Here is a 56275-nt window from a genome sequence, read left to right on the forward strand (position 1 = left end):
TAACACTTCGTAAGGGGTTGTCTCGGTCATGGTGTAAAAAAGTCCTTGACATCTATTAAAGGATGAAACAAAACCCCTCAGGGGAGACGAATCTTTTACTGTTAGCTCATTAACAAACTTCAAAGGGTTCTAAGTGGTCAATTACTCAACTCCTATTTCCATATGAATGATAAAAGGGATAAATACGCCATTCTTGAACAACGCTGCTTATGGCATCTAATCGGTTTCCATATCGACTAGAAAGTTGGATTATACGGCATGCAAAAGGTCCTGAACGGCGAACAGCCTAAGGCTTATCATTTCATAATAATTCTCACGCTCTATATTCCTTTACTTTCTCTGCCATCTCCTCCAGGCGCTTCTGGACAAGGTAGTTAATCGTGTTCGGCTCAAAGGTGCCATCTTCTCTTCTCGAACCCGCTCGGACCCCAGTTAGAAGCTCAATACCCTCGTCCACCGTTCTCACCGCCCAGACATGGAACATACCCTCTCTTATAGCCTCCAAAACCTCTTCTTTTAGCATCAGGTTCTGGACGTTGCTCTCAGGTATCATCACCCCCTGTCTGCCATTGAGCCCCAATCTCTTGCATACCTCGAAGAAGCCCTCTATCTTGAAGTTCACCCCACCTATAGCCTGTATCTCACCCTTCTGATTAACGGATCCAGTGACTGCGATGCTCTGATTAATCGGCTTGCCAGAAAGTGCGGAGAGAAGAGCATATAGCTCTGTGGAAGAGGCAGAATCCCCATCCACGCCTGAATAGGATTGTTCGAAGGTCAGCTTGGCAGTCAGGCTCAAAGGCTTCTCTCGGGCATAGGTGTCATTCAGATAACCTCCTAGAATAAGTACGCCTTTGGAATGAGAGGGACCGCTCATCTGAACTTCTCGCTCGATGTTGATTATGCCATCTTTACCCACTCCCACTGAAGCGGTAATGCGGGAGGGCATGCCAAAGGCGAAATCGCCTACTCCAACCACGGAAAGGCCGTTTACCTGACCAACCTTGTATCCTTCCGTCTGTATGAGTATCAATCCTTTAGCTATGGCCTCCTGTATTTTAGACTGTATCAAGTTAGACCGATAAACCTTCTCCTCTAGAGCTTTATTGATGTGCTTTCTTGTTATCTTCTCCTCCCCAGCCTCCTTGGCGTAGAAATTTGCCTCTCTGATGACATTAGCCACTTCAGCGAATAGCGTAGCCAATTTATTCTGATCCTCCACCATTCTTGATGAATACTCGATTATCGCGGCCAAGCCAGAAGGGTCCACATGCAATAGATTCTCCTTCTTAGTTAGCATGCACACGAAAGAGGCATACTTCTGCACATTTTCCTGCGTACGATCCATAGTTGTGTCAAACTCTGCTTTCACTTTGAAAAGCTCGCGGAAATCTTTGTCCAGAGAATAAAGAAGGTCATAGGTGAAAGGATCCCCCAGGAGGATGACTTTAGCTTTGAATGGTATTGGCTCTGGCCGAAGCGATTTAGTTACCATGAATCCCATCCGAGCCGCAGGCTCCTCGATCTCTAATTTACCGTTGGCTAATGTCTGCTTGAGAGCAGGCCAGGCTAAAGGATCGGCGAAAAGCCCTTCCACCGGAAGCACTAAAAAGCCGCCGTTAGCCTTATGCGCCGCCCCGGCTCTTATCATCGTATAGTCAGTGAAAAGGGCCCCGAATCTCACTTCTTTCTCCAGAGCTCCGAACAGCCGGTAATAAGAGGCATTGCTTTCTATCTCCACTGGCGCTCCTTCCAGTTTTGAATTATCCACGATGAGATTAATGGCGTAATTGCGCCTGGGCCCATCCCCTTGAGACGGCGCTCCCATGAGGCTCGGTTGCTGAGGACTTTCTCCCTGGAGAATGGCGGGCACATTGTTGAGAATGTCCTCTTCCACATGTTTTAAAAATTCTAGCACCTCCTCGCAGTCCTTGAACCTTTCCCTAAGCCCGAATAGATGTGGCTGAAGTACGAATGCCGCTATCTCCCGGTTGAGCTTCACCACCATCTCCTCTGCTTTACGGTCGATATCCCTAAGCTGGATCAGCCTTTTCTGCACCTCAATTTGCAGCTCCTCCCTCTTTCGCTCGATGTCTTTCTGCACTTTCAGTGGCAGTTGAGAGATTTGCTCCTCGCTCAAAGGCTGTCCCCCGACCATGGGGGCGAGGACCAAGCCTATGGGTGACTGGACTATTTGAAAGCCAGCCTCGGAAGCCATTCTGTTCATAGAATCGACGAATTGAGATCTCTCCTGTTGAATGGCTTTTAAAACACCATTTCTTCGTTGTGCGTATTCATTGCTCTCAAAAGCCTCTCTAAGCATCTGCGCCAAGTTGGATACGAACTTCTCCATCTCTCTCTTGAGCTCTATCCCCATACCTGGGGGAAGAGGTATAGCGTTGGGCCTTGTAGGGTCATGGAAGTTATTCACATAGCACCAATCATTTGGCGCTGGCATAGTCTTGGCTAGTTCCTTGATGAAGTTCACCACTGCTGTCTTTCTCCCAGTACCTGGCATGCCCGAGACATATATGTTGAATCCAGGGTCTTGTATACGAAGGCCGAATCGTAATGCCCTCGCCGCCCTGTCCTGGCCGATGATCTCGGTCAGGGGGGAGAGCTCCTCCGTGCTTTTACAGTTAAATACCATCTCATCACAGAAATTTCGGCAATCTTGGAAATTTAGCTCTCTCGCCATCATCCTCTCCTGTAGTAAAATTGGAGAGTTAGTTACTTAGGCTTAACCCTTTTTAGAATGATCGGGTCGAATGCGAAATCAATAAACTCAGGGCAAGGGCGTCTGTTCTGAAAAAGGACTTTAAAAGAAATGACGGTGACTCTTGGTGTGTTGATTATGGCGAATCTTTTAAACATCTTGACCGAATGAAGCTATTTTGGAAATCGTCATAAGTAAAACGTTAGCAAGACCGAGCAATCTAGGCCTCTGAGATGGTTAGCTTGCCTGGTATAATATACCCTCGACCATTCAATTATTTTAATCAGTAGCGTTACGCAATAGCAGGAATACCATTGATTTTCTTGCAAGCCTAACCATTAGATATTTTATCCTATAACGATAATTGATTTCGAGAGAAGTCGTGGATATATTCAGGGCAAAATGCATTAATTATTGGAGGTTTTGCAAACCCATCGATTCCTCCTCCATATGCAGATCCACAATTGCTTCGGCGATCGTAGGGCTCAGCATATAACGTGAACGCGCTTCGGTCCATACAAGGAGAACATGTATCTGACCAGCATTAGAGGGTTCGATACTGCGTCCCCCTATTATTCTAGCCCTTGGAGGGGGGCAGCTTTTCTAACGCGATCTGCAACGCGCTGCACTTCATCAACGGTCATGTCTGGACCTCCTACCACCCTAACCACTGCCCCTTTAGACTACTTTACGTTTATCTCTCCCAATAGGGGGAAGGATAGAGCTTCCTCAACCGCTTTTCTTACCACCTCATCAGAATTTTTTATCAGCTTCACCAATACCTACAAAGTCTACTCCGCCCTCGTTCATTATTGTAAGTGCATCTGCCTAATCCAGATTCACCAAGGCCGTTTTTGTAATGGTCTCAGTAAGCCCTTTGATGGTCTGCATCAAAACCTCATCTGCCACTTTGAAAGCGGCATCCACTGGCAATTTTGATACGAGTTGGATAAATCTATCGTTGGGCACCATGTTGGGAGGGTGAGCGATTTTCCTCAGTTTTTCATATCCATCCAGGGTATTTTTCATACACGCCATACCCTCAGCCTTGAAAGGCAATGTTACCACTCCGATGGTGAGCGCACGGATCTGTTCCTTGCAGATGTGTGCAATGTAATGGGCTGCTCTCGTTCCCCTGCCACCGCCCATGCCCACCGTAACGAAGACTATGTTAGCGCCAGAAAGAAAATTCCTTTTCTCCATCTCATTCTCCCTCGTGGCCTTTTCGCCCACTGCAGGGATTGCACCAGCGTCTAATCCTCTGGTCATAACCCTACCAATTAATATTTTGGCTGGCGCTCTAACTGTAAGGAGATGTTTCGCATCAGTGTTAATAGCGCATAGCTGTGCTCCATTTATCCCGGCATCCACACATCAATTAATGTTATTAGAACCTCCGCCGCCACATCCGATGATTTTAATGCTAAACCTCCAGCTGTTCGGCGTTCCTGTTAATCTCAGCCTCGGCAATGGATTCCTCTATTGTTGAATTAAATTGGCTTTTTTATACCTTTGATGTCGCAAAAGCGCTTTTTAATAAAGGAGATAGGAGGTATATTCCATCCTCAAAATATGACATTTATCAGACGTTCTGTTTAAATTATGTCATCATTCAGTCTGACAAATTAAACGTAAATTGAATGCCTAATTGAATGCCTATGAAAAGTATCTATTAGTTTCCTCATCATTAATACGTACTGCTGTCATTGGTCAAGGAGAAAGGATGTGAGCATAGCAAAAGTTAGAGACATGATAATGAGCTTCGAGATCCAGGGAAGAGGGGAAGCGTTACTGCTGATCTCGGATTTGGGCACTAACAGATCATTTTGGGCGAACCAATTACCTGCCTTCTCCTCCACCATGATGACCATAACCTTCGATGGCCGAGGAACAGGCAATACTGATAGCCCTGAAGGGAAGACTAGCATCGAGGCCCTGGCCCAAGACGCTATAGGATTGATGGGCGTCATCGGTTTAGAGAAAGCTCATTTAATAGGGATGGGCATGGGCGGAAGGGTCGCCGCTAAGGTCGCCTTAAATAAGCCTAATAGCGTTCAAACTCTTGTACTCTGTTCCACCTCTCCCTGTGCCACGCCTTCGCAGATGACTTTTCTCCGCTCAATCCAGCTGCTATCACGTTCAGGAGCCAGTCCTAAGGAGATTGCCTGTTTCGAACTCCCTTGGCTCCAAAGCAGGAGATTTGTGAGCGACAAGAGAATGATAGAAGCCCTAGCGACTTTGAGGGCCAATCGCTTCAGCGGTACATCCCCTGAGTCTAGATGTCAGCTTATAGATGCTTATCTTGAAAACGATTTGAGCGATCAAATGCAAGAAATTTGCATGCCTACCTTGATAGTGTCGGGGCAGGATGACATATTAACACCTATTTGTTATCAAGAGGAAATGGCAAAAAAGATTAGGGGGGCCGAAATACTCAGACTCGAGGCAGCACATATGGTCAATTGTGAGAGACCACGAGAATTCAACTATGGAGTCCTAGATTTCATACAGCGTCATTCATAAGCTCATTTCCAGCTTCGCCCTCGAGCAGCCTTGGCGATCTTTGCCATTTCCAGAACCGTTTCTTCCAATCTATCTAGAAATAACCTGTCCAACTTGTCATCCTTTTCGGGCTCGGGAATCTCCAATTTGAAGCTGCCATGCTGGCCTGATATAGATTTAAATTTTGCCTGCTGCAAGAGGAAAGATACGCGATTTCTTTCTCCATTATCCAAGTAAATTTTTTTAGTGATATATTGAAGACGACTTTCCAAGGTGAGTGATGGGCGCCCCCCCTCGCTCTCATAGGCCTGAACTAGCTCCACTTCCATGTCTTTGTCCTTGAATAATACGTTGAAGCCACGTTCTGTTTCAACTACCTTAATTAAATGTGGGTGGCTCTGCTCTACGTTCTTCAACTCCTTGAGTATCTCCAGTCCCCTTTGCCCAAGAATCGGCCCTGGAATTTTAGTGCTCATTTCAACATCCCTAAAACTTGTAGGTTTAATCATTTAATAAAATGATGTTTTTGCTAGCGTCTTAGTTCCTGACCACTCTCCCAAGCCGGTTAGTAAATAATGTTTTAACAGCTGGGCTTAAAGATGTTAGAATGCAAGATAGTAGATGGAAGAGTTAGTGTCGTTCCTGTTTAGGGTCAGGGATAATGGTATCTCAAGCTTCAAGACAATAATAATCGGCCATCTCAAGATTTCTTTCGCCACCCTTCTTCTTACAATCGGGAATCTCCTCAGAGGTAAAGATTTACCTATGGCCATGATTTCCATGTGGATAATCTCACGTTTAAAGCCCATTTCTTTGCATCACTTCACGCATGAAATTTTGTTCTCTCCTTAAGAATGAACATAGGTCATGCGGTGCTTTTCCTAATTCCCTTTGTCAGAACAGATTTCAGGTCGGAGAAGTTAGAAATTTGATCCAACTCTTTCTTCTTGACCACATTTTCAGCCATAATTCCAATGTTGGCATAAGGTGTTTTTCCACCCATATCCTTTCTTGTTAAAAAGTAAAAAGATGACAATATTTTTAAAATATATATTATTTTATTATTTTTACAAGGATAAACCCCTGTATTCACATTTTAATGAAAGAGCTGGCATGGAACAATTGCTTGAAGAATTTCGCAGAAAGTGGAGATTTTTCAAACCACTGAATAAAAAAATTGGATTTTTTACTCTCTATATAAAGAGGGTATCAATTACCATCTGCAAAATGGTAATGGAAGAATCAATCGACAAGGTTCTTCGACAACTCTCTAGTCAATTAAAAAATTGACCAGAATTTAAATATGGGAATAAAGGTCGAGAAGAGAGACGGACGGGAAGAATCCAAACGAATTGGCTGAGTAGCTTAGAATTAAAATAAATTTGAAGCGAAGACTGTTTCATGGAGGGTTGACGTATATTTGAATAAACGCGAGAAGCAAGATGGAGTTGGGTCTTTTCTTAGCGTGTTTCCATGGGAATTTTTCACAAAATATACCCGCCAGCAACTCCTTTCCATTGGATCTTTCATCCTGATTGTCATTTGTACATCTGCGATTATCCTCTGGGCTTTGATAACCGAGGCTACCACTCGCCCTCCTCTTTTGATTGCGGCCAAGACTTCCGCTTTCCTTGCCATCATTCTCCTCTCAATGAATTTTTTGTTGGCTACAAGACTTAAGGTCCTAGAACGCGCGTTCGGAGGACTTGATAAGCTATACAAGGTGCACAAATTAGTGGGCAAGCTTGCCTTGTTATTCGCACTCCTCCACCCCATTTTCTTGGCTGTGCACAGGGCCAATCAACCTCATCTTCTTATGATGTATTTCCTACCGGGAGTCAATGTCCCTTATACTCTCGGCCTCCTAGCCACATCTGGGTTGCTGGTCGTTGTGTTCTTGAGCGTAAGGCCCACACTACCATATCATCTTTGGAAGAAGACGCATCGATTCATTGTTCTCCCGCTTTTTTTAGCCGCGGTACACGCGCTTCTTTCAGGCTCCGATATATCACGGCATCCTGCTCTGGGCTATTTGGTGCTGACTTTTTCATTTATTGGTCTTCTCTCTTTCCTTTACATTGTCCTGTTGTATCGGTATTTTGGTCCTAGAACTCAGGGGACAGTTACTAAGGTGCGCAAAATGGGCAACATAACCGAGCTTACCATAGCTCCCGACAAGGCCTTAAGATTCCATCCTGGGCAGTTCATCTTCATTCGCTTTCTAGCATTTCCCAACAGTAAAGAATCATTTCCATTTTCATTATCTAGCGATCCGTCTGAGAGCGAGCTACGCATATCTGTAAAAGCCGCAGGAGATTTCACCTCTGGTCCATTGACCGAATCAGCTCCAGGTCATAGGGTGGAGATTATGGGGCCTTATGGTAAATTCGGAGAGCGGTATCTGGCTCAGAGGCGAGACATGATCTGGTTGGCGGGAGGGATCGGAATCACTCCTTTCCTCAGCATGGCTAAGCATGAACGCCGTCAGCCTCCGAAAAGGAGAGTCGACCTCGTATGGGTCTACAGCGATCCTTCTGATATGGCTTATGAGGAAGAGATATTAAAGGAAATGAAAGGAAGGCAAAGCTTCCACTATCATCATTGGAACTCCAGAACCATGGGCAGGATAGATGCTGTGAAGCTGGCCTCCTTGGTAGGAGGTGTAGAGGAATTGAGGCGCAGGGCGATTTTCGTTTGTGGACCACCCGCTCTCATGCGCTCGATGTTCGACCAATTGGTGCGATTGGGCGTGACACCGCGCAACATAATTTACGAGGACTTCAATCTTCTTGGCTGATCTTTAACCACTCATTTTTTAGCTATCCAAGCGCAAGTCCTTCCTAATGACCATATCTTCTCAACTCTATTGAATCCAGCTTTTATCAGCATCTTTTGCCAGAGGGCTTGATCTTCCTCGTCCTCGAGGTTCTCCACCAATATGAACCCCCCGCCATTTTCTAGATGCCTATGCGCCATCTGCAGCAACTCTTCTTTTCGCTCAATTCCTAATTCTGATAATCCATTGATGCAAATTATTAGCCTAGCAGAAACCTCTGGAAACCCCCGTGCCAGATCTAATCTTGAAGGGATAACGAAGCCCAGATGGGTCTGGAAATGAAATCGAGAAGCGCAAATGCAGACATTCTCCCATGAAGAGTCCAAGAGCAAAAATCGGCAAAGATCCTGATGATTTTCTATGAAAGGTTCTATGAAGTCGCCTTCCCCACAACGAAGGTCAACAATCCTTGATTGTGGTTTAATGCATTCATTCCCAGCTCTGAAGATGGCCTGGCGAAGCGAATAATACTGCGGCGTCCCCTTTTCTACAGGCAGATCTTTTGGTATTAGCAACATGCTTGTTGCTCTAGGGTTCGATATCGTTTCAACCACTGATTCGGCCATCTTCTTTCACCTCCTGTTTATCAATGCATTTATCCGTGCTATGACATGACATAGCATGCAATTATTTATTTCTTTTGTCCCACTTTCTTATTTTTTATACTTTTTCAATTAAGCAATTGTTTCAATCATTTCTTTCTCACTCAACACACTCATTAGTCTGTCCATTTGTACTTAAAAAGGTGTAAAATTTTAACAAAAGAACGAAAGAACCCCTTCAGAGAATAAAAGCATAGTTTACCTTTTTTAATTATTAATTATCTCAATGATCAGATCAACGACTCAGCTGCCTTATTCCGAGTCTGAGACGGTATTTTATGAAGACAACGGACGCGAAATTGGCAAGACGTTTGAAGATTATTTTTATTATTTATCAGTTTGAAATGATTAAACCGTGAAATAATGTTGAAAGGGAAGCCAATAATTGATGAAGTTGCATAACAAGCGGTGAGAAAAGCCCTAACTGCCCTCAAGGAGCAAGTGAAAATATTCTGTTTACGGATGGGAGTGACAATCGCCTCACATGTGCGGCACAAAGTCAACTTTTGCATGAGCTTGTGTCGCTAAGTGAGAAAATAACACTTGTGGAGATGAATGCTTTAAAAGAATCTGAGAAAATAGTAGATTTTGGCATCAGGCGCTTCCCAGCAACGGTGATTTTAGGGAAGGAGGATTTCGGCATCCGCTTCTACGGCCTTATCGCTGGCACAGAATTCTCCGCTCTATTGGAAGACATATTGATGATATCTCTTGGCCAAAGTGGCTTGGACCATGAATTGGAGTTATTGGTCAATGCTAGCGACAAAGACGTTCATATCCGGGCAATGGCAAGCTTGAATTGTCCTTATTGCCCAAAGATGGTTAGAGAAGCGCATCAATTCGCTTTCGTAACCCCTTGCTTCCGTGCGGATATGGTCGAGGTGGCAGAATTTCCCGATGTAGTGAAGGAATATGAAGTCAAGGGCGTGCCCCGAACGATTATAAATGAATTACATCGCTTTGATGGCTTAGTTCCTGCAGAACGCTTGTACTTGCAAGTTTTGAAAGCGGTGCACCTGAATACTTACTTTCGGATTCAGCAAGAGATTCGCTCTCTTGAGGGTAAAAGAAGGGCCCGGACACCTAACCCCTCCCATGAATATGATGTTATCATCATAGGAGCGGGACCCGCGGGGATGTCAGCCACACTCTATGCAGCCCGAAAAGGTTTAGACGTCTTATTGTTGTCCAATGATCTCGGTGGTCAAGTAAATTACACCGCCAAGGCGGAGAACTACTTAGGAGTCCCTGAGGTTAGCGGTGCAGAAATGGTGGGAGCATTTCGGGAACATATTGAATTATATGGAATCGCAGAAGGCTTGGGCGAAATTGTGCACGAGGTCTTTCATTCAGAAAATGGGATTTACCGTAAGGACGGAAACTGACCGGGATTTTAGGTCAAAGGCAGTGATTTTCTGCGGAGGAAAGGAATATAGGCGCACAGGTGCACGAGGTGAGGAGAAACTACTCGGCAAAGGAATCGCTTTCTGCGCAACCTGCGATGCCCCATTATACAAAGAGAAAATAATAGCAGTTGTTGGAGGCGGGAACTCCGCGTTTACGGCTCTCAGAGATCTTCTTCCACTCGTTAGGAAGGCCTATCTGGTGCATCGTCGAGGGATTTTCGAGCCGACGCTCCGCTGGTAGACGAGGTCTGAAGCTCAAATAAGGTTATTTTTTTGCTCCCGTATATGGTTGAGAAATTCTTAGGCGACGATCATTTGGAGGCAGCGCTGTTAAGAAACATAGAAAATGAAGAAGTATTTCTTCTCGAAATTGACGGAGTATTTTTAGAGATTGGAATGGAGCCTAAGGTCGGCCCTCTTCGGAATCACGTGAGGTTGAATGAAATTGGGGAGGTACCGGTAGGCAAGGATATGTCCACCGAAGTCGAGGGACTTTTTCGTTGCAGGGGATGTGACTGATTCCAAGGAGAAACAAATATCTATCGCTGTTGGTAAGGGGGCCATGGCTGCTCTCTCAGCCCATCGCTATTTAGTGGAAAGGGGATTGACTGCGAGCCGTGTACCCACGGTGGACCTTGGCAATGAGTAGGTTATAGATATTCTCGATGCATTCGCTCTCGATGTTCTAGGTATAGCGCCCATGCTAATTCGATATGGTGGTGTAGTAAATACTTTCATATCCAATCCCCGCAATTTTTATATTTTAATCTTATCAAAATTTAAATGGCTCAGTACGCAATCCTTTTATTAGAGAATTTGATTTTAAAAGAATGAAAATATAATTATCTTTGAAACCTCTTAGAATCATAAAAATTTTCGCCTTTCTACCATACACATAAGTTTTATCAATTGCAGCAATCGGAAGAGGAAACTTCAACCTACTAATGATTTAAACAAAACCACTCTTAATTTTTACAAAGTTGCCTTGCCGCAATTCCTCGAAGGCTAAATCCAGCTCTTTCTGAGTGTTCATCACGATAGGGCCTCTCCATGCCATAGGCTCTTTCAACGGCGTTCCATGAGCAAAAAGAAACTGGCACCCTTTCTCACCCGCCTGAGCCATAATACAATCCCCTTGCGTAAAGAGGATTGTGCTGTTATTCTGAATGGCCTTACTATGGTCATCTTCTAAGACATTTATCCCGCCTTCAAAGATATGGGCAAAAGCAAGATCGTCATGCGGAATGGAGGCGCTCCACTCGGCTCTTGGCGGTAGCTCCGTGTGAAAGAGACCAATTTTCACCACCATCTCTTTCATCGCTCCCTGCACTCCATTCCTAGAGCCAGCAATAATCTTTATCCTAGCTCCTTCCTCGGTCCAAATTGTTGGGATATCAGCGGATCTAAAATCCTGATAACTTGGATTAACTAATTTTTGGTCACGCGGCAGATTGACCCATAGTTGAAATCCATTTATTCCCTCCCTTCCAGCTCGCGGCATCTCCTGATGAAGAATCCCACTACCAGCAATCATCCATTGGACTTCACCTGGACCGATTTTTCCCCAGTTCCCAAGGCTATCCTGATGCTCAATGCTTCCTGAAATTAGATAGGTTACTGTTTGTATGCCGCGATGTGGGTGAAAGGGAAAACCAGCCTCAAAATCATTCGGGTCGAAAGAACGGAAATGGTCCAACAATAGAAAAGGGTCGAAATCAGCGGCTTCTTTTTGTCCGAACGCTCTATTCAAGCGGACTCCAGCACCTTCCGTGATCGACTTGGCTACTAATACCATACGAACGCTTCGGCGCCTCATAATCGATTCTACGATGCAAGGGGTATTTCTCATTTAGGTAGGTAATTAAGTGCTTTGACAATTTATTAAATAAGAAAGGCCAACCCGAAGAGAACTACAATCGACAACAATATAATAGCAGCGATTAAGGTTATAACAACAGCAAGTACAGCGATTAGTAACGCCTTCCCCCATGTGGTGCGGAATAGGAATTTGTATAATGCCAGGAAAGCCAATAAAGCGATAATGGTACTTAGGAGCAAAGACCACGGTCGGTCCAGGAAAGCGCTTGAAATCCTTGAGCTAAAATAATAAACTCCATAGAAAACGAATGAGCCCAGCAGGGTACCCAGCATGGCTGCTCCTAAAGAGACTCGACCGTCTGTGACTACCCTAGCTGCGAGGTATAAAGGGAAAGATATGATTACCCAGACCATTAGAAGTAGAAGAACAGTCACTAATAACGTGAACAAGATCATTTCTTAGCTCCGCAATAATTATCCTAAACATTCTCCAGTCATATGGACCTTTCCAATCACCTCATTCAGAGGCAAGACCATCGCCATACCATTTCCTGGCTCGTTCAATTTAGTGGCCTGTACTATGGCATCCAGCACTTTTTGCTTTATATCGGAGCTGACAGTGGTCAAGAGGATCTCTTTTTCTGGTTCCACCATGAGTCCAAGGAAAGTTTTCCTCTCATGCACGCCACACCCTCTTCCAAATAGAATAGTACCTCCCTCTGCCCCTGCCTTTCTAGATGCTTCTAATGCCGTATCGGCCCATCCCTTTCGAACTATGGTTATGATAAGTTCCATGCGCCTACCTTCGCTCATTATATTCCCTTCTTCTTATGTTTAATGATTATCCCCAAAGACAAGATGAATATTATTGGTGCGAGCGCAATAAGTGCGATCAGGCCGAAACCTGTCACCAACGGATCTCCTCCTTGTTGGACAGAGGCCACACCTACCGCCATGGACATCAGGAAGGATACGGCCATCGGTCCCGTGGCAACACCTCCTGCATCAAAAGCTACGGCTACGAAATCCAAATCCGAAAGGAACAAAAGAACTATTACCAATAAATAGCCGGGCAAGATGATGTATATGAAATCGATTTCATAGATTATCTTGGCGAATCCCAAAGATACTAAAGTGCCCACGCCGAAGGCCAAGGTGTAAATTAGAAGACGATATTTTATGAAACCACTAGAGGATTTCTCCACTTGATAGCATAAGACTTTGACCGCCGGCTCCGCCAGGGTAGCTATGAATCCCATCATGAATCCTAGCGGCACAAGTACCCAATTGTCAAGCAAAGAACCAAAGTATCGACCTATTTCGCTTCCCAGGGGTAAGAAGCCGAGGTAAACTCCTTCTAAAAACAGTACCATTCCTAATCCAGTCAGAGCAATACCCCAACCTAATTTTATTAATTGGTTGCGAGGGAATTTAATGAAAAGTAATTGGAAAATAAGGAAGAAGGCAATCAATGGAGCTAAGGCTGAAATTACATCAACTATCACATCACCAATTTCAACCGCCTCAACGCTCATCCCCAGAAAACCCCCAAAAGCATCAAGCCCAATATAGGGCCGATAGAAGCGATTCCGATGAGGCCGAAGCCCTCGGATAAGCGACTTTTACCGCTTAGTACCGAAGTTAAACCTATTCCAAGCGCCAATATGACTGGGACCGTCATTGGTCCGGTGGTTACTCCTCCAGCGTCAAAGGCTATGGCCATATACTCCTTTGGAACAAAGAAGGAAAGGGCGATTACCGAAACATAACCAGCAGCTAGAACATACCTAATATCCACACTGAATAATATCCTCAAAGCTGCGACAGCCATGAATAGAGCAAGGCTGAACGAGATGACAAAAAGTAGGGCGGTGCGCGAAATCTCGTCCTCTGAAACTGAAGCTATTACGCTGCTAAGGACACGTACATCGGGTTCAGCCAATGTGACGAGGAATGAGAGGGCGAAAATCGTACCTACAATGAATAGCACTGATTGCCTCTGCGGCAAAGCCCCACCAACCGCTTCACCCATTGGCAACATCCCTTCTTTTACACCGATGAGGAAGAGGGTAAATCCTAGTAGGACCATTAAAACCGCAACCATAAATCCTGCGATTTCAATTAGGGACTTCTTCAACAGTAATATCTGGATAATTAGCGCAATGATCACTATTGGCGAGACGGAGTATGCAACTTCTTTTAATGTGCTCCGAAAGCCATCTACCATATTTTCCCCATCTTACTGCAGCTCTTTGGATTAGTAACTTTCGCATAAGCAAATAGATACACTCTTGCGAATTTTGTTAAAAAAATAAATCTGGCTCTTTAAGAGCCAAATGTGGTACTTTCAGAAGCGTCTTGCCGGCTTATGCTTGCTGAAGCAGTCGCGGCAATACACGGGCCTGCCCTCAGTGGGCTTGAATGGGACCTCGCACTCCTTCTTGCAGTCACTGCAGACGGCTTTGTGCTTTTCCCTTGGCCTGTCGTTGTACATCCTTGAATTCACCTCCGGTCTACTGATTAACTAAAATGGCCTTTCTCTTGGGGCCTACTCACCCGGAGGGTTCGTGAGGTCTCCAACGAACGGTTACATTTAGCTGACCCCAGCGACTAAGATACAAGTATATTAATGTATCGAATATCTTAGAATAGAATATCAAGCGGGACAAGTTTAACACTAATATGTGATGAATAGGCCACTTAATAACGCCATAAATGCAAAATGGCAATAACGCCAGGGATTCATTCAATTTATTAATGCAAGAATCTAAAAATATTAATCATGTTCTTTTTTCATATACGATATAAATCGTTCTGGGTTTAAGCGCCAATGATATGCCAAATGGCAAAGCTATACTCTCAACCCCTCGAAATTTATTGTTTTGAACTTCCTAATTATATCAAACAGAAGGTGGTAAGCCTTGACTCATTGGAATAGAGCTAAGAAAGGCTCTGGATCCCGGAGATGAAGAACTTCTCGCTTTGCCATCCGCACATGTTTTTGAATTAGTTCCTGGCCTCTCTCAAATCCCCTGTTTTCGTCAATCACGCTTATTAAATCCGCTAACTCCTTTTTCGATATATCCTCGGGAGATTTTGAGAACATATCAAGTAGGATTCTGCGACATCTTTCATCCTTTAATGAGAAGATGATGGGCAGAGGAAGGCTCTCCTTGCATATCCTTGAGCGTAACTCCCAATCATCATTGAAAGTATCCTCTAGGTCATCCCTTAAAATACAAACCTCTCCTAGATGCCGGCCATATCTACCTAGAGCTTCACACTCTTCTTGGTTGCCTCCTCCGAGCATCGCTCCTACTTTAGTATATGCTTCCACGTCAGCGGCCTTCATATGCACTATGTGCAGGTATCTTCTAGGATTCGAATTCAAATTTCTGACCAAGCTCAACTCTTCCATCTCCGCAGATCCTAGCTCAAAGAGCCCACTTCTTATTTCATTCACAGCCTGTTGTGCTCGGCTTTTAGGCACATCTGACATTTCTGAAAGCATTGAAAGGCCAGCGATCAATAGAGCGTCTCCTGCAAGAAGGGTAGCTTCCATGCCATAAATGCCCTGAATGGATGCTATTCTTCGCTTCTTCCGCGCAAAAGATTTGTCAATAATATCATCATGCAGATCGAATGCCCCTCCGCAAAGCACCAATGCTTTTGCTGCCTGGCGCACAACTCTAGAATCTCCTCCTACCGCTTGGCAGGACATCACCATCAAAGCAGCGCGTGTATAATCTCTCCATCTGCGGGAAAAGTGGCCTAACACCTTTTTTGCCGTGATGGATGGTATTCTCATAGAGAAAAGGTCCGAAAATGCTTCATCAACGATATCCTCCCCTAATTTTTTAAGCATTTCACGAGTGCCCATAAGCCCTACCTCATTTTTCTCCCATATTTACGCATCCATAACCAAACTTTGAACTCGATTTAAAGCGTTGAAACGCGAAAGTGTTTCTGCATAATGATGATATTTATTTGTCGGATAATTATTTACTGTTCAGAAAACATAGGTTGACTGACACCTTTATTATCCCTATAGATAATACTATGCGAATAGTTTTATATGATATTATTATCATTTGAGATAATACTTCTCGATTAGGTCGGGAGGGTAAAGGGGGATTAGAAGTGAGGAAGGTAAAATCGACCGAAGCTCAGATTTGGCGCTGAGGCCGAATATCCATTTGGAGAAACTATCAAGCATCAATCCTTTCAGCATTCTTTTTTTTTTCTAAGATCGAGCTTTATTTTTGTTAACTTTTATAAACGTAATCTAATCTGCAACGATTTGAAACTCTCTCTCTAAAAGCGCTGTTTGTTGTTCTTCAATCGTGTCTGGATCCAATGATATTATCAGAGTGGCGTTGACCATTGAGATCTCATCCCTCAGGTCAAAGAGCATCTTCATAACCTCTTCTGGTGGATTGTTTTCCATTAGATATTCCACGCAGTCGATTATTACCGCCCCGGATCCTCCCTTTCGCAAGAATTCTATGATTATGTGCTGCAGGATCGATAGGTTCGCTGGCTCCACACGATAAGGCCCTGGGTGCTTGGCTAGCCAAATTATGGGCGTCTTTTCTATGTGGTATTCATCGCGCAGCATGTCTGGATGAGATCTTGTCACTATCAAGCCGATCTTTCCAGAGGCAAGAAGACCTAGGAACAATCTATAGGACCTTTCGGGGCGCTTCTCTTTAACCATGATGAACTTGGAGCTCTCTGCCAGCTCCCGGTCTTTTCTCTTCACACCCCGTATCTCATTTTCCTTAGCTGCGCTGGGTAGGAAAAGGCGGTACCGCATTATTCCGTAGGCAAACACTCCTGCGAGAGCTAGGAAGCCTGGTGAAAGAATGAAAGGTATGTCTGGATTGATATTCTCAAGACCTCGAAAGGCGAAGGCGTAGGCCACTGGAGAGATTACGCCGAGAGAAATCAGTCTGCTTTGTTTCCGCGTATGCTCCCATTTAACGTCCCGACAGGTGTGGTGGACCATGAATATCGTTAAGGAAATGTAGCCAAGGACCACACTGGTCCAAACTATGAAAGCAGTAGTTCCTGTTACTCCCCATCCGGCAGGCGTGTGTACAACATCTGTTACAGGCACAACGGCTATTGTGGCTGAAAGGAGGGCTATAATCACAAGCATCGTCTCTCTACCTCGGAACCAGCCACTAAATCTTTCGTGTGGGAGAAATGAGGCGAGATAAAGAATGCTCGCGAATAGGAGAACTACAATGAACAATTCAGACCGTGCAATCCATAAGGCTAGCTCGCGGCTCGGAGCGTGAAGAAGAGCGAAATCGAGAAAGGAACCAATAAAGAACAGCCACATGGAGTAAAGAAAAGCTTTCGAGATGGGAAAGCTCGGACTCTGGAGATATACATATAAGCCTAAAGCCACCCCGATTATGCCTACTACCAAAGACAGCAGGCCAACTGATATGTTCTCCACGACCTCGCCTTCATTTTTCCATTACCGGTCTTTTTAAAAAGGGTTATCAGTTGATTTTCATAATTGATAATCAAATTGCGTATGATTTCGAGGTTCGCCAGAGCATTAACATAAAAATATTGGTAAATGTCTCGTCGCGATTTTGGATAACGATGAAAAAATCCATGACGATTTATCAACTTTGATTTATTAAGCGTTTTAAGTGCATTAGCAGAGGATTAGGTGTTAAAAGATCTTTAATATACTTTTTTTTAAAAAAAAAGCACGGGAAGCATTGAGCTTTTAATCGTTGCAGCATAAGCTAGGTTAAAATTTTATTTTTAAAAAATATCAAAATCTTTTTCTGCCTTTTTTCATTAAATCTATTCGATTCTGAATGTAGTATCCACCTCTCTCTGAGGATTTTGACTCATGCTCTTAATGATCAAAAGTAGTTGATTATACTAGATATGCTCCCGGTTTTCAATATTTTGAGTTAAGGAATGAAGGAATTTAATATAAGTATGATTATAATAATTTATATTGAGTTCATAGACCATCGCAGACATGGCTCTTATAAAAAAAACACGATATATCTATTATACGAAAGAGCTATGGGCAATCACAAAGGCTTAGAAATGCCCGTCAAAAAGAAATTAGTTTGCACGATTATCACTTTCCTATACATATCCACCATCTTTGGAGCTTCTTTAATCTCCCAGTCTTCTTGGGGAGAAAATGCGATTGCTAATTGGACGTTCTTGGTCTATCTGGATGCGGATAACAATTTAGAGAGATATGGAATCGAAGACTTCTTGGAGATGGCCTCAGTGGGTTCCACATCCCAGGTCAATATAGTGGTGCAGTTCGACCGTAGTCCGCTTACCAGTTGGAATGGTGGCACATCCTCTTATGAGGATTGGAAGGGAACCAAGCGCTTTCTGGTGAAAAATGGGGATCGTCCGGTCCCATTTTATCAGCTCGCGGATCTAGGCGAACTCAACATGGGTAGCCCTAGCACTTTGAGGGCGTTTTTAGAATGGGGAATTTCGAGCTATCCTGCCGAGCATTATGCCCTGGTATTATGGGATCATGGAGGCGGATGGGTATATGGCGTATGCTCTGACGAGACCAGTGGTGGGGACTCACTGCTACTTCCCGAGATAAGGCAAGCTCTTATAAGTGCTCAACAATCGACAGGAAAGACTCTGGATCTTCTTGGCTTTGATGCGTGTTTCATGGGCATGTTTGAGGTGGCTTATGAATTCATGGACTTAGCTACAACAGTTGTATTCTCTGAAGAGACCGAGCCAGGTCAAGGTTGGCCTTATGACAGGATACTTTCCTCATTGGTCTCCAGATCCTCCATGACATCGATACAGCTAAGTGAGGTCATCGTCAGGGAGTATTCTGAGTACTACGGTTCATCCGGAAAAGAGACCTTGTCCTCGGTGGCCACAACGGCTCTGAATTCGCTTTCAAGAGCGCTCTCGGGTTTCGCCTATGAACTTATCTCAGCCTGGCCTTCGTATGAGATATCAATACGTCAAGCCAGATCTAAAGCCGAGAGTTTTGAATATCGGATGTTTGTGGATCTCTATGATTTCTCTTTAAATATAAAGGATAGTGGAATTACACTTTCACTTACCGCCTCAGCTGAACAGGTTATGTCGGCGGTGGAGAAGACTGTGCTGTATGAGAGAAGTGGTTCATTGAGAGCTGATGCCCATGGCATAGCAATATACTTTCCCGACATTGTATCAGATTTAAACTTGATTGGCTACCGCTCTGATTCGACGTTCACTGATGATAACCTATGGGACGAGTTCCTTGCCTCTTACTTCGACGTCGGTGAGGGCTTAATCAGACCTGACAATTACGAAGAGGACGATTCTTATCAACAGTCGAGTATCCTTTATCCCTCTCAGCCGCAGTACCACTCTATTACTGATTATGGGATGGACATAGATTGGGCCATGTTCAATTTGGAACAAGATACCGAGGTGGTGCTTCAGACATCAGGCATAAGTGGTGACACCGAGCTATTTTTATACAATTCTTCCAGCGCCCCGAACATAGAAATGGCTTGTGATGATGATGGTGGGGTAAGGCGTTTCTCCCGCCTTGCGATTCACCTTACTGCCGGAAACTATTTTGTGAAAGTGATCGAGAAAGGAAAAGACTCCGAGATCGTGAATTACGAGCTTCTAATGAGCATCCCTTGCGGCAGAGATGCGTATGAGCCAGATGATTCTCCCCAGAACGCTAGCATGCTCCTCATCGACTCCCCTCAAGAACACTCAATAGGTGAGAAAGGTGCGGATGTGGATTGGGCTCGCTTTGAACTGTTTACTACGCAAAACATATTGATTGAGACATGGGGTCCGCTGGGAGACACTCGCCTTTGGCTCTATTGTCATGAAGGAGGGGGGTTGTTCGAGGTGGCATATGACGATGATACTGGCTCAGGGCTTTTTTCCATGATAATGGAATTTGACCTTCCCCAAGGCATATATTATGTTAGAGTGGAAGAAAATTATAATGATGAAGAGATTCTAAAATATTGGTTGAACTTAACAACTTTTTCCTCTCAAGACGATTTCGAAGAAGATGACTCATTTCAGACGGCTACGCTATTGATGCCAGGGGAGGAGCAATGGCATTCGATTGGGCCTGAAAACAAAGACAAGGATTGGTATGTATTTTACTTGCCCTTCCCATCTCGCGTGAGGTTAGAGACCTATGGCCCAAAGGGCGATACTTTCCTGAGGTTATATTCTAGTTCCTCTGTACCATGGAGGGAAATAGATAGCGACGACGACTCTGGGGTGGGCTATTTCTCCATGCTGGAATTTGATTTATTGCAGGCAGGCACTTATTATGCGGTAGTGGAGGCATTTCGTGGAATTCTTTTCTTCGCCGCGGAGCCTATCCCACGTTATGGAATCTATCTGACCACGGCTCCTTCTCCACCAGACTTGCATATGGTCAGCGTCGATGATGATGGAATACAATTGATGTGGGAACCATCGGCGTCTGATGGCGGGAGCCCTATTATTAGCTACGATATAATGAGAGCCTCCATTTCGGGCTCAACCACCTTTTATCGCTCGATCACAGCCACGAGCTTCCTAGACGTAAACATCAGTGAGGGAGCGAAATACTATTACACAGTTAGAGCGAGGTCATCTTTCGCTAAGAGCGAAAGATCAAACGAGGTAACAGCAGTCATACCTGGATTGTTGAACATACCGGATCCTATTAGCAGCGTGGGAATTGAATGCTATTGGAATAGCATTGTATTGAGCTGGCGACCTCCTTCAGATAATGGAAGCCCAATATTATTATACCACATTTTTTGCGGCTTAGAAGAGGACGGGTCAGATCGGCAGGAGGTGGGAATGACCAGCAACATTACCTTCATCCATGCCGGGCTCGATCGAGAGACGACATATTATTACTGGGTGATCGCCGAGAACGGGAATGGAATGGGTTTGTTAGGCTCTTCAACCAAAGCCGTTACCAGGTACGATTTTGATGAATCAGGAGCGACAACACTGTTTTATATTCTCTTGGTGCTTGCTATGGTGCTTGCTATTTCAATTCTATTTTTCATGTTATTCATAGCGTTTAAACCAAAGAAGCCGGAATCTAAAATCATGAAAGAGAAACCGTTTCAGGGCCATCAAATCTTTTGCCCCAACTGTGGTTGGAATGTAGAAGGTCATACATATTGTAGTCGGTGTGGAAGAAAGGTGTCTTAGAGTAAGGATGATTATCCTGACCGACAATATGCATCTCATGGCTCAGCTTACTCAAGAAATGATGGACTTTATCAAGTCCTCTAAGGCATTTGCTCTGGCCACAGCGACAAGAACAGGCGAACCTAATGTTGTGCCGGTTGGTGCGGTGTTCCTAATGGATGCAGAAACGATATGGATAGGCAATCAGTTCATGAAAACGACTATTGCGAATTTGAAGGAGAATCCTAGAGCGGCCCTCACTGTTTGGACACCAGGTGTTAAAGGATGCTATAAACTAAAGGGGAATATCAGTATATTGGATTCAGGCGAGGATTACGAGAAGATGAAGGGCATGGTGAGCGCCAAGCGTGCGGATCTTTTCTGTAAATCACTGCTAGTTTTCCGCATAACTGAGGTCTATCAATGCGCTTCAGGCCCAGATGCTGGGAAGCGTTTACTCTGAAGTTGCTCATAATGCAAGGTCAGGCAAATAATAATCGGGCTGCGGAGGCATCGGTTCTTCGCGAGCAATATATACTGGGGAGTGGGCTCCCTCGAAGCGAGGATTAAAGGCGTTTCCCATATTGCTAAATGTAAATTTTTCCACTTTTCATTGGTATTAAGATCTACAGCTCTCTTATAATCTGAATCTATGGATAAGAGGCTCGGCTCAAAGAGATTCTAGACCATGGCAAGTGCAAATTCTACGCGATTGTTTGTCGCGCCTGGAGCCTCTTATCTCATGCTTCCTTCTAAGCTGCCATTTTTCCACTTTAACACAGAAGGAGAGGAAATTGGCTCTGGATCGACTGAGCTTCCGGGTTCAGACAAATACCTATCACAAAATTAGATCAGATATAAATATCTGACAAGACTCGACAAATAGGAATAGGGACTAAGCCTATATCATAATAATTGGGCGAGGTCAATGGAGTTTTTAGCAGTGGCAGGAATTGTACTCGCGCTAGCTTTTACCTTTACCAATGGTTTTCAAGATGCTAGCTCAGTCGCCGCTACCTTTATCGCATCCCGTTCCGCCAAGCCTCGTCAGGGGATAATCTTGGTGGCTTCGATGGATTTTCTGGGGGCGATGCTGGGCGGCAGCGCTGTAGCTTTCACCTTAGCAGGCCTCCTGCTCATAGAGCCAGGAGAGCAAGCGCTTCTTCTTCTTTTAACAGCTCTTATCGCTTCAACGGCTTGGAATCTGATGACTTATTTTTTCTCACTGCCCTCCTCCTCCACTCATGCCATCATTGGTGGATTGATCGGAGCTGCAGTAGCCGCGAAGGGCATGGGATCTGTCCTTTGGGGTTGGGAGGAGTTATTTACCCCCAATCACCAGCTAATTGGTCTTGTAAGAATCCTTTCTTTCCTCTTCATATCGATCATAATAGGCTTAATGGGAGGATATCTAGCACATAAAATAGCTGCATTATCGCTAAGGAACGCTAAAACTGAAGTCAACCGCAAAATCATCAAGGCCAATTGGGTAGTGGCGGCAGGGATGGCGTTCTTTAACGGCGCCAATGATGCGCAAAAGCAATTGGGCGTAATCGCTCTGATAATGTTCAGCGCGGGAATGACTTCCGCACTTGAAGTCGAGCTCTGGGCCAGGATCGCATGCGCATCTTTGCTTGGCTTAGGCACTTTGATGGGAGGTTGGCGTGTCATGCGTACTTTGGGGAGCAGGATATTCCTCGTTAGGCCTATTCATTCATTAGAATCCCAGGCGGCTTCCGCCGCTTCTATCGCTTTCTCCACTCTTTATGGAGCCCCTATCTCCTCTACTCATGTAATCTCCTCTTCCATAATGGGCGTGGGGGCGGCAGAAAACCCGACGAAGGTACGGTGGTCCGTTGGCAAAGAAATCGTCATTTCATGGGTCCTGACCATTCCAGTGACCATGACCATATCCGCCTGCCTCTATCTTTTATTGATTTCATTGGTATTCGTAGGAGGGAGATAGACTTGGTAGTTTCTAATGGTAAGAGAAAAAGAAAGAGCATAATAGAATCGATTTTTCCTAGGGAGTACGATTTTGAGGATATGCTCGTCACCCAGGCACAACTCACCGCCAAAGGAGTCCGTTCCTTGATGGAGTGGCTGGGGAACGAACAGATCATAGCACCGACGGAACTAGACCGACAAGAACAGGAATTAGATAAATTCCGCCACGATATGGAAGACAAGCTCAGCCAAGCCTTCTCCACTCCGTTCGACCGCCAGGAAATATATGGCCTCTCCAGGCAGATGGATTATATAATGAATTACTCAGTAGAGACGGCAAAGGAGATTTTTGCCTTCGGAGTAGAACCAGACTATCACATGAAAATGATGGTTCAAAGTCTTCTCAAGGGAACGGAGGAAGTGGTAGAAGGAGTGCGCATGTTATCATCAAAAGAGGGTGATTTCGAGGGTAAGGTGCGAAGGATCCGTGGCTTCCTTCACGAGATTGAAGCGACATACATTACAGCAATGGTTGAATTATTCAAATTGAATGACCCATCACTCATGCTGAAGCGGCTCGAGATATATCACCATCTTCGCGATGCAGGTAGAGCCCTACGAGCGACTGTCGACGTCCTTCACCGCATGAAGGTTGATATAATCTGATTCATAATATGGCATCAAAGTAAATGGAGCAAAAAAACGTTCCCTATCTCCAATCTCCTTCCCCCTTCTTTGGTTGCAAATAAAATAATGGCACTCAATGATGCGGTGCAGTCCGTTCACCTCCAATCATTCGGTTTATTCATTGAAGTAATTCAGGCGAGTTCAAGGAGCACTTGAGCCAATTATTTATCTAATTTCTGGAATAATGATTTTAGCTCTAAGGAGCGAGGTTGATTCTCACCTTTTCGAAATCAATTTATCAGCGAATTCCTCAAGCTTTGATTCCCAACCTTCTTCCATAGGCCCCTTCATTCCCCGTACGAAGAGAGACAGTTCAGCCAATTTCTCGCCTTTCCTTCCGAGCATTTCATCCATAATTTGGATATTCCTCCGGTATTTAGCCAACTCCTCCTCGGTTGGGATTTTTCCTGTCTTTTTATCTGGCTGAGGAGCTAAATAAGTAGCCACCACTGCATATTTTGTATTGGGGGGCAGCACAACCTTTTTGGCGAAACGCCTCATAGTAGCAATCGGTCTACCTATGCGGGTAGGAGAACTAAAGACATAAACATCCGCTTGGGGAACGCTTTTAGGCTTTACCTCTTTCAAGTGATGGATTCCCACCATCGCGCCTCGGGCCATTAGGATTTCAGCCAGTTTAGTCATGGCCTTCTTGCCATTGCCCGATTTGGACTCATAATATATTTCGATTCTCATTTTGATCCACTAATGTATGCTCAAGTCTCATTCAAAATGATTATCCCTTATCTCTACAGGTTCTATCGATGTAGTAAACCGATGATGTTATTTGCTGCAACCCCTAATGCATAAATGGTGAGGGTTCTATGGTAAGATGCAGCAAATGTGGCGCGGAGAACCAAATGGAAGGTGCTTACTGCAGCAACTGCAGTATACCCGTGAAGAAGGGGCAACGTGAGTCATTTAGAGAAGTTCTAATTGCTAGACAATGGCTCATCGTGGCATTTACAATCAGTGTATTGCTAATAGGCTTAGGTATGGCGCTGGCCCTGTTCGGGGCAGAAATGGGAATGCCGAGAAGCCAAGGCCTCGGTTTTGGTCTAACGCTAATAGGAATAATCGTATTGGTCGGAAGCGTGATTCTATTTGGGTGGATTAAGTATCATTGATGTTGAATGAAATCTTACATCACGACTCATTTCCCTGATAACCTATATTAAGGAAGAAGACAGAACCCACAACGTGGACGAGATAGATGTAGCTATATGCCGGGCCTTCATGCAAAATTCGCGCCTATCCTTCTCCAAATTGGGAGAGGAGCTGGATATGTCTGCCCAAGCCATTCATCGAAGGGTCCAAGCTCTGATGGCTTCTGGAATAATCCAAGGGACCGTGACCCGTTTAACCCCAAAAGCCATGGGCTCCTCATGGTTGCTGATCAAAGGTTGGTCCAAGCTGCCCATTATGGATGAGATGGCCGCAAAGCTGGCACGGAGCGAACATTTGGCGTTGATACAAGTAGCTAGCGGCAATATGATGTACGTTCATGGTATGGTAGGTAACAGTATAGAGATGTCCAATTTCGTATCTTTTGTCATTCAAGAGGCGCAAATGCATGATGTCGAGGTAGGAATCGTACCAACTCCTCCGAATATTGAAAAGAAACCCTTATCACCCTTGGACCTGAGGATCGTCAACTGCTTGAGAAAGGATGCACGTAGGTCGATATCAGAGATTGCTAGTGAAGTCGACGTCACCCCTAAGACGGTAAAGAGAAGATTGGATTATCTTGTCCTAGAAGGACTGGTGAATTTTTCCATCCTTTGGAGACCTGATTTATTGGGGGATACTATGACGTATATCCACCTTCTCCTCAGATCGGATGTTGATAGGGAAAGGGCGATGGTTCTACTAGTGAGGAAGTACTCTCGCGGGATAATCAGAAGCTACGCATTCAGCAATGCACCGGATCGCATCCTTTTACTTTATTGGACGAACAATGTGCGAGAGATGGCAGAAACATGCAGGGAATTGGAAAGAGAGGGGCTATTCGTCTCCGTGGTCCCTCACATCCTTCGAGGGATTTATTACTTCGAGGAAAAACAGGCGGCAAGATTGCAGACAATGCTAGCTAGAAGTATTAAGACAAAGCGATCTATGGCTTAAGTTTTCTATTCCGATTCATCAAACCCTAGCTTGATGTTCCCGTCATATCCGCCTCTTATAAAAGCCATTTTTTATCGAGTATTCTTGACGAGAGATTATGAAAGGCTTCTCCTTAAGATTAGAACATGAGCTCAAACAATAATGGCTGCAATAGTAGGCCACAACAGAATTCATCGGGTTCCCATCTCGGGAAAAGGAGAAGATTAGGTGTTACTATAGTATGTTTATTAGCGGTATTTCAAAGTGCTATGCGTTTTGCCATACCAGCCATGATAATCGCCGGCGGAGGGCCAACTTTTGAAAGACCTCAGAGCCAAGAGATTAGCGATTTTATTCTGGTCATGTTTTTACTCATAGGCGCAATCGGGCTGTTGACTTCTTATGGTCTCTGGAAAGGAGAGACATGGGGATATTTTGGTACTATAATTCTCAGCCTTGCCATCATGGTATTTGACCTGTGGGCCGTGTTTTCAATTCAGTCCAGCGCTGCTATGGGTCTGGTGCTGCCAATGATTTTCATCATCTACTTGTGGACGATCAGGAAGGATTTTTCCAAAGGTGATAGGCAATGAAAGCTCTCATTGCCTACGGGACAAAATACGGTTCAACCGCGAGAGTGGCTGAGGAGATGGGTAGGGTTCTGGCAGAGAAAGGAGCAGAGATCACGCTCATGGATCTGCGTAGGTCAGACCATCATGCAATGGAGGATTTCGACCTAATTGTGGTGGGAAGCTGCATCAACATGCATAATTGGACGAAGAGGGCGCGCCGTTTCTTGATGGAAAATAGTACAGCCCTCTCTAAGCGCAATTTAGCCATGTTCGCATGTTGCATCGATATCGTCCTATTCCCATCTAAAAAAGAACAACTAGAGAAGGAGTATGTCAAGGATGTGGCAGCGGAGTTTGGTATAGATAAAGTCATGAGCATGAGGCTTTTTGGTGGAGAGGTTGACCTATCTAGGTACGGTTTTTTTGATGCAACATTGGCGAAAAGTTATATAAGGAACGAGAAAAACGAGGTCAGGCTTCAAGAATCAAAGGATCGACTGAACTTTCAGGATTGGAAAGAAATAAGAGATTGGGCTGCATCTCTTGCTATGATGATCCTAAGATAGTGGGGTTTCGATATCATTTTTCTGGAGGTAATTTAGGGCTATTCCAGTATTCCTCTGTGCTTAGAAATTCAAAGTCATGTCTTATGCATATTAAAATTATATTTTTAATCTATTTATTCAAATCATTATCAGGATTCCGCTAAATCATGGCTTTTCTATGGCCTTTTAAAAGTCAGTTTAGGTCGACGGACGATGAGAAATCATCAAAGCAGTCTTATTGAGCCTCCGTAGGCGTACCCTTTGGGAGGAGGAGTCCTGGGGCCCTTACGATTCAGCTCAATTTTATAGCCGAAGTGAAGACCAGCAAGCCATAAGTGGCAAAGAGCTATACCTAAATCGATCTCATTAAGCTCTTTCATCACCAATGAAGTGCTCACATACGCATCGATTATATCTTCAGATCCCGTGAAAAACCAAGGCTGCTTGTTCATACCTGATGGAGCCAGCCTCGCCGCCTCCAATAATGTCTCCTTTCCTTGTATATCGGTTATCTTGGTCAATGGATAGCGCTTGAATTCACTAAGGCTCATGCGATGCAAAGGCTCTTCAGGCTTTCCCAATGCCAACATGATTATGAATGACTTTCCCGAGATCTCTCGCAACTCTCGAGGAGGCTTCGGGCTCCCTTGCCAGCAGGAACCAATTCCGTGGGACGATAAGTAAAGATCCATTTGTTGCAGCATGAATCCTGCATTAGGAAGGTAACCATCCTTTTGTTCTGAATATATTGCGAGATAATGAGGCGCTGGTACTTTGAACATGCCTCTGATCTCATCTGGGGGCACCAGCTTGAATTCAGTTTTGATCTCGGGTAAAAATGGGAAGATCTCTTTACTCTTATCCATGACGTCTATTAAGTTTTCTTCTTTCAAAGGTTCTTTTAAAAATTTTCTAATGGATTTTCTTTTAAAAATGGTATTATAAAGAAGCTCATGATCAATCATTTTTTCCACCACTCAAGGTTAATATTACTTAAGCTGTCTAATCATAATAGGACTTATCACGATATATATTGATTCACAAATCTCAATTGCTTGGGCACGGCAAAAAAGAATATCTACTTGGCAGAAGATGAAATCTTGATTTTAAAAATGAAGTGTAAGGAGAGGAAATAATAGCGATGGGTTTAAGGAGAAGAACGCACGAAATTCTGGAATATACTAAAGAAGGGGACAGAACAGCATTTCTTTTCACCCTCCTGATTGCTTTATTGATAATCTTCAGTGTAGCTAGTGTTATTTTAGAATCGGTCTCTTCAATTCAGGAAAGATACTCGGCGCTTTTCTCTGTGGGTGAGGTCGTCACCGTATTGGTTTTCACGGTGGAATATGCTCTGAGAATCTGGTCATGCACTGAGGACCCTCGTTATTCTAGACCTGTGAGGGGGAGACTCAGATGGGCATTGACATTCTTCGCTTTGGTAGACTTAGCCGCGTTCTTACCTTTCTACATTCCATTCCTAATGACTTTCGATGCCCGTTTTATACGCGTGTTGAGGCTGTTGCGCATATTGCGGATTTTGAAGGTGGGAAGATATTCCAGCTCCATTCATCTATTAGCCAGAGTACTCCGCAGACAGGCTGAGGCGCTGGCGGTAACCTTATTTGGGGTCATAATTCTCATAATAATCGCCTCCTCCTTGATGTGGAACGTGGAATACGAAGCTCAGCCACAGACCTTCTCAAGCATTCCAGAGGCGATGTGGTGGGCCGTGGCAACCATTACCACGGTAGGTTATGGGGATGTCGTGCCCATCACCCCCTTAGGCAAGATATTGGCAGGCTTCATAGCCATACTGGGAGTGCTTAGCATAGCCTTGCCAGCAGGCATTATCGTCAGTGGGTTTATGGATGAAAGGAAAGAGGAGATGGCCCGTTGCGATGAATCGCTTAAACAAGTGGCCTTTAGACTGGAGCTTTTAGAGCGTCTCGATAGATTGAAAGATAAGGGCACTTTAACTTTAGAAGAATTCGAAAGGGAGAAACAAAGAATCTTGTGCTCAGGAAATGACAGCTCCGAAATAAGGAGGGAATGAAGTTCATAATCTTTGGGGAGTGGGCCCGGCCGGATTTGAACCGACGACCACCCGGTTATGAGCCGGGCGCTCTGGCCAGACTAAGCTACGGACCCATTTTCAGTCCACCCTTAATTCCAGTTAGGATATAAACATTATCAGGGCGTAAACGTTTTCCAATATTGCCCTTATTAGAAAAGCGAGGACTTAATTACGCGTTTATCAATTTCACGGCGTGCAATCCTCAAGTGGAGTCCTGGGCGTCATTGGATGTCCTATTTTAGAAGATGAACTGATATATGCGATATCACAAGATCCTGACATTTCGAGGTTGTACGTCGTCATTTGCGATGACTCCCGTAACTTCTTACGTAAGCTAGGATTAATTCAGAATTGCCCGCCCGTGGAAATAATCGACATGCAGGGGATTGCAGAGGTAGTGAAAGGTCAAGGTCTTCGGCTGCTAATCATCATGAAGTCCATGGCCTTGCATGAAGATCCCCAAAGGCTACGGCAAGAGGTGTTATCGACATTATCTCAGATATCCCCTTATTGCAACTCGGTTCTCCTATTCTATGGACTCTGTGGCAATGCCTTCCGTATCCATCCTTCGGAGGATTGTAGGGAGATTAAAAGTGTGCACATCTTGTGCGATAGACAAGGAAGGACGGTGGACGATTGTATTGCCGCCGTCCTGGGCGGTACGGATGGATATTACAATCTGCTACGAAAATTTCCTGGTGTTTTTTATTTGACTCCTGCCTGGGCGGAAAACTGGAAAGAGATGATTACGAAGATGGAAATCACCAGAGGGGTGGAAGGTCAAAGCCTCGAAACCCTTAAATGGCTCTTCGATTTGGCGGGATATCGGAAAGCCTTGAAATTGGACACTGGGCTAGGAGACAGAGCAATTTTTGAGGAGAAAGTGGATGAATTCGTGAACACCTTCGGATTCGAGAAGCTTTGTTCAGAGAGAGAGCTGATTACGTTGGAAGTGATTGACAGCTCATTCAGCAAAGCGAAGGCCGATGCTTTAGGTACCAAACCTAAATGATCATCATCTCTGCCTCGGGACTAGAGCCCGTTCGATTGATCTCTGTTCCGTAGCCGACATCATAATCACGCAGCATTCGAAGTATCTACTCCAGTCATTTTTCAGGTGCCTTAATCCTATTCGACCAACCAGTGGAGAGAGGTTTATCATGGAGTATTTTTTTATCTGAAATTAGGATTATGAACAAAGTTTTTCCCTTGTTTTGAAAAATGAAATAGTAAATGAGCGGAGAAAAGATATTGCCAGACTTTTGCAATTTATCCAACGTCTGGCAAGAAAATTAGGCTTAGAAGAGAATCTACGCCATTCTCTTGCCCGCTTCATAACTAGCGCTTTGATTCCAGACCTCAACTGGTTCGAGAGTCCATACGCCATGAGCTTTCAGGCCGATGGACTTCAACACCTCATTCATTTTGTCGAAAAGCGGGCCGGAGGTGATGTAATCCTTCACTTTGGCATGCACCTGATAAGATTTCATTTCCTGAGTCACTAGCACGCTCACGAGCTTGCCGCCCATCTTAGCGGCTTCTAGGTTCTTGCCGGTCTCCTTCATCAGGATTGCGCCAAAAGCTATCATTTCTGGGTTAGGTGCCATAGCACTCCCAACTTGTATGATGTGTGGCGTGCCGTCCTCTCGCACTGTGGCCAGGGTCTTTCCTGCTTTGGGGTTGTTGAATGCTTGAAACACCTCATCGGGCAGTTTTACCATAATGAGTCACCGAATCACTTAAGAGGACTACACAATACATAAATATTCTCAATGTATAATTTTCTATACAAATGGTTGATTGCAAATGGAAGAAGAAGCTCTGCTCCTCGAGCTGAAAGCTCTGCGCAATGAACTTAATCATCTTAACGAAAAAATGGTGCATATGCGCTATCACGACTTCCAAAGCGTTTTCTTTGGACAGATGCACATGGCAGTTGGTCTAGAAGGTAAGCGAACTTTCGACTCATTTCTTGAAAGTTGTAGGAATAAATCATCGTGCAATTGGAAAGAAGAGTGCTTACCGAAGCTAGAACAGACGGTCAATGAGTCTATTAGATTGGTCTCTGATGGAGATATCGAAGGAGCGATAGAACTCATTAATTCCCTTGACTCTTTAATTAGGGGTGGGGTCTCCCTTTGCTCAGATCGGGTCTGCTCATCGTCCACATTGGATAGTTTGGAGAAAATAAGAGCCATCCTAGGGGTCTATCGAGCTTTGAGCGAACTATCGGATGCAGGGTGGAGAGACAAAAACAATCCTCCAGAAACAAAGCCCAAACCGACCCCAGAGGAGATGGAGAAAACCATCGCTCCACTAGCCAATGTTTGGAGATTAAGAATCCTGAGGATGCTCTCGATCTCAGAGCGTACATTATCGGAGATTTCGAAAGAATTGGGTTTGCCTACCGGCCACCTTCAGTTCCATATGAGGAAATTGAGGGATGTGAATTACATCTCTCTCGATCGTCGGCGAGGATCTTATCGTCTCACCGCAAAAGGAAAAATGGTACTAGAGGGCGTTGAGCATCTGACAACTCGCATTTGATTACATGAGTCGCCCCATGCCTTTAGTAGGTGAGTGAGTAAGATTCAAGCAGGGTTGGAGCGTTGACGCATAGTATGAGCTGTTGCCCAACGCAGAGAATTGTCAGGGATAAGATTCCCGAAATCAATCCTACTGTATGGCTGAATACACCAGCGCTCAGCATGAAGGACTTCAAGAATAAGGTCGTCCTCTTCTATTTCTTCTCCTTTAATGAGGGATTCTCTGAGACCACATTAAGCCATCTATCATATCTTTGGTGGAGGATGAGGCGCCGCGGATTGATGGTAGTGGGAATACATACTCCATCATTAGAGAAGGAGAGGAATATTGAATTCATACGTGATGAGGTTCAGCATTTCGAAGTCGATTTTCCAGTGGCGGTGGACAATGACCATCGGATATGGAAAAGCTTCAGGAATCAATTCTACTCGCAATTCCATTTCGCTGATGTTCATGGCATCCTAAGGCATACTAGAGCTGGAAGCAATATAGAGGAGGAAGTGGAGCTTGCTGTTGTGCATTTATTGAACGAAGGTGGGAAGAAAGTCGATTTGGGGCCAGAAATAAACGGAGCCTGCTTCGAAGGGAAATGGTATGTGGGAGATGGATTCGTGGAGCTTGATGGCTCATATGGTAAAATTGAAATAAGATATATCGGGAAATCTTTAGACATTATCGCCTCGAGTCCTAAACCGCGCAAGTACACGGTACTGTTAGATGGAAAGGCTGTGCCTCTAGAACTCTCTGGCAAGGATTTATGCCTGGAAAATGGTAGAAGCTATTTGGAACTCTCACGTGAGAGAAGATTCGAGGTCATCCGCGACTCCCGTCGCAAGATGCGATTGCTTAGCATGACGGTGAGGGGCAAAGGTTTCAGGTTGCAAGGTTTCTGCGTGGATGAGGGTACGACCTAGTAAAATTCTCAATGGCAGGATTCCGTTATTCACTCGCAACCTTAATCTAAATCGAAGTCCAGTAATAGTTCGCATGAACCCTCTATTCAAAGTGAAGGCACCCGAGCTTCACGCCTCTTTTTGGTTGAATTCCGAGCCATTGACATGGAAGCAGTTGCGCGGCAAGGTCGTCATGATTGACTTCATGACCTATTCCTGTGTGAACTGCGTGCGTACCTTCCCGCACATGCGATATCTATGGAAGGAGCTGAAAGACAAACATTTTATGATTATAGGGGTGCACACGCCTGAATTCTCCTTCGAAAAGGAACCTAGGAATATCAGGGATGCTATCCGGAGACACGGGTTAGAATATCCTATCGCTGTGGACAATGACTATGAGATATGGAATGCTTTCGGCAATCGGTATTGGCCGGCACAATACTTTGTAGACCATGAGGGATATATTAGGCATTATAGGGCTGGTGAGGGAGGAGAGCAAGAGATTGAGGAATGGATCTCCTTGCTTCTCCGCCGAGTGGGAATGAAGGTAGAGTTTGGGCCTAGGCAGCATGAGGAGGAGATAGTTCTGCATGATCCAGTCACACCAGAGACCTACTGCGGTTTCCTGAGGAACACAGGCATGGGGAATCCCGCTGAGTGTGACGCACAGGGTAGATGTTTCTATCATGACACGGACAAAGTGCATCAGCTGGGTGTGATCTACTTAGACGGACAATGGAGGCAAACGGAAGAGTATTTGGAGCATGAGGGGAAGCAGAGGGGCCATATACTTTTAAGATATGTAGCGGGGGAGGTCAATTTGGTGATGACATCCCAACACGAATCGAGAATCGAAGTTCTCCTGGATGGCGGCCCAGTCCCTCCTAACAAGAGAGGTGAAGACATCATGGAAGAGTCAGGGAAGACTTACGTCATGCTCAATCGAGACGACATGTTCCGTATAATAAAAGATAAAAGCGGCGCCTCCGTCCACACTCTTACCCTAGTCACAAGCGAACCTGGAGTAAGGTTTTTTGCCTACACCTTCGGTCCTTAAGCTCTGAAAAGAGATTATGCTAATAAAGTTCGTATGGAAAGGTAGGAAAATCCCTGCAACTGAAATTAGTGATGTGGAAAAATGAAAAAGAATAAGCTTTAGGATTATTGGTTTAGCGGCTTAGGAGGATTTTACAACCTATGTAGAAGACGTTCTACGCCTCCAATCAAATTGTTCAAGGAAAAAGAAATTTTTTCGTAACTCTAGTAAGGATGGCAAGTCAATAGACTTTGCCTCTGATTGATGTAGCATCACTCAATCACACAAACGACAGAGCCACGACGTGAAAGTCGGGCCAACCTCACATGCTTATGCGCATGGAGATGATCATTTCAGAACAGTACTGTCCACGCTTCAATATGAATGAATGATTTTAATTAATAAAACATTATGCGCGGCGGTCATAGCCAAGAAGCGGGACCTGATTAGTATTTACTTCATTTTCGGTAATTATGGTAATTAGGCATTATACTTACTAGGCAAACACCATCACATATCGGGTTCGATTGGCCCAGGGAGGAAATTAATGTCTCAAGACCCGAAAGCGAGGAAATTGCCCGAGGAAGACACAATATTTTATGATGAAATCGATTTTTATCTCGACACAAGAAGGAGGATAGCCCTCATGAGTTTACGCGCTTCTGAATGCCGGCGATCAAAGCCCCTGCTCTATGTAGACTTAGACCATTATTTTGAGGATTCGGATTCCATGATGGCCTAGGCAAAGAGTGCACGAACCTGGACACATTTATTCAAAATACTTCATTGGATAATCTTAGCGGGACTCATTATGCTCAATACGTTTATGGCTTAGAACTCTTATTTGCAAATTCTGACCTTCTCGTCTGAGTCATTCTGAGCATTTGGAAATTAACAAGCGGTTTTCTATAAAATCGCATCGAGGCATTTCCATTTAAGTGTCATCTTGGTCTTTCGAAATAGCATGGGAAGGGAGATTATGCACAACATCGCTTTTCATGCCCATTTTATATTTCTTAGTGAATCAAAAATCATCCCACATTAGAAGGAAAATAAAAGGTGGCGCCGTCGAACGGGATCGAACCGTTGACCTTGTGATTAACAGTCACACGCTCTACCAACTGAGCTACGACGGCCTGCAATGTTGCGGAAAACTATCGCCTGGTATTAAACTTTTGGGAATCTAGCCTCAATTAGGGCAATGAGCCTCGCAATCTATTGACGGTCTCATCCATTGAGGTCAATATCGATTTCAGGTCCGTGAAGAAATCCTGTAGCTTTTCAGTCGTCACCGCCCCCTCTGGAGACGGAGCGATCAGTCCTTCCTGCTCAAGTATCCTCAGCGAATAGCGAACCTTATGCTGGGGAACATTCAGAAGTTCTGAGAGCCGGATGATGCCTATTGGCTCGTGCTCCATTATGGCTTTGAGCATCGTGACATGTCTCTCAAGGAGTTCTATCTCGCCCTCGAGCTTGCTTGTGAGAACGCTCCTTCCCTTCGTGACATCACCCTACCATCAACTTCTTCGGCATAATGTCATGACATGTCTCCTTATTAATTCGTTGCCCTCACGTGCTTTAGTTGCCAGGATAATTCAAGGGCCCGTTCAAGTTTTTGATGCTAGAGATTTAACCTTTCCTAAATTTTCATCTTTACTTATACTTTTGCCTAGTGCTTAATGGACTCAAAAAGTCTCCAAAGCAGGGAAAATCTTACTGGATATCCTAGCGATTAATCAGACCTTATTAATTTCGCATGCCCACCTATCATAGAAAGGGTCGCCCTCATTTTCGAACGTCTGAACCCTGCATTCTTTTTCTTGAGCCCAGGATTGGATCTGCCTAGCCTCTCTCTCCGTCCCTACCGTCACAAGCAGGAGTTCGGTCACCTCTATCATCTCATGAGTGATCTTTCTCCAAAAGGGTGCATTATGCGGTCCAATTTCACCCGCCATGAGCATTATTCCATATTCGCAACGTGTTAAGTACTTCGATGCATGGGTGCCGTCAAGGCACATCGTCTCCTCAGGCATTAGCCGGCCTTTGCGCAACCCTAAGGACAGGAGAGAGGGATCGTTATCAAAAGAAATGGGAAGCATCCCCAAGCTTCGTAGGGCAACCGACCCCGCACCAGATCCGCAACAAGCGTCGATGCATATTTCTCCTTCCATCGAACCCCACCTATTATTTATCAACCGTGAGATATTGAGGACACGGCCAGGATTGAAGTCATCGAGCGCGGGGGGCACTTCTTCAGCGATCCTCAAAGAGTAATATTCTCGCACCGCCGCCTGCCACTCATTCTTCTCTTCTTGAAAGATTTCCGCATCCAATTCCTCAAGCTTATCAAAAATCTCGGGATCAGGTCTGCGTAGTAGGAAAGAGGTGCATTTCCATCCCTTACCACTGTCTAAAGCGACAGCTAAGGGGTAATCGTCCGTAGAAATGAGCAATTTGGCTGCCTTGGCGGGCATAGATAGAATCATTCCTGTATATTTGTCATCAGCAAGATCCTCAAAGGTAGGCTCTATAAATTCCACTTCATCTAAGTCGAGCAATATCGCAGCGCGCATTATTTCTCATCTTAAATCTCAGAGATGTTCATAAAGCCTTCCCATTAGATCAACAAAAGGATGCAATCTTTTTTATCGAACTCCTGGTAAGCTTATTATATTGATACGAATTAATGTCGCATTATTTATATATAATATAATTATAAATAAATCTGATTTATTTAAGAAGAAGGTACAACGGCAGGGAACTAAAATTACAAAAATAACGTCCTAAATCAAAAAAATGCTAAATCCCTATTTTTAAAAATGGAGTTAATCAGATTTAGAGTTCCCCCTTTTATAAAAAAATTAGCGGTGATCATAGCGTTTACACAAAGGTCCATGTTCCATCATCCTTTATGACTACTGAGTTTTAAAAGGAACTCTAAATTACAACAAAGGATAGTCTTAAGGCAATTGTTGAATAGTACCTTTTCCGTCTTCAGAGGCGTGGACGTAATTGTGGTAAATCAACTTAGCAAGAAATATGGCTCGAAGTTAGCTCTTGACGGCATATCCTTTACAGTGGAGAAGGGTAAGTTATTCGGTTGTTTTGGACCAAATGGTGCGGGAAAAAGCTCCTTGCTACGCATCCTGACAGGCCAGACACAGCCGAGTCAGGGGAATGCTGCGGTACTGGGCTTGGACTGTGCCTCACAAGGGCTGGAGATCAAGAGGCGTGTGGGCATCGTTCCGGAGGTGGAGAGCCCCCCTTCTTATCTTACCGCCTGGGAGTTTTTGTATTTCACGTGCAAAGTACGCCAAGTCAAGGATGAAGAGCGAAGGATTGAGCACTGGCTCGATTTCTTTGATCTCCATGAGGCCAAGGGCACTCTGTGCCGTGACCTTTCCAAGGGAATGAGGCAGAAAGTGATGTTGGCGTCGGCTTTCATACATGAACCCGAGCTCCTTTTCCTGGATGAGGCATTCATCAATCTGGATCCCATATATCAGAAGAAATTGCGTGATTATCTACTGTCTTTGAGATCCCAAGGACGCACCATATTCTTATGCTCGCACATGCTGGATATAGCGCAGCGGCTTTGCCAGGAAGTGGTCATATTGAACAAGGGACGACTGGTCGCGCATGAGCAAATAGCACAGCTAGAGGAACGTGGCGAGAGCCTCGAGCAATTGTTCCTGAGAATGGTAGGAGAACTGGATGCTCGATCTGATTAAGCTAATGCTAAAGGAGGAATACCGCCTGCACGTCTCCTATTCCTCAGCTAGGGTATTCTTCTCCATGCCTGTATACGTTTTCGCCATCAGTTTCTTCTTCACCTCTACATTGCCTATAATTGAGGCTAACATCCCGATACGCGATATACTTCTCTTCACCAATGCAGGCGTCTTCATCTACGGCTTGAGCGTAGGAGCTTTCGGATTCCTGGGTAAGACATATCTGGAGAGGCGGTATGGTCGGACTAATTTTCTGGTAGCGATGCCCTTCCTGCTGCCCTTCACTTTTAGGAAAGCCTATGCCTCGATGTACCTTAGGGATGTCATTTTCTATGTAGTTTTGATCCTCATTCCTGGGTTGGTTGGAGCCCTGGCTTCTACCTTGGTGGTAAATTATAGGCTTGTCTCGTTATTGGCAGTGTTCGTAACGGTGCTTTTATCCTTTCTTTTAGGGGTGTCTTTTTCTTTCCTCGTCTCAGTACTTTACATCCGCTCTAAAGCGGCCTTCTTGGTGGTGATGACGGCCTTTATGATTCTCATAATGGCTTACGGCATTGACCTTATCCCATTGGAGTACCTTCTTCCATCTTGGGGTTTCCAGTTAGGCCTTAGACCCCTGGGGGAGGACCTATCCTTATCGATTGTGTATTTTATCATTAGTCTGGTCTCGTGCCTAGCCATGGCAGCATCAGCAGTGATTTTGGTCCGGCAAATTCCTTTGGTGGAAACACAGCGCGTTGGGGACAACTATCCCCGTTACTTCGATGCCTTTCGAATGGCCCGATCCCTACAGCCTTTACTTTCCAAGGAGTTCTCAGATATGGCCCGTTCCGGCGGGATCAGTAAGATGCTGATTGCTTATATCGTCCCATTACTCCTCATATCCTTCACTACTTGGTACGTGAATAACGGCTTAGCCATTCCAGTAGGTTTCAATACTGTATTCTATGCCGCAATGGTGGGTTCTTTCGGCATACTGTTATATTCTTGGATCGCGAACCTCGACGCATTGGATTATCTTGAGACCTTACCTATCACGGTTCCCCAGGTCATCAAGGCCAAGCTTGCTGCCTTCTTCCTACTCACCATCCTAACTTCGACCTTTTTCGTGTTGGCCATAGCCTCGGTCAACCAAGAGACAAGACTGCTATGGTTGGCACTGCCTGTACTCTACACCACCACAGCCTTTATGGTGGTGGCCACCGCATACCTGACAGGCCTAAGCCCTAACTCAGTCCTTTTCAATCCTGGGGTGATGACACGGTTCATGATGGTTTCGCTACTGCCTGATCTGGGCATAGCCATCTTGTCTTTCAGCCTCGATCGTGATCCTGTGATTTCCATCACCGGTATACTCACTGTGCTCAGTGTCCTCTCCATCTCTACCTTAATTCTATATAGAGGTATTGAGGGCAAGTATGCGCATCAAAATTTCGTATAGAGATGAAGAATAAAATAGAAATTCCATATGGCTCTCGATGGAAGAAGGCTATTGGTTGAGACGCATAGTGCACATGAGCGCACCCCTTCTATTGATATATTATGCAATTCCCGATTTCATATTCGGGGTGGGGAAATGGTTAGGCTTAGTTCTCATATTGATAATCGTCCTTTTTTTCGACCTAATGCGCTTAGCTTTCCAATGGAGGATTATTGGCTTTCGTGATTACGAGTATCGCCGTCTATCCGCTGCTGCCTGGGCGGCCTTGGGGTTCACTCTAATATTCCTTCTCTTTCCTTTGGAGATTGCCGCGCCGGCAGTTCTGGGGATGGCTTTAGTAGATCCAATGATAGGTGAGTTGCGTCGACGAGAGAGTAGGTTATATCCTTTATTGCCTGCTATATTCTATTACGTTTTGGCCTCACTCTGTTTCTATTATATTATAGGGTTTGATTGGATCATAATGCTGGCCTGCTTAATAGCTACCATTTTGGCCATAGGGGTGGAAAGAGCGCGTACAAAATTTGTAGACGATGACTTTCTCATGCTAGTTGTACCCGCATGCGCTCTCGCTATTACCCTGAGTCTCACTTCTTCTCTTTCCTGATCATATTTCCCCAGGGAGCGCGGTAAACGTCACGCTTGACCTTGGTCTCTATGGCTTGAATCGGGCCATCACAACAGTCTAATGCCGCCTGTTCGGTATTGTGCCGCTTTCCGCATGTGAAGCATTGGTATTTGATAGGCATCCACACCTCGAATGCAGCTGACCGATAATAATCTTTTCATCCATCACTAATTAATTTTACTTACGACTAGGAATTTTATAATAATAAATTTCACAACCATCTGGCAAGTTTTAATAAGAAAGTCAAAGCAAGAGTATTAAGAATTAGGCCTTTATATATTAAACGGATCATTGTGTCGATGTCTGATAATTTAGGCATCGCATTGGGTGTTAACGACTATTTTCTTACTTGATGCGAGCAAGGACTCACATTTATTTATAATCCTGTAAACCAATTAGAGGTGATATGAATAGAATAAAGGTCATCAACGAGCCCTCAGAACTCGTCCCGATGCTACGGGCCGTTGATACCAAGGTGAAGAGGGAGGTCCTTAAAGAGGTCACCTTGGAGTGGCGTACTGCAAAGGAGATCGAGGCCAAGTACGGGGAGGAGGGCAAGGAGGCCATACGCTTCTTCGAGAAGATGAAGCTGGTAGAAACCAAGTGGCAATCCACGGGGGGAAACTATCCGGAGAAGTCCTATCACACTTATTATAACTCGTTCCACATCAATGCCTCTTGGCCGGTCTATGAGATATCGGACGTGTTGTCAGTAGCTATGATGCCAGAGGAGGAGTTCAAGGAACTCGAGGAAAAGATACTCAAGATGGTAGGCAGTGAGGGAAAGTTCTCTGGTGACGTGGCTGAGAAGCTGGGAATAACTTCCACTATGCTGAAGTCTCTGGTGAAGAGATCCGTTCGGCTTGACTTCCGTGGGCACCGCATAGAGCGCGTCAAGGATTGAGCAGGTGGAGAATGGAAATACACGTGCTTAGGCTAGGCCATCGTCCCGCGAGGGACAAGCGCATCTCCACTCATGTGGCCCTGACCTCTCGCGCTTTAGGGGCCAAAACCATCGCCTTCTCTACGAAGGACCCTGACTTAGAGGAGAGTGTGATGGATGTGGTTCGACGTTTTGGTGGGGATTTTGAAATCAGGACGGGTGTGAAATGGAAGCCCTTCATGCGCGATTTCGAGGGCACGAGAGTGCACCTCACAATGTATGGACTGCATATCGATAACGTGATGCCTAAGATATGGACGCATGCAGAAGAGCGTTTGCTGGTAGTGGTGGGAGCGGAAAAGGTACCAGGAGACGTGTATCAAATGGCTGATTTCAATGTGGCGGTAGGGAATCAGCCACACTCCGAAGTCGCTGCATTGGCGGTCTTCCTAGACCGTCTCACTAGGGGAGAAGGGCTGAGGAAAGAATTCCATGGCAGATTGAGGGTGATTCCTTGTGAGAAAGGGAAGAAAATCATTGAAAGAGAAGATGCCCAGTGAGCGAGAATGCTTGCAGATTCTTGAGGAAGAGGGTGCCAAGCGCAGCCTGTTACAGCATGTTTGCACTGTCAAGTTGATAGCCGCAGAGATGGCGCGTCGCTCTGGCGCTGACCTGCCTTTGGTATTGGCTGCGGCACTTCTACACGATCTAGGGCGCACTAGAACGCAATCGGTTTTGCATGTGGCGGAGAGCGTACGACTAGCGAGAGAGAGAGGGCTGCCAGAACGCCTCATTCAAGTGATTGGCAGACATGTGGCGGCAGGATTCACTGATGAGGAGGCTTTGGCTTTAGGACTGCCCCCGGGTGACTATATGCCTCGTACCCTAGAGGACAAGATAGTGTGCCACGCAGACAATTTAGTCAAGGGAGAGAACGGAATGCTAACCCTTGAGGAGGCGATAAGAGAGATAGAAAGAAAAGGCCATCACAGCACTGCGGAACGCATGAGAATCATGCACGAAGAGCTCTCCCGAGCCTGTGGAATAGATATTGATAGGATTGTCCTAGAGCTGAGGTCTAGGGGTATCAAGGACCCCTGCGGCGAGGATAGCGACCAGCCAAGTACTCGTCCCTAAGTCTTTGGTAGGATAGCGAGCTTTCTAAAGCCCTCTCTCGAGTGTGAGGATCATCGCTCCTGATGATCTTGCCTGGTACACCCACCACCACTGACCTGGGAGGTATGACGCTCAGACCAGTTATGACGGCGTTAGCGCCTATTATACAATCCTCGCCGATCACTGCACCATCCAGTATAGAAGAGTTCATGCCTATGATGCATCGATCGCCGACAACGGCTCCATTGATTATGGCCCCATGTCCAACGGTGCAATCCTTGCCTATGGTAGTGGAGCGTCCTTCGGCTGTGTGCAGAACTGCATGATCTTGGACATTGGAGTTCTCGCCTACTATGATCTTGCCACCATGGTCCCCTCTTATGACTGCGAATGGCCAAACGCTTACACCATCATGCAGTTCCACATCGCCGATAATGACTGCGGTTTCATCCACGTAAATATTGCGTGACATACCAGGCCAAATAGGTGGATTTGAAACAACTCATTTTTTCGGCACTGGACCTTTGCGCGTCACGACCCTTTTAGGGAAATACTTGAGTATTATTACATCTCCGATGGCCTGAATCCAGCGGTATGGTACATTGACAGCCTTAGAATCCTCCACTAGAAGAGGATTGGTCTCATGTATGAAAAGCCCATCAACCTTCTTATGTTCCAAATCCAGGACCAGATTATTCACATTTCCCAGAAAGATTCCGTTAGGGGTGTATACCTGCAGACCTATGAGCTCAGAAGCTTCCACCATCATCGGCCCTCACTAAAAGCGGAATGTTTATCTTCTTTCTTAAACCCTTCGGGTGGCTGGATAAAAAGTGCTATGGGCTTAACTCTCCTCAAGACGGGACAGGAGCAGCGCATAATTCCGAGGTTAAAAAAGAAAAATTTATATTTTAAAAGATGCTTCGGTTTTGCAAATACTTTGCACAACCGGAATCGGGGAGTAGCATGGATGAAGAATTGGAAGCAATAAGGAGGAAGAAGATGGAAGAATTGAAAAAAGGGGAAAAAATCCTCGATTGGCCTCATGAACCCGTCAATTTGACCGATGTGAGTTTCGATGCCTTCGTGAATAAGTACCCAATGGTCGTTGTCGATTGTTGGGCGCCGTGGTGCGGACCCTGTCGCATGGTCTCACCGATAGTTGATGCTCTGGCCAAAGAGATGGCGGGCAAGGTAGTATTCGGGAAGTTGAATACCGATGAGAATCCAGCTATCCCGAGTAAATTCAGGATAAGTGCCATCCCTACATTGTTGGTATTCAAGCAAGGACAGTTGGCGGATCGCATTGTCGGTGCTATGCCTAAGGAGCAGTTGGCGGCCAGGATTAAGAAAAATCTTTGAAAGTGTTATATGGTTCTTGCAGTGATTTTATTGCTCAAAGGGACTTATAAGAAAAAAAGATTAACGACGAAGCAGTGGCAGGGTGATAGTTAGATAATCATTTATGGTACCTTTCGGAAACAAATAAACCCCCAGCCCCCTCCAAATGGACAAATAGCCCCGCGTCCGTACTATATTTTGAGTGATTGAGAGGATTGGGACGGTGAGCCATTGGAGGTCGATTTAGTAATCATCGGTTCGGGACCTGCTGGATTGCAGGCGGCTATACATGCCGCTAGGAAGAAGGTGAGCGTAATAGTTTTGGGGAGGTTAGAAGCAAGCAATCTAAACCGGGCTGAGATAGAGAATTATTTTGGTTTGGAAAGAGCGTCCGGAAAGGATCTCTTGCTTAGAGGCGCAGAACAGGCGCGAAAATTCGGAGCTCAGCTGTTAGAGCAAGACGTTATGAAGCTGGGGAAGAAGGATGGAAAGTTCTTGGTCATAACAGACAGCGATTTAGAGATCGTTTGCAAGGCAATTATACTGGCCCCAGGAGTGTCCCGCAAGAAACTCAACGTACCCGGGGAGAAGGATTTCCTAGGCAGGGGGGTCAGCTATTGTGCCAATTGCGACTGCAATTTCTTCCGTGGCAAGAAGGTTGCTGTGGTGGGAGATGAAAGCACGGCTGCAGCCTCAGCCCTGCTCCTCACGGAGTATGCTTCCATAGTCTACTGGATTTCAAAAAGTCTAAAAGTGGCCCCCCAGCTTATGTCTAAGGTCAAAGCTTCGAGAGTTCAGATGGTCTCCCCAGCATCCGTAGCCCGAATAATCGGTGAAGAAGTCGTAAGCGCCTTAGAGCTGAACGATGGGCGCAGGCTGGAGGTTGATGGCGTGTTCATCGAGCTTGGAGCCAAGGGCGCGGCCGACTTGGCATTAGATCTTGATATCATACCAGATCCCAGCGGAATAATCGAGGTCAACAAGGATATGGAGACCTCGGTCCCAGGCGTTTTCGCATGCGGTGATGTTACGGGGGAGCCCTGGCAGTTGGCGCGAGCCGTAGGTCAAGGCTGCATAGCTGGCATCAACGCCGCCAAGATGATCAGGAAGGAGGATAAGGGATGACCTTGGTGGACGAGCTCATCATCGGCATTTTGCGCGGGCCAGAAGGTTTTAGAGATTCGCTAAAAAAGATATTAAATGAGGATTTGAAGATGAGTATTAACGATTTCTGCATGCGTACTGGACTATCCCCTTCTACCATCTACAAAATAATGCAGGAGAAGCGGGAACCTAACCTCAGAACGGTGCGCAGCGTGCTGAGGGCTGTACGAACCTTGGAGAAGCAACCTTCCGGCCCCTTCATCGCCGTGATCGCCTCTAGGGGGGTGCTGAACAAAATAGAGGAGCGTATAGTTCCTGTGGGGGATAAGAAGGTGAGGGTCAAAGAATATCCAGCTCAGACCATGGAAGAGGCCATCATCGCTGCGGTAATGGCAGAGAGAGATGGAGCATTGGCAGTGGTCTGCGCTCCTATAGTCGCCCCCACAGTGGAGAAGATTCTGACAGTGCCAGTATCTGTCGTAATACCACGCGATTCGGTTCTTAGGGCCATAGAGGCGGCGGCGAAGAAAGCTCTTTAGGCACTCGTGATGGGTGAGGCACCGAAAAGAGGCGTCTTTACAACTTCTCTCTCCAATTCAGCCAATATCTTCTTCCGCAGATTGGCGAATTCCACACTCGCCCTGTCCCTCGGCCTCTCCCAACTCACCTCGAATATTTCTTTGATTGTGCCGGGCCGGGAGGTCATGACAACTATCCTATCCGCAAGGAAGCAGGCCTCGTCCACTGAATGGGTGATGAAAAGAACGGTTTTCCTCGTCTCTTTCCAGATTCTCAACAATTCTTTCTGCATAAGATTCCTTGTCTGTGCGTCTAGAGCGCCAAAGGGTTCGTCCATAAGGAGTAGCATGGGTTCGTTAGCCAAGGCGCGGGCTATACCAACCCTCTGCTTCATCCCTCCCGATAATTGGTTGGGATGGTAGTTTTCGAAACCTTTCAGCCCGACCAAGTCAATATATTTTTGCGAAATCTCCCTTCTTTTTTCTGCAGGAACCTTTTTTATCTCCAAGCCGAACTCCACGTTTTTACGCACCGTCCGCCAGGGAAATAAGGCAAACTCCTGAAAGACCATGCCTCTGTCGGAACCCGGCCCTTTTATAGGTTTGCCATTTAGCAGGATCTCGCCTGAGGTGGGAGTCTCTAATCCAGCGATAATGCGCAATAGGGTAGTCTTCCCGCAACCGGAAGGTCCTAAGACGCATATGAACTCACCCTCTTTCACGTCGAGATTGAAATTTTCTATGGCTAGGGTCTCACCATCCTTTTTTGGAAAAGACTTCCTCAGATTCTTTATAGACAATATCACAGCATCCCCATCCTGCTGCGGATGATCTTCTCCGCCCAGCCACTTAAAGTAACAGTTAGCAAACCTAGTATAGCGATTACAATCATGCCGGCGAACATATAGTCATAGAAGCCAACCTGCTGTTGCACTAGGATGTAATAACCCACCCCTCCTCCGGAGGCAGCTATCCATTCCGCTGCCACTATGCACATCCAGCCCACTCCCATACCGATGGTAATGCCTGTCATAAGATAAGGCACGCTAAAAGGAAGGATGACCTTAGTGAATAGAGCCAGCTTTCCCGCTCCCTGAGTGCGAGCGGCATCGAGCAGGGAATCATCCACGCTCTTCACTCCTAATATAACATTGGAGAGCAAGGGGAAGAACACACCGATGAAAACTGTTAATATGGGGCTGAGAAAGGCGCCGAAAGCGACGAAGAAGAATGGCACCCAGGCTATGGGGGGAATGGGGCGGAAAAGCTCTACGATGGGTCGCGAGAACGTCTCCACCCAGGGGAGGAACCCCATAAGTAATCCCAAGGGAATGGCGATTACAAATGCTAAGGCGAATCCCTGGAGGAAGCGTTGCAAACTAGCCCAAATATTCTGCCACATCGTTATCCCTAGATTGGGGTCAGGAACATTGAAGGATTTGACAAAAGCTTGAAAGACTTGGTCGGGTGGGGGGAAATATTTTAAATTGAAAATAATCGAAAGGCCCCACCATACCAGGATGAAGACAGTCAAAGAAACCAACACTATGAAAATATTTGAGAGCCTTCTTCTAAGCAAAGTCTTCCTATCCGTAAATTGAGTCCTGTTGGTAAGGCTCCCAGACATGGACAACATAACTTGATTGAGGTGATAAAAAGGTTTGGAACGGGCACTTCTAGGTGCCCTTCAGCCTGACCTCGAATCCTCTTTCCTTAGCATAGACGAGTAGGAGCAGGTGTTGGATCGAGGAAGGGCCAGGCGTAGCCACGGTCTTATTGTCCAACTGGTCAAAGCTTTGTATGTCTGGGAGGGCGAGGATGGCCGACCCCTCGCTGTTGGCCAAGGCTACCACTTTAATATCCGTACCCACGTTTAACTTCTTCAGGATGGCCGGTGGTGCCCCGAGGTAGCCCACATCAATCACACCGGCTGCGAAAGCGTCCATTACTGCCCCACCGTTGAGATAGCCTGCAGGATTGGGGGATATGACACTCACTCCGTATTTTTGGTAGAGAGTCTTTCCACCTCCCACCGTAGCGTTCATGGCCACCACCCGTGCGAATTGATGCAGATCCCCTGTTAGATATCCTATCCTCACCTCACCTAATATCTCCTCAGAGGGTTGCACGCTCATCGCCGCAGTTATGACAGAAGTGTCTACGAAGTCAGCTAAAAAAGCTTCAACATTAGCATATTGCCCGAGGCTGGTCTGATTTAACTCGATGAACATTCGAGTAAACTCTTTGAAGCCATTCTGAACTTCCGTGGAAAGCTGGTAAGAGTATTTTATATGCTCCACCGCGGCTTGGACCACAGCTATTGAACGACCGCTGAAGGAAGCGCCCATCTGCATCAATAAAGTGTAATTGGCGCCATTTGGGTTAGCTAATGCATCTAAGACCCATTGGTTCGCCTCGATATGTGCTCTCGTAATTCTAGCCACTAGATCAGGATTGGCATTAAGAAAGGAAGTCTTCACGGCCAACACACAGCATGGATGATTCGGCCAAATTTCCCCGGACCATTTCAGCACATGCGCATCTCCAGCTAAGACAGAATCAGAGCAATATGGCTCCCAACTAACTCCGGCGTCTATGGCCCGAGAGGCGAAATTAGCCTGTTGATCCTTAGGTGCGATTTGAATCCAGTAGATTACTTTCCCCTTTTGGGGAGCGGGCGTCATGAAGAATGTTGCAGCTATTGCGGCGACTAGCACTATTGCGCCTATGGCAACCGCCAGGATTACAGTCTTCTTCTCCAAGATAACTCACCTTGATAATTCTAGTCTCCCATCATATAAATTATTTTTCTAAAAGGAGGCAAAACTTATCCTATTTGTATAAAGGAATCGAATTCATTGCACTTATGCCATCATTTCTGCATTGATCGTTCCAAAAAAGCTTGTTTACTTTATTCCTTCATTGAAATTAAGAGAGTTCTATCTAAATCCTGACATAAATATAAATTAAAATAATTCTAGCTCCAACCGATAGAAAATATAATTAATGCTTTAAAATCATCAAGCGGAGCGATAATATGTTCGAAATACAAGTTGTGAGTAACACGCCCCTGACACCTTTGGATGATATAGACGAGGTGGCTCTTCAATTCCTGCAGATGATAGGATACCTTCCCAAAGGGTATGATCCTAAGACTAACGCCTCAGATGTGCAGGAAAGCGTACCCTATCGCATGTTCACCGAGTGCCTAATAAAGAATATGAAACGTGCTTGGACAGTAGAAGATCTGGCTGCTCAATTAAATACCACAAAGCCCACAATATATCGCCACCTCAACAAGTTGAAAGCCATCGATATACTTGAAGAAGTGGAGACAGAGAGAGAAGGGGAAAAGAAAAAAGGATATCGCATAAGATATGGGGACCTGTCAAAGGCGTGGAATTTCACTGAGGCCAATGTGGAGATGGCGATGGACTCATACCGCAAGACAGTGGATCATCTTCAACGCCTGGCGGAGGGGAGATGAATGGCTCCGAATAAAACTTTGCAGAAGGCAGAGGAGATAATCGGAATGACCAAAGGCTCAAAATACAGGGTCTTAAGCAAAGGTTCAGGGGACCAGCCCCTTGAGTCCGTAGGCGTTTTCAAGGGGTATACCGCCTTTGGCCACGACTCTGCTCTTAGTCTAATGTTGGAGGAGAAGGAAGGGGTCCCAGGAAGGACCAGACTAATCCCTTGCACGGCGGTATTGGCTGTGGATGTAATAGAATTCAGGCCGGAAGAGAAGGTGGAGGAGAAAGAAGAAGTAAAGGTGTATTTCAATTAGAACAATTATGAGCAAGGGGAATTATGAGCAGTATTAAGGATAACGGCTCAAGCGAAAGGGTGCGCCATACAGCGGAGATGAAGATATTCGCTGTGCTTACGCTAGTCGCCCTCTTAGTCGCCCTACTCGGACTCTTCTATCAGGAATCAACGGTGTTCTTTTTCGGCTTAGCTTTCGCCATCTTCTCCATTTTCGGCGTATTGTACGCCTTAGCTAAGCAAAAGCGCTGGCTTTTTTGATGAAGAAAGGCTCAAGCTTTTATCCTTCGTGGACATGGTGAGTTTGTGGACTATCACGAACGCCTTCTGAGGTCGATTGCCGAAGGGGAGGTATTCGATAAGGTATCGCTTCAGCGCAAGAAGATCGAGCTATGCAGGGAGATGGGCCTTTCCACAGTTCCTCCCAATTCAGAAACTCTTAGCCGAGCCACCGAGGAAATGAAACCTTTGGTCAAGGAAGTGCTAAGGAGAAAGGATGTCCGCACCCTCTCGGGAGTAGCTGTAGTGGCCGTCATGACCTCTCCTGCCCCCTGTCCCCATGGGCGCTGCACATATTGCCCGGGAGGGGTAGACAACAACTCACCCCAATCCTATACAGGGAAAGAGCCTGCAGCTAGGCGTGCATCGCACAATGAATACGATCCTTATAAACAAGTAACCGCTCGCCTGCAGCAGCTGGAAGCTATCGGGCACGCGACGGATAAGGTGGACCTTATAATAATGGGCGGCACTTTCACATCAAGGCCTTGGGAATATCAGGTTTATTTTGTAAAATCCTGTTTTGACGCCATGAATCTGACATCTGGAGGGACTTTGGAGGATTCTCATCGCTTGAATGAAGGAGCTCCTCATCGGTGCATTGGTATGACTGTAGAGACCCGGCCCGATTCTTTCGATTACTCCGTTGCGGATAGGTGCTTGTATCTCGGCACCACTAGGGTGGAGTTGGGGGTGCAAATACTCGACGATGAGATATTGCGCTCCGTGAATCGAGGGCATGGTGTGGAAGAGATCGTTAAGGCCACGAAGGTAGCCAGGGAAAAAGGTCTGAAAATATGCTATCACATCATGCCAGGACTACCAGGGTCTAATCCGGAAAAGGACCTTGAATCATTTCGTCTGATGTTCAATGATGAGCGCTTCCGTCCAGACATGCTTAAGATATATCCGACTTTGGTGGTGAAGGGCACGCCCTTGTATGATAAATGGAAGGAAAGGTCATTCACCCCGTACTCAACGGAGCAGGCAGTCGAAGTCATCGCCAAGATGAAGGCGATTGTACCTCGCTATGTACGCATCCAGCGCATTCAGAGAGACATTCCTGTGGATCTGATCGAGGCAGGGGTAGACAAAGGTCATCTGCGGGAGATAATCCATGCCAAAATGCGTTCGGAAGGTAGGCGATGCGGTTGTATCAGGTGCCGCGAGGTTGGCCTGAACCGCATAGCAAAGTCCTCAGCCAACGAGGTAGCACTAAACCGCCTGGAATACAAAGCTTCCTCGGGGAAAGAAGCCTTCATTTCCCTCGATTTGGAGGAGTTCGATGCCTTGGTCGGGTATATTCGTCTTCGCCTTCCCCTTCAGGGAGATGTGGCCAGAGTGCGTGAGCTAAAGGTCTTCGGTCAGATGGAGAGATTAGGGGTGCGAGGCCGAGAATGGCAACACCGTGGCTTCGGGAAGGAGTTGATGGCCGAAGCTGAGGATTTAGCAGCGAGAGAAGGTTATGAGACGATCGCGGTGACGAGCGGTGTGGGCGTAAGGAGATATTATGCCTCCTTAGGATACACCCGAGACGGTCCGTATATGATAAAAAAGCTGTAAGCTTACTAAGTCCTCCTTGTTGAGTCAAGGCCTTCATCGACTCCTTTGAGGATTGATCGTTGAAAAATCAATTCATTTTCTAAGCATCATTTATCATCTATCTTCAGCGAAAAGCATCCAAACACATGTTCAGACTCATTTTTATGCAACTTATCAGGCCGTAGCGAAGAAAAGGTCACTTTGCCGCACTCGCGAATTACCCCTTAAAACAAAATATTGAATCCTTCATGAAGCCGTCATCTGCACCGATAAAATTTGTTATTCGCCAAGGGAAAGGATGATTCATGTCATTCACACTCAAATTTCTTAAACTGCCTAGCTCATTGTAAGATGCGAGATGGCATGCATTGGATGTGGTTCGGACACTAAGGCAGGAGTGGTGATGTGTGGAAGATGTCTCGAGCGCATCAATGATCCTCTCTCCTTCCTAGAGCGTTTCAGCGATCCTATGGCAGATTTGAGGCTTCAGCGTTTGGGCAATGCTTTGCTACGAGTATTTCCAGCCTCATCTCCCAGGATAAATTTTGGAGAGGAAATTGAACCAGCCGTGCGAATTGGCTCCTTGTTAGAAAGCGGCGCCCAGGAGCATTTATGTTTTCTGGTAGAGCAGTACTTGGCTTCAGCAGGCATCTCATTTCATCTCTGGGGAGATGAGCGCATACCCCGGCGGGCATTTCTCTGGCGCTTAGTTCAAGAGGTCGGAAACCTGGAGTTCAATAGCGAAATTTGGGCAAGGGCTAGTGTTAGAATGGGGAATATCCACTCACTATTGGTGTTGTCGGTCTCAGATATGCAATTAGAGGAATCTTGGCGTTTGAGATTCGTAAAGCAACGCGTTGCAAATGCCATATCAGCATATTCAAGGGCGAAGGAGTACCCAGCCTTGTGGAAGGTGGCGCGGTCTAACATCGCTCTCCTTTGGGCGTGGATAGGAAAGACGGAGGAAGCGCTGCAGATGTTAGGGGAACTCTGCTCAGGTGAGGTGGATGAGGAGAGTGCGCCATTCTCTCTCAAGCGTGCCATGGTCCTCTGCGATGCCGGTCGAGCTGAGGAATGCCGAGAAGAACTCTCTCGTATCCCAGGGAATTTGGCTGATTCCAGGCTAATCAAGTTCCGAACTCAGCTGGAGGCGAATGAATGAAGCATGAGGACCTCGAGGCACGATTGGATTCTCGGCTAATTCGCACCCTAAACGATATGACTCCAGAAGCTTTCAAAGACCTTATCACGGAACTGCTGGAAAGAATGGGCCTTCAAATTACCCGTACGGAGTTGGAGAAAGACCTCGTTTTTCTTGAGGCCGAGAAAGGAGAAGAGAGTTATCTGGTCATGGCGTCCAGAAAGCCTGAGCATGCTTCTGCGCAAGGTGTACGCATAATAAAAGATAAAGCATCGGTCGAAAAGCGCTTGCCAGTCCTTATCGTCTCTCATGATCTTGACGCTAAATCTAAAGAACTGGCCTTTAGCGAAGGAGTCTCTTTTTCGGACAAGGAAAGGACTATTCTGCTGATAAGGAAATATGGCCTTTGGCAGAGGCTCACTGAACATGTCGATCGCTCCATTCTGCAGAGGGAAGGAAGGCGCATCCTGCCCTCTACAATGCCCTTCGATTCTCATCTGCAGCGAGCTGCAGAAGCTTTGAAAGGAAAGGATAGTCGAACAGCCCTAGAGCACATCAAAGCAGCCCTGGAATTGAAGCCCCAGTATGATCTGGCATGGAGGATGAAGGCGCAGGCCCACTACGATCTTGAAGAATGGGACGATGCTTTAGAGGCGATAGGGGAAGCGCTGAAGGCCAAGCCGGACGATCCCCTTTCATGGTATTTCGCTGGGTTGGTCCTGCATCAGCTAGGAGATCTGGAGAAGGAGCTTAGAGCTTATGATAAGGCGCTAAAGTACGCTCCTAGGCTGCAACCCGCCCTTTTGAATAAAGGCGCTACGCAATTCGCCCTAGGCCTCAAAGAGGAAGCTCTTTTCACCTTCGAAGAAATTTTGCGTCATCATCCCAATGACGTCCAAGCCTTAAGGAATAAGGCACTAGTGCTGGAATCAATGGGAAGGCGTTCTGAGGCCCTAAAAGTATTAGACTCGCTTATTTCTCTAAATCCAAACGATGTAGAGATATTAGTGATGAGAGCATCAATGCTGGCACAGGAAAAACATCTTCTCGAAGCTATAGAGGCATGGCGACAAGCGGTGGCTTTAGATGGAAGCCGTGCGGACCTCTGGTTAGGCTTAACTCGGGCGCAGCTAACGGCGGGTATGCTGGAAGATGCCAAAAGAAGTTATCAGATGGTGAGGAAGCTGGATGCCAATGCACCTTACATTGATGAATTGAAAATCACAACTGGTACCTCACCTCTTTCCTCAACGGTCAAGCATCATAATCTCCAGGAGGATTCTCTTTTACGAAGGTGCTTGGATGCAGCCCTGCTCATGCAAGCCTTAGGCAGATATGAGGAAGCCTTGAGCGAGGTGGAGCGTGCCTTGACGTTCGACCGTAACAACGTCTGGGCGCTGCGCAGGAAAGCGTCCTTGCTACTGGACCTTGGGCGATTGGAGGAGGCAGTCTCTCTCCTCACTGCCGCGATGAGGGAGAAAAACACATCAATAGAGCTGGCGCTGGAGCTCGAGGCCATAGGACATCGCCTAGGCAAGAAAGAGGAGAGTGCATGGATTCTACAGCCTCATTCCGATGACGGGGAGGTGAGGAAGAGATTGGCCATCAGGCATATAATCGCTGGCAGGCCGAAAGCTGCCTTAGAGCTTCTTGGGTCACCTGCGGGGGAGGACCTGTGCCATGATAGGCTTATTTGCGTGGCGCTGTTGTCCGATGGGAATTACCCCAAAGCTTCAGACCTCTTAGAGGAGTTGTTGAAGAAATATGGCTCTTCACCTGCCCTGCTCAATGACCTAGCGGTGGCCTTACGCTTCCAGGGAAAGATGGAAGAAGCGGAAAAAGCTCTTTGTGAAGTTGTAAGAATCGAACCCCGTCATGCAAATGCTTGGAATAATCTAGGCTGTTTACAGTATCTTAAAGGGGCCTTGGAAGAGGCGGAGCGATCAATCAAGAAGGCTGTGCTTCTCGATCGCAGGCCTGAATTCCTCTTGAATCTGGGCATGGTGCAGCTTTCGCGCGATGATTTCAAGGCGGCGCAAAGCTCATTTGAAGCCTCCTTATGGCTAGATCCCACCCCTGAGGCTTTAAATTGCTTAGGCATGTTGGCTGAGAGAAAAGGGGACAGTGAAAAGGCTTTGGAATTCTACGAGGAAGCCATCAAAAAAGCCCCCGAATTCGGGGAAGCGCAAAGCAACAAAGCGAGATTGAGGGCATCATTCAAGGCGAACTAGAGATGTTGTTTAGTGCGTTATGTTCATGACTACTACATCCCGCACCGCGTTCATCTCACTGAAGGGCAGTATCAAGCGGCCTTGTGGATCAGTCTTGAAGAGGCGCGTTTCTATCTCTTCAGCGGGTACCACTAAAACATGCTGAATGTCACCCGTACTCTTCTCGATAACAAAGTTTTCTATCATGCCAAGTATCTGACCATCGTTCGTCATGACCGTCTTGCCCTTGAGTTCAGTGATGAACTTCCTCATTAGTGCGCCCCTCCCAGGTATCTGGTCTTGTAATTGTGAATGGATTGACCATATAATAGGCTTTCTCCTCCATCGCTCGGTGGCGAAAGGAACTTTTAGAATATAGAGTAAAGAAAAAAATGGAAAAGCTGATTTGCGTGAAATAATTCAGCTTCTTGGCAGTTCGGTCCCCTTGAAGAAGCGTGTCAGCCAGAACCTAAGCTCCAGCTCGGGGCCTTGCCGGCATGCTCAGTCAAGGGGAGCTACTCATTCTATGAGCCGCTCGAGTATAAATAAATGCCTAGGTATAATTATCTAATAAGATAACAGCAAGATTTTTCAACAGAGCCTAAGGATCATATTTAGTTTTTCATACGTCTGGAATATACAAAGCTAGAGCTGTGCCATTGTTTGGCGGTGTTGTTATTCAGGGTGCTTTTATGGCGGAAGCACGCGCCCGCAGAGCAGACATTTCGTCGCCCCTTTAGGGTTCATATGGCCGCACTGGGGGCATTTTTTCTGAGCGATGATGGAGCCCATGTCGCTTAGATATAATGCAAATGCCGGTAATCCATGTTTCGTTCTCTTCTGACCTCTCCCTTTTCCCAAAGTTAGCACCTTTTATCGGTGCCATCGCTGATAGTTCCATTTGGTGCAAAATACAAACCAATTAACATTGTATGTTCAAGTCGAATGATGCATCAGCATACATTTTCGGATTTGGATGGGCAGAGGGGCCAAGAATTCACATCACTTTTGGCATGATGATTGTAAGACATGATTGCACTGGGATGGAGGCGGGAAAGGGGCATTAAAAAATGCATTATGAGGCGAGGCGCACGCGATACATCTCGCCTTTTGTCACCGAAGAACTCATTTTCCTACCGAAAAGTTTTGGCTTGATTTCAGGTCATATTGATACAGCCGAGGACATGGTATATTTTTTCCTATGCCGCTGCCCCTGCTCTTAACCATGCGTCTCAGCGGGGGCAGTTTTATTACCGGATGCAAATCAATTGGTGAAGATGTAGAGCGGATGAATTTCTTAGCGGTACATGCCTAAATCTTGTTCTCCAAGGCGCACCTTATCCAACACCTTGGCTATGCTCTCATACTGCTTCATAACCTCCTTGTCCACCGATGGTCTCACGGTTTTTAAGGCGGCTTCGAAATGGCGCATCTCTACGATCTCCGCGTCCTTATTCTCACGCAGAGCCACCATGGCCGCTTCTCGGCATAGGTTCTCAATATCCGCGCCAACGAACCCATCCAGCTTTTCCACCAGCGCCTCCAGGTCAACATTCCGAAGGGGCATGTTCCTGGTATGCACGCTCAAGATGGCCAGCCTCGACTTGGCATCAGGGACTGGTATTAGGATCATTCGGTCGAAGCGACCAGGACGCAATAAGGCTGGGTCTATAATGTCTGGACGATTAGTGGCGGCTATCACTGTGACCTTTTCCAACGTCTCCAAGCCGTCCATAGAGGTCAGGAGTTGATTAACGACCCTCTCGGTCACATTGGTATCGCTCGCACTCCCCCTTCTAGGGGCGATGGCATCGATCTCATCCAGGAAAAGGACCGAAGGCGCCACCTGCTTGGCTTTTTTGAACGCCTGTCTTACCGCCTTCTCCGATTCCCCCACCCATTTACTCATAATCTCCGGTCCTTTTATCGATATGAAATTCGCCTTGGACTCATTCGCCACTGCCTTGGCCAAGAGTGTCTTACCGGTTCCCGGCGGCCCGTAAAGAAGGATGCCCTTGGCAGGTCTTATGCCCATGCGCTTGAAAGCCGCTGGGTTTTCCAGAGGCATCTCGATGACCTCACGTAGTTGGCGCTTTACTTCTTCCAAGCCTCCCACATCATCCCATGTCACCTTTGGCACCTCCACCAGTACTTCCCTCATGGCACTGGGCTCCAGCTCTTTCAACGCCTCATCGAAATCTTGCTGGGTCACCTTTATGCGCTCTAGGATCTCCACTGGTATGGGCTTGCCCAGTTCCAGCTCGGGCACGAAGCGAGAAAGGCACTTCATGGCCGCTTCTCTAGCCAAGGCCATGAGGTCCGCCCCAACGAACCCATGAGTAATATTGGCTAAATGGTCTAAGGACACGTCATCACTCAAAGGCATGCCACGGGTGTGAATCTCTAATATCTCCTTCCTGCCATCACGCGTGGGCACTCCTATCTCAATCTCCCGGTCGAACCGACCAGGCCGGCGTAAGGCGGGATCTATGGCATCCTCTCGGTTAGTGGCCCCGATGACGATCACCTGACCTCTGCCGCCCAAGCCGTCCATTAGCGTCAGCAGTTGAGCCACCACTCTCCTCTCCACCTCGCCATGCACATCCTCTCTCCGGGGGGCTATGGAATCCAGCTCGTCTATGAAGATGATGCTAGGAGCGTTCTTCTCCGCTTCTTCGAACTTCTCTCGCAGCTTCTCCTCGCTCTGCCCGTAATATTTGGAGATGATTTCTGGTCCTTGGATGGAGAAGAAAGCCGCACCCGCCTCATTGGCCACTGCCTTAGCGATGAGCGTCTTTCCCGTCCCAGGCGGCCCATAGAGCAAAACGCCCTTAGGTGGATCGATGCCCAAGCGGTCGAAGAGCTCAGGATGCTTCAAGGGCAGCTCGATCATCTCCCGCACTCGCTGCAACTCCTCTTCCAATCCTCCTACATCGTCATAGGTGACCGACGGAGCCACCGAGGCCTTTTGCTCCATGACCTCGGTCTTTACCGTAAGCTCAGTGTGCTCACCCACCACTACCACGCCGCTTGGGGTTGTCTGGACTACCACGAAAGGAATGAAATTGCCCATCAAGGCGATATTGGGAATGATGAT

62 protein-coding genes and 2 tRNA genes (2 of these 64 only partly in view) are annotated in these 56275 nt (G+C 46.1%); 34 read left to right on the forward strand and 30 right to left on the reverse strand.

Features of this window, described 5'->3' with window-relative positions:
• The 3 genes from QW520_01170 to QW520_01180 form a co-directional block, all read right to left on the reverse strand.
• Nucleotides 1-30 carry the start of a heme-binding protein gene (locus QW520_01170; GenBank protein ID MEM0448420.1) on the reverse strand. The gene continues 495 nt to the left of window position 1, outside the view, so 30 of the gene's 525 nt are visible here — the first part of the coding sequence; it begins with the start codon at nucleotides 28-30; its stop codon lies beyond the left edge, outside the window.
• Between the two features lie 283 nt (nucleotides 31-313).
• On the reverse strand, nucleotides 314-2701 hold the full coding sequence (locus QW520_01175) for an AAA family ATPase (GenBank protein ID MEM0448421.1): 2388 nt from the start codon (nucleotides 2699-2701) through the stop codon (nucleotides 314-316).
• Nucleotides 2702-3544: 843 nt separating this feature from the next.
• Nucleotides 3545-4087 (reverse strand): hypothetical protein, encoded by a 543-nt coding sequence (locus QW520_01180; protein ID MEM0448422.1) that lies wholly within the window; start codon nucleotides 4085-4087, stop codon nucleotides 3545-3547.
• A 354-nt stretch (nucleotides 4088-4441) separates the two neighbouring features.
• On the opposite strand from QW520_01180, the gene QW520_01185 reads away from it, so the two are divergent.
• The gene (locus QW520_01185) at nucleotides 4442-5239 is read left to right on the forward strand and encodes an alpha/beta hydrolase (protein MEM0448423.1); all 798 of its coding nucleotides are present in this window, start codon (nucleotides 4442-4444) and stop codon (nucleotides 5237-5239) included.
• Nucleotides 5240-5241: 2 nt separating this feature from the next.
• Here QW520_01185 and QW520_01190 read toward each other — a convergent pair whose 3' ends face one another.
• The 3 genes from QW520_01190 to QW520_01200 form a co-directional block, all read right to left on the reverse strand.
• A complete protein-coding gene (locus QW520_01190) occupies nucleotides 5242-5694 on the reverse strand; it encodes a hypothetical protein (protein ID MEM0448424.1) in 453 nt (150 codons plus the stop codon).
• A 126-nt stretch (nucleotides 5695-5820) separates the two neighbouring features.
• Nucleotides 5821-6000 carry a hypothetical protein gene (locus tag QW520_01195; protein ID MEM0448425.1) on the reverse strand — a complete coding sequence of 60 codons (180 nt, stop codon included), beginning with the start codon at nucleotides 5998-6000 and terminating at the stop codon, nucleotides 5821-5823.
• Between the two features lie 83 nt (nucleotides 6001-6083).
• Nucleotides 6084-6311 carry a hypothetical protein gene (locus QW520_01200; GenBank protein ID MEM0448426.1) on the reverse strand — a complete coding sequence of 76 codons (228 nt, stop codon included), beginning with the start codon at nucleotides 6309-6311 and terminating at the stop codon, nucleotides 6084-6086.
• Between the two features lie 327 nt (nucleotides 6312-6638).
• On the opposite strand from QW520_01200, the gene QW520_01205 reads away from it, so the two are divergent.
• Nucleotides 6639-8015 carry a ferric reductase-like transmembrane domain-containing protein gene (locus QW520_01205; protein MEM0448427.1) on the forward strand — a complete coding sequence of 459 codons (1377 nt, stop codon included), beginning with the start codon at nucleotides 6639-6641 and terminating at the stop codon, nucleotides 8013-8015.
• Between the two features lie 11 nt (nucleotides 8016-8026).
• Here QW520_01205 and QW520_01210 read toward each other — a convergent pair whose 3' ends face one another.
• The gene (locus QW520_01210; protein ID MEM0448428.1) at nucleotides 8027-8620 is read right to left on the reverse strand and encodes a class I SAM-dependent methyltransferase; all 594 of its coding nucleotides are present in this window, start codon (nucleotides 8618-8620) and stop codon (nucleotides 8027-8029) included.
• A 587-nt stretch (nucleotides 8621-9207) separates the two neighbouring features.
• Between QW520_01210 and QW520_01215 the strand changes: the two genes are divergently transcribed.
• From QW520_01215 to QW520_01225, 3 genes are all read left to right on the forward strand, one after another.
• Entirely contained in the window at nucleotides 9208-10041 is an 834-nt protein-coding gene (locus tag QW520_01215) for a thioredoxin family protein (GenBank protein MEM0448429.1), read from the forward strand.
• 306 nt (nucleotides 10042-10347) lie between these two features.
• Complete coding sequence (locus QW520_01220) at nucleotides 10348-10581, forward strand: hypothetical protein (GenBank protein MEM0448430.1); 234 nt, start codon at nucleotides 10348-10350, stop codon at nucleotides 10579-10581.
• Nucleotides 10574-10711, forward strand: coding sequence for a hypothetical protein (locus tag QW520_01225; GenBank protein ID MEM0448431.1), 138 nt, complete (start codon nucleotides 10574-10576; stop codon nucleotides 10709-10711). Before QW520_01220 ends, QW520_01225 begins: the two co-directional genes overlap by 8 nt.
• Nucleotides 10712-11011: 300 nt before the next feature.
• Here the strand turns inward: QW520_01225 and QW520_01230 are convergent, their stop codons facing one another.
• From QW520_01230 to QW520_01265, 8 genes are all read right to left on the reverse strand, one after another.
• Nucleotides 11012-11878 (reverse strand): pirin family protein, encoded by an 867-nt coding sequence (locus QW520_01230; GenBank protein MEM0448432.1) that lies wholly within the window; start codon nucleotides 11876-11878, stop codon nucleotides 11012-11014.
• A gap of 65 nt (nucleotides 11879-11943) precedes the next feature.
• Nucleotides 11944-12336, reverse strand: a complete 393-nt coding sequence (locus QW520_01235) for a hypothetical protein (GenBank protein ID MEM0448433.1) — start codon at nucleotides 12334-12336, stop codon at nucleotides 11944-11946.
• An 18-nt stretch (nucleotides 12337-12354) separates the two neighbouring features.
• Entirely contained in the window at nucleotides 12355-12693 is a 339-nt protein-coding gene (locus QW520_01240) for a P-II family nitrogen regulator (GenBank protein ID MEM0448434.1), read from the reverse strand.
• Nucleotides 12693-13415, reverse strand: a complete 723-nt coding sequence (locus QW520_01245) for a DUF1538 domain-containing protein (GenBank protein ID MEM0448435.1) — start codon at nucleotides 13413-13415, stop codon at nucleotides 12693-12695. The genes QW520_01240 and QW520_01245 overlap by 1 nt, the downstream gene beginning before the upstream one ends.
• Nucleotides 13412-14107: a DUF1538 domain-containing protein gene (locus QW520_01250; GenBank protein ID MEM0448436.1), complete on the reverse strand. Its 696-nt coding sequence runs from the start codon at nucleotides 14105-14107 to the stop codon at nucleotides 13412-13414. The genes QW520_01245 and QW520_01250 overlap by 4 nt, the downstream gene beginning before the upstream one ends.
• Before the next feature lie 120 nt (nucleotides 14108-14227).
• On the reverse strand, nucleotides 14228-14374 hold the full coding sequence (locus QW520_01255; protein ID MEM0448437.1) for a CxxC-x17-CxxC domain-containing protein: 147 nt from the start codon (nucleotides 14372-14374) through the stop codon (nucleotides 14228-14230).
• 432 nt (nucleotides 14375-14806) lie between these two features.
• Nucleotides 14807-15760, reverse strand: a complete 954-nt coding sequence (locus QW520_01260; GenBank protein MEM0448438.1) for a polyprenyl synthetase family protein — start codon at nucleotides 15758-15760, stop codon at nucleotides 14807-14809.
• A 405-nt stretch (nucleotides 15761-16165) separates the two neighbouring features.
• A complete protein-coding gene (locus tag QW520_01265; GenBank protein ID MEM0448439.1) occupies nucleotides 16166-17347 on the reverse strand; it encodes a DUF835 domain-containing protein in 1182 nt (393 codons plus the stop codon).
• A gap of 617 nt (nucleotides 17348-17964) precedes the next feature.
• On the opposite strand from QW520_01265, the gene QW520_01270 reads away from it, so the two are divergent.
• The 4 genes from QW520_01270 (at nucleotide 17965) to QW520_01285 (ending at nucleotide 23682) form a co-directional block, all read left to right on the forward strand.
• Complete coding sequence (locus QW520_01270; protein MEM0448440.1) at nucleotides 17965-21090, forward strand: clostripain-related cysteine peptidase; 3126 nt, start codon at nucleotides 17965-17967, stop codon at nucleotides 21088-21090.
• 37 nt (nucleotides 21091-21127) lie between these two features.
• On the forward strand, nucleotides 21128-21532 hold the full coding sequence (locus tag QW520_01275) for a pyridoxamine 5'-phosphate oxidase family protein (protein MEM0448441.1): 405 nt from the start codon (nucleotides 21128-21130) through the stop codon (nucleotides 21530-21532).
• 465 nt (nucleotides 21533-21997) lie between these two features.
• The gene (locus tag QW520_01280; protein MEM0448442.1) at nucleotides 21998-23035 is read left to right on the forward strand and encodes an inorganic phosphate transporter; all 1038 of its coding nucleotides are present in this window, start codon (nucleotides 21998-22000) and stop codon (nucleotides 23033-23035) included.
• Nucleotides 23036-23037: 2 nt separating this feature from the next.
• Nucleotides 23038-23682: a DUF47 family protein gene (locus QW520_01285; GenBank protein ID MEM0448443.1), complete on the forward strand. Its 645-nt coding sequence runs from the start codon at nucleotides 23038-23040 to the stop codon at nucleotides 23680-23682.
• 237 nt (nucleotides 23683-23919) lie between these two features.
• On the opposite strand, the gene QW520_01290 is transcribed toward QW520_01285, so the two are convergent.
• A complete protein-coding gene (locus QW520_01290) occupies nucleotides 23920-24399 on the reverse strand; it encodes a hypothetical protein (protein MEM0448444.1) in 480 nt (159 codons plus the stop codon).
• A 128-nt stretch (nucleotides 24400-24527) separates the two neighbouring features.
• On the opposite strand from QW520_01290, the gene QW520_01295 reads away from it, so the two are divergent.
• The 4 genes from QW520_01295 to QW520_01310 all read left to right on the forward strand — a co-directional run bounded on the left by QW520_01295 (nucleotide 24528) and on the right by QW520_01310 (nucleotide 26944).
• Nucleotides 24528-24830: a hypothetical protein gene (locus QW520_01295; GenBank protein MEM0448445.1), complete on the forward strand. Its 303-nt coding sequence runs from the start codon at nucleotides 24528-24530 to the stop codon at nucleotides 24828-24830.
• A gap of 73 nt (nucleotides 24831-24903) precedes the next feature.
• Nucleotides 24904-25827 (forward strand): AsnC family transcriptional regulator, encoded by a 924-nt coding sequence (locus tag QW520_01300; GenBank protein MEM0448446.1) that lies wholly within the window; start codon nucleotides 24904-24906, stop codon nucleotides 25825-25827.
• A 248-nt stretch (nucleotides 25828-26075) separates the two neighbouring features.
• Complete coding sequence (locus tag QW520_01305) at nucleotides 26076-26399, forward strand: hypothetical protein (GenBank protein ID MEM0448447.1); 324 nt, start codon at nucleotides 26076-26078, stop codon at nucleotides 26397-26399.
• Nucleotides 26396-26944, forward strand: coding sequence for a flavodoxin domain-containing protein (locus QW520_01310; protein ID MEM0448448.1), 549 nt, complete (start codon nucleotides 26396-26398; stop codon nucleotides 26942-26944). Before QW520_01305 ends, QW520_01310 begins: the two co-directional genes overlap by 4 nt.
• A 203-nt stretch (nucleotides 26945-27147) precedes the next feature.
• On the opposite strand, the gene QW520_01315 is transcribed toward QW520_01310, so the two are convergent.
• On the reverse strand, nucleotides 27148-27888 hold the full coding sequence (locus QW520_01315; protein MEM0448449.1) for a nitroreductase family protein: 741 nt from the start codon (nucleotides 27886-27888) through the stop codon (nucleotides 27148-27150).
• A 176-nt stretch (nucleotides 27889-28064) separates the two neighbouring features.
• Between QW520_01315 and QW520_01320 the strand changes: the two genes are divergently transcribed.
• A complete protein-coding gene (locus QW520_01320; GenBank protein ID MEM0448450.1) occupies nucleotides 28065-28979 on the forward strand; it encodes an ion transporter in 915 nt (304 codons plus the stop codon).
• 20 nt (nucleotides 28980-28999) lie between these two features.
• Here QW520_01320 and QW520_01325 read toward each other — a convergent pair.
• Nucleotides 29000-29074: transfer RNA gene (locus QW520_01325), tRNA-Ile, on the reverse strand.
• A 119-nt stretch (nucleotides 29075-29193) separates the two neighbouring features.
• On the opposite strand from QW520_01325, the gene QW520_01330 reads away from it, so the two are divergent.
• Nucleotides 29194-30012, forward strand: coding sequence for a DUF1638 domain-containing protein (locus QW520_01330; protein ID MEM0448451.1), 819 nt, complete (start codon nucleotides 29194-29196; stop codon nucleotides 30010-30012).
• A 298-nt stretch (nucleotides 30013-30310) separates the two neighbouring features.
• On the opposite strand, the gene QW520_01335 is transcribed toward QW520_01330, so the two are convergent.
• Nucleotides 30311-30721, reverse strand: a complete 411-nt coding sequence (locus QW520_01335; GenBank protein ID MEM0448452.1) for a pyridoxamine 5'-phosphate oxidase family protein — start codon at nucleotides 30719-30721, stop codon at nucleotides 30311-30313.
• An 85-nt stretch (nucleotides 30722-30806) separates the two neighbouring features.
• On the opposite strand from QW520_01335, the gene QW520_01340 reads away from it, so the two are divergent.
• From QW520_01340 to QW520_01355, 4 genes are all read left to right on the forward strand, one after another.
• Complete coding sequence (locus tag QW520_01340; protein MEM0448453.1) at nucleotides 30807-31547, forward strand: winged helix-turn-helix domain-containing protein; 741 nt, start codon at nucleotides 30807-30809, stop codon at nucleotides 31545-31547.
• A 74-nt stretch (nucleotides 31548-31621) separates the two neighbouring features.
• The gene (locus tag QW520_01345) at nucleotides 31622-32461 is read left to right on the forward strand and encodes a redoxin domain-containing protein (GenBank protein ID MEM0448454.1); all 840 of its coding nucleotides are present in this window, start codon (nucleotides 31622-31624) and stop codon (nucleotides 32459-32461) included.
• A gap of 73 nt (nucleotides 32462-32534) precedes the next feature.
• Nucleotides 32535-33500: a redoxin domain-containing protein gene (locus QW520_01350; protein MEM0448455.1), complete on the forward strand. Its 966-nt coding sequence runs from the start codon at nucleotides 32535-32537 to the stop codon at nucleotides 33498-33500.
• 553 nt (nucleotides 33501-34053) lie between these two features.
• Nucleotides 34054-34221 (forward strand): hypothetical protein, encoded by a 168-nt coding sequence (locus tag QW520_01355; protein ID MEM0448456.1) that lies wholly within the window; start codon nucleotides 34054-34056, stop codon nucleotides 34219-34221.
• A 318-nt stretch (nucleotides 34222-34539) separates the two neighbouring features.
• Here the strand turns inward: QW520_01355 and QW520_01360 are convergent.
• The 3 genes from QW520_01360 to QW520_01370 all read right to left on the reverse strand — a co-directional run bounded on the left by QW520_01360 (nucleotide 34540) and on the right by QW520_01370 (nucleotide 36052).
• Nucleotides 34540-34615 (reverse strand) — tRNA-Asn (locus QW520_01360).
• 57 nt (nucleotides 34616-34672) lie between these two features.
• The gene (locus QW520_01365; GenBank protein ID MEM0448457.1) at nucleotides 34673-34912 is read right to left on the reverse strand and encodes a hypothetical protein; all 240 of its coding nucleotides are present in this window, start codon (nucleotides 34910-34912) and stop codon (nucleotides 34673-34675) included.
• Nucleotides 34913-35215: 303 nt separating this feature from the next.
• A complete protein-coding gene (locus QW520_01370; GenBank protein MEM0448458.1) occupies nucleotides 35216-36052 on the reverse strand; it encodes a hypothetical protein in 837 nt (278 codons plus the stop codon).
• 399 nt (nucleotides 36053-36451) lie between these two features.
• Between QW520_01370 and QW520_01375 the strand changes: the two genes are divergently transcribed.
• The 3 genes from QW520_01375 to QW520_01385 are packed head-to-tail and all read left to right on the forward strand — an operon-like array spanning nucleotide 36452 to nucleotide 39258.
• Complete coding sequence (locus tag QW520_01375; GenBank protein ID MEM0448459.1) at nucleotides 36452-37210, forward strand: ABC transporter ATP-binding protein; 759 nt, start codon at nucleotides 36452-36454, stop codon at nucleotides 37208-37210.
• Nucleotides 37194-38651 (forward strand): hypothetical protein, encoded by a 1458-nt coding sequence (locus QW520_01380; GenBank protein ID MEM0448460.1) that lies wholly within the window; start codon nucleotides 37194-37196, stop codon nucleotides 38649-38651. Before QW520_01375 ends, QW520_01380 begins: the two co-directional genes overlap by 17 nt.
• A gap of 37 nt (nucleotides 38652-38688) precedes the next feature.
• Nucleotides 38689-39258 (forward strand): hypothetical protein, encoded by a 570-nt coding sequence (locus tag QW520_01385; protein MEM0448461.1) that lies wholly within the window; start codon nucleotides 38689-38691, stop codon nucleotides 39256-39258.
• Here QW520_01385 and QW520_01390 read toward each other — a convergent pair.
• Entirely contained in the window at nucleotides 39239-39400 is a 162-nt protein-coding gene (locus QW520_01390; GenBank protein MEM0448462.1) for a hypothetical protein, read from the reverse strand. The two genes, QW520_01385 and QW520_01390, sit on opposite strands and share 20 nt — an antisense overlap.
• 285 nt (nucleotides 39401-39685) lie before the next feature.
• Between QW520_01390 and QW520_01395 the strand changes: the two genes are divergently transcribed.
• From QW520_01395 to QW520_01405, 3 genes are read left to right on the forward strand one after another with little or no spacing between them, the layout of a single operon-like run.
• Nucleotides 39686-40183 carry an ArsR family transcriptional regulator gene (locus tag QW520_01395; protein ID MEM0448463.1) on the forward strand — a complete coding sequence of 166 codons (498 nt, stop codon included), beginning with the start codon at nucleotides 39686-39688 and terminating at the stop codon, nucleotides 40181-40183.
• Nucleotides 40184-40194: 11 nt separating this feature from the next.
• Nucleotides 40195-40722: a tRNA (cytidine(56)-2'-O)-methyltransferase gene (locus tag QW520_01400; protein MEM0448464.1), complete on the forward strand. Its 528-nt coding sequence runs from the start codon at nucleotides 40195-40197 to the stop codon at nucleotides 40720-40722.
• The gene (locus QW520_01405; protein MEM0448465.1) at nucleotides 40712-41299 is read left to right on the forward strand and encodes an HDIG domain-containing protein; all 588 of its coding nucleotides are present in this window, start codon (nucleotides 40712-40714) and stop codon (nucleotides 41297-41299) included. The genes QW520_01400 and QW520_01405 overlap by 11 nt, the downstream gene beginning before the upstream one ends.
• Here QW520_01405 and QW520_01410 read toward each other — a convergent pair.
• Nucleotides 41250-41750: a gamma carbonic anhydrase family protein gene (locus tag QW520_01410; GenBank protein ID MEM0448466.1), complete on the reverse strand. Its 501-nt coding sequence runs from the start codon at nucleotides 41748-41750 to the stop codon at nucleotides 41250-41252. The two genes, QW520_01405 and QW520_01410, sit on opposite strands and share 50 nt — an antisense overlap.
• A 30-nt stretch (nucleotides 41751-41780) precedes the next feature.
• Nucleotides 41781-42047 (reverse strand): PRC-barrel domain-containing protein, encoded by a 267-nt coding sequence (locus tag QW520_01415; GenBank protein MEM0448467.1) that lies wholly within the window; start codon nucleotides 42045-42047, stop codon nucleotides 41781-41783.
• A gap of 197 nt (nucleotides 42048-42244) precedes the next feature.
• Here QW520_01415 and trxA point away from each other — a divergent pair, with 197 nt between their 5' ends.
• From trxA to QW520_01430, 3 genes are all read left to right on the forward strand, one after another.
• Nucleotides 42245-42640: a thioredoxin gene (trxA, locus tag QW520_01420; GenBank protein ID MEM0448468.1), complete on the forward strand. Its 396-nt coding sequence runs from the start codon at nucleotides 42245-42247 to the stop codon at nucleotides 42638-42640.
• Between the two features lie 210 nt (nucleotides 42641-42850).
• Nucleotides 42851-43744 (forward strand): FAD-dependent oxidoreductase, encoded by an 894-nt coding sequence (locus QW520_01425; protein MEM0448469.1) that lies wholly within the window; start codon nucleotides 42851-42853, stop codon nucleotides 43742-43744.
• Entirely contained in the window at nucleotides 43741-44262 is a 522-nt protein-coding gene (locus tag QW520_01430; protein MEM0448470.1) for a helix-turn-helix domain-containing protein, read from the forward strand. Before QW520_01425 ends, QW520_01430 begins: the two co-directional genes overlap by 4 nt.
• Here the strand turns inward: QW520_01430 and QW520_01435 are convergent.
• From QW520_01435 to QW520_01445, 3 genes are read right to left on the reverse strand one after another with little or no spacing between them, the layout of a single operon-like run.
• Nucleotides 44259-45047 carry an ABC transporter ATP-binding protein gene (locus tag QW520_01435; protein ID MEM0448471.1) on the reverse strand — a complete coding sequence of 263 codons (789 nt, stop codon included), beginning with the start codon at nucleotides 45045-45047 and terminating at the stop codon, nucleotides 44259-44261. The two genes, QW520_01430 and QW520_01435, sit on opposite strands and share 4 nt — an antisense overlap.
• On the reverse strand, nucleotides 45044-45868 hold the full coding sequence (locus QW520_01440; GenBank protein ID MEM0448472.1) for an ABC transporter permease: 825 nt from the start codon (nucleotides 45866-45868) through the stop codon (nucleotides 45044-45046). The genes QW520_01435 and QW520_01440 overlap by 4 nt, the downstream gene beginning before the upstream one ends.
• Before the next feature lie 49 nt (nucleotides 45869-45917).
• Nucleotides 45918-47003 (reverse strand): ABC transporter substrate-binding protein, encoded by a 1086-nt coding sequence (locus QW520_01445; GenBank protein MEM0448473.1) that lies wholly within the window; start codon nucleotides 47001-47003, stop codon nucleotides 45918-45920.
• Nucleotides 47004-47278: 275 nt separating this feature from the next.
• Between QW520_01445 and QW520_01450 the strand changes: the two genes are divergently transcribed.
• The 6 genes from QW520_01450 to QW520_01475 all read left to right on the forward strand — a co-directional run bounded on the left by QW520_01450 (nucleotide 47279) and on the right by QW520_01475 (nucleotide 53199).
• Nucleotides 47279-47728 (forward strand): helix-turn-helix domain-containing protein, encoded by a 450-nt coding sequence (locus QW520_01450; protein MEM0448474.1) that lies wholly within the window; start codon nucleotides 47279-47281, stop codon nucleotides 47726-47728.
• Nucleotides 47729-48028: a hypothetical protein gene (locus QW520_01455; protein MEM0448475.1), complete on the forward strand. Its 300-nt coding sequence runs from the start codon at nucleotides 47729-47731 to the stop codon at nucleotides 48026-48028. It begins immediately after the preceding gene.
• A gap of 23 nt (nucleotides 48029-48051) precedes the next feature.
• On the forward strand, nucleotides 48052-48267 hold the full coding sequence (locus tag QW520_01460) for a hypothetical protein (protein ID MEM0448476.1): 216 nt from the start codon (nucleotides 48052-48054) through the stop codon (nucleotides 48265-48267).
• Nucleotides 48268-48312: 45 nt separating this feature from the next.
• Entirely contained in the window at nucleotides 48313-49848 is a 1536-nt protein-coding gene (locus tag QW520_01465) for a tRNA uridine(34) 5-carboxymethylaminomethyl modification radical SAM/GNAT enzyme Elp3 (GenBank protein ID MEM0448477.1), read from the forward strand.
• A 337-nt stretch (nucleotides 49849-50185) separates the two neighbouring features.
• Nucleotides 50186-50989 carry a hypothetical protein gene (locus QW520_01470; protein MEM0448478.1) on the forward strand — a complete coding sequence of 268 codons (804 nt, stop codon included), beginning with the start codon at nucleotides 50186-50188 and terminating at the stop codon, nucleotides 50987-50989.
• Nucleotides 50986-53199 carry a tetratricopeptide repeat protein gene (locus tag QW520_01475; GenBank protein ID MEM0448479.1) on the forward strand — a complete coding sequence of 738 codons (2214 nt, stop codon included), beginning with the start codon at nucleotides 50986-50988 and terminating at the stop codon, nucleotides 53197-53199. The genes QW520_01470 and QW520_01475 overlap by 4 nt, the downstream gene beginning before the upstream one ends.
• 9 nt (nucleotides 53200-53208) lie before the next feature.
• On the opposite strand, the gene QW520_01480 is transcribed toward QW520_01475, so the two are convergent.
• Together QW520_01480 and QW520_01485 are read right to left on the reverse strand one after the other, a co-directional pair.
• Entirely contained in the window at nucleotides 53209-53451 is a 243-nt protein-coding gene (locus QW520_01480; GenBank protein ID MEM0448480.1) for a PRC-barrel domain-containing protein, read from the reverse strand.
• Nucleotides 53452-54475: 1024 nt separating this feature from the next.
• On the reverse strand, nucleotides 54476-56275 hold the 3' portion of the coding sequence (locus QW520_01485) for a CDC48 family AAA ATPase (GenBank protein ID MEM0448481.1). Its footprint extends 402 nt past the window's final position; the window shows 1800 of its 2202 coding nt (coding positions 403-2202); the start codon falls outside the window, past its right edge — the gene reads right to left on this strand; it ends in the stop codon at nucleotides 54476-54478.

The organism is Methanomassiliicoccales archaeon, assembly GCA_038740345.1.
GTDB lineage: Archaea > Thermoplasmatota > Thermoplasmata > Methanomassiliicoccales > UBA472 > JAJRAN01.

What these genes read in the sequence shown, in the direction of transcription:
- QW520_01175 (MEM0448421.1), bottom strand. Translation starts at nt 2,701, where the DNA reads ATGATGGCGAGAGAGCTAAATTTCCAAGATTGCCGAAATTTCTGTGAT.
- QW520_01190 (MEM0448424.1), bottom strand. Translation starts at nt 5,694, where the DNA reads ATGAGCACTAAAATTCCAGGGCCGATTCTTGGGCAAAGGGGACTGGAG.
- QW520_01195 (MEM0448425.1), bottom strand. Translation starts at nt 6,000, where the DNA reads ATGGAAATCATGGCCATAGGTAAATCTTTACCTCTGAGGAGATTCCCG.
- QW520_01210 (MEM0448428.1), bottom strand. Translation starts at nt 8,620, where the DNA reads ATGGCCGAATCAGTGGTTGAAACGATATCGAACCCTAGAGCAACAAGC.
- QW520_01215 (MEM0448429.1), top strand. Translation starts at nt 9,208, where the DNA reads ATGAATGCTTTAAAAGAATCTGAGAAAATAGTAGATTTTGGCATCAGG.
- QW520_01220 (MEM0448430.1), top strand. Translation starts at nt 10,348, where the DNA reads ATGGTTGAGAAATTCTTAGGCGACGATCATTTGGAGGCAGCGCTGTTA.
- QW520_01230 (MEM0448432.1), bottom strand. Translation starts at nt 11,878, where the DNA reads ATGAGGCGCCGAAGCGTTCGTATGGTATTAGTAGCCAAGTCGATCACG.
- QW520_01235 (MEM0448433.1), bottom strand. Translation starts at nt 12,336, where the DNA reads ATGATCTTGTTCACGTTATTAGTGACTGTTCTTCTACTTCTAATGGTC.
- QW520_01240 (MEM0448434.1), bottom strand. Translation starts at nt 12,693, where the DNA reads ATGAGCGAAGGTAGGCGCATGGAACTTATCATAACCATAGTTCGAAAG.
- QW520_01245 (MEM0448435.1), bottom strand. Translation starts at nt 13,415, where the DNA reads ATGAGCGTTGAGGCGGTTGAAATTGGTGATGTGATAGTTGATGTAATT.
- QW520_01250 (MEM0448436.1), bottom strand. Translation starts at nt 14,107, where the DNA reads ATGGTAGATGGCTTTCGGAGCACATTAAAAGAAGTTGCATACTCCGTC.
- QW520_01255 (MEM0448437.1), bottom strand. Translation starts at nt 14,374, where the DNA reads ATGTACAACGACAGGCCAAGGGAAAAGCACAAAGCCGTCTGCAGTGAC.
- QW520_01260 (MEM0448438.1), bottom strand. Translation starts at nt 15,760, where the DNA reads ATGGGCACTCGTGAAATGCTTAAAAAATTAGGGGAGGATATCGTTGAT.
- QW520_01270 (MEM0448440.1), top strand. Translation starts at nt 17,965, where the DNA reads ATGCCCGTCAAAAAGAAATTAGTTTGCACGATTATCACTTTCCTATAC.
- QW520_01275 (MEM0448441.1), top strand. Translation starts at nt 21,128, where the DNA reads ATGGCTCAGCTTACTCAAGAAATGATGGACTTTATCAAGTCCTCTAAG.
- QW520_01280 (MEM0448442.1), top strand. Translation starts at nt 21,998, where the DNA reads ATGGAGTTTTTAGCAGTGGCAGGAATTGTACTCGCGCTAGCTTTTACC.
- QW520_01290 (MEM0448444.1), bottom strand. Translation starts at nt 24,399, where the DNA reads ATGAGAATCGAAATATATTATGAGTCCAAATCGGGCAATGGCAAGAAG.
- QW520_01295 (MEM0448445.1), top strand. Translation starts at nt 24,528, where the DNA reads ATGGTAAGATGCAGCAAATGTGGCGCGGAGAACCAAATGGAAGGTGCT.
- QW520_01305 (MEM0448447.1), top strand. Translation starts at nt 26,076, where the DNA reads ATGCGTTTTGCCATACCAGCCATGATAATCGCCGGCGGAGGGCCAACT.
- QW520_01310 (MEM0448448.1), top strand. Translation starts at nt 26,396, where the DNA reads ATGAAAGCTCTCATTGCCTACGGGACAAAATACGGTTCAACCGCGAGA.
- QW520_01315 (MEM0448449.1), bottom strand. Translation starts at nt 27,888, where the DNA reads ATGATTGATCATGAGCTTCTTTATAATACCATTTTTAAAAGAAAATCC.
- QW520_01320 (MEM0448450.1), top strand. Translation starts at nt 28,065, where the DNA reads ATGGGTTTAAGGAGAAGAACGCACGAAATTCTGGAATATACTAAAGAA.
- QW520_01335 (MEM0448452.1), bottom strand. Translation starts at nt 30,721, where the DNA reads ATGGTAAAACTGCCCGATGAGGTGTTTCAAGCATTCAACAACCCCAAA.
- QW520_01340 (MEM0448453.1), top strand. Translation starts at nt 30,807, where the DNA reads ATGGAAGAAGAAGCTCTGCTCCTCGAGCTGAAAGCTCTGCGCAATGAA.
- QW520_01345 (MEM0448454.1), top strand. Translation starts at nt 31,622, where the DNA reads ATGAGCTGTTGCCCAACGCAGAGAATTGTCAGGGATAAGATTCCCGAA.
- QW520_01350 (MEM0448455.1), top strand. Translation starts at nt 32,535, where the DNA reads ATGAACCCTCTATTCAAAGTGAAGGCACCCGAGCTTCACGCCTCTTTT.
- QW520_01365 (MEM0448457.1), bottom strand. Translation starts at nt 34,912, where the DNA reads ATGCTCAAAGCCATAATGGAGCACGAGCCAATAGGCATCATCCGGCTC.
- QW520_01370 (MEM0448458.1), bottom strand. Translation starts at nt 36,052, where the DNA reads ATGCGCGCTGCGATATTGCTCGACTTAGATGAAGTGGAATTTATAGAG.
- QW520_01380 (MEM0448460.1), top strand. Translation starts at nt 37,194, where the DNA reads ATGCTCGATCTGATTAAGCTAATGCTAAAGGAGGAATACCGCCTGCAC.
- QW520_01385 (MEM0448461.1), top strand. Translation starts at nt 38,689, where the DNA reads ATGGAAGAAGGCTATTGGTTGAGACGCATAGTGCACATGAGCGCACCC.
- QW520_01390 (MEM0448462.1), bottom strand. Translation starts at nt 39,400, where the DNA reads ATGCCTATCAAATACCAATGCTTCACATGCGGAAAGCGGCACAATACC.
- QW520_01395 (MEM0448463.1), top strand. Translation starts at nt 39,686, where the DNA reads ATGAATAGAATAAAGGTCATCAACGAGCCCTCAGAACTCGTCCCGATG.
- QW520_01400 (MEM0448464.1), top strand. Translation starts at nt 40,195, where the DNA reads ATGGAAATACACGTGCTTAGGCTAGGCCATCGTCCCGCGAGGGACAAG.
- QW520_01405 (MEM0448465.1), top strand. Translation starts at nt 40,712, where the DNA reads ATGCCCAGTGAGCGAGAATGCTTGCAGATTCTTGAGGAAGAGGGTGCC.
- QW520_01410 (MEM0448466.1), bottom strand. Translation starts at nt 41,750, where the DNA reads ATGTCACGCAATATTTACGTGGATGAAACCGCAGTCATTATCGGCGAT.
- QW520_01415 (MEM0448467.1), bottom strand. Translation starts at nt 42,047, where the DNA reads ATGATGGTGGAAGCTTCTGAGCTCATAGGTCTGCAGGTATACACCCCT.
- trxA (MEM0448468.1), top strand. Translation starts at nt 42,245, where the DNA reads ATGGATGAAGAATTGGAAGCAATAAGGAGGAAGAAGATGGAAGAATTG.
- QW520_01430 (MEM0448470.1), top strand. Translation starts at nt 43,741, where the DNA reads ATGACCTTGGTGGACGAGCTCATCATCGGCATTTTGCGCGGGCCAGAA.
- QW520_01440 (MEM0448472.1), bottom strand. Translation starts at nt 45,868, where the DNA reads ATGTCTGGGAGCCTTACCAACAGGACTCAATTTACGGATAGGAAGACT.
- QW520_01450 (MEM0448474.1), top strand. Translation starts at nt 47,279, where the DNA reads ATGTTCGAAATACAAGTTGTGAGTAACACGCCCCTGACACCTTTGGAT.
- QW520_01455 (MEM0448475.1), top strand. Translation starts at nt 47,729, where the DNA reads ATGGCTCCGAATAAAACTTTGCAGAAGGCAGAGGAGATAATCGGAATG.
- QW520_01460 (MEM0448476.1), top strand. Translation starts at nt 48,052, where the DNA reads ATGAGCAGTATTAAGGATAACGGCTCAAGCGAAAGGGTGCGCCATACA.
- QW520_01470 (MEM0448478.1), top strand. Translation starts at nt 50,186, where the DNA reads ATGGCATGCATTGGATGTGGTTCGGACACTAAGGCAGGAGTGGTGATG.
- QW520_01475 (MEM0448479.1), top strand. Translation starts at nt 50,986, where the DNA reads ATGAAGCATGAGGACCTCGAGGCACGATTGGATTCTCGGCTAATTCGC.
- QW520_01480 (MEM0448480.1), bottom strand. Translation starts at nt 53,451, where the DNA reads ATGAGGAAGTTCATCACTGAACTCAAGGGCAAGACGGTCATGACGAAC.